Source organism: Paracoccus sp. SCN 68-21 (assembly GCF_001724535.1).
GTDB classification, from domain to species: Bacteria; Pseudomonadota; Alphaproteobacteria; order Rhodobacterales; family Rhodobacteraceae; genus Paracoccus; species Paracoccus hibiscisoli.
Window position 1 is genome coordinate 1 of record NZ_MEES01000003.1, and the last position, 54076, is coordinate 54076.

At 67.4% G+C, this 54076-nt stretch carries 58 protein-coding genes and 1 pseudogene (1 of these 59 cut by a window edge); 27 read left to right on the plus strand and 32 right to left on the minus strand.

The features are described from left to right. Positions 1–337 precede the first annotated feature (337 nt). The 12 genes from rpsI to ABS73_RS01380 form a co-directional block, all read right to left on the minus strand. Positions 338–829, minus strand: coding sequence for a 30S ribosomal protein S9 (gene rpsI / locus ABS73_RS01325; RefSeq protein ID WP_136857117.1), 492 nt, complete (start codon positions 827–829; stop codon positions 338–340). A 2-nt stretch (positions 830–831) separates the two neighbouring features. Further along, complete coding sequence (rplM, locus tag ABS73_RS01330) at positions 832–1296, minus strand: 50S ribosomal protein L13 (RefSeq protein ID WP_042248180.1); 465 nt, start codon at positions 1294–1296, stop codon at positions 832–834. Between the two features lie 133 nt (positions 1297–1429). After that, positions 1430–1870 carry a PaaI family thioesterase gene (locus ABS73_RS01335; protein WP_277023466.1) on the minus strand — a complete coding sequence of 147 codons (441 nt, stop codon included), beginning with the start codon at positions 1868–1870 and terminating at the stop codon, positions 1430–1432. A 100-nt stretch (positions 1871–1970) separates the two neighbouring features. Then, positions 1971–3377, minus strand: coding sequence for a UDP-N-acetylmuramoyl-L-alanine--D-glutamate ligase (gene murD, locus ABS73_RS01340; RefSeq protein WP_277023464.1), 1407 nt, complete (start codon positions 3375–3377; stop codon positions 1971–1973). A 73-nt stretch (positions 3378–3450) separates the two neighbouring features. Beyond that, on the minus strand, positions 3451–4533 hold the full coding sequence (gene mraY / locus ABS73_RS01345) for a phospho-N-acetylmuramoyl-pentapeptide-transferase (protein WP_136857114.1): 1083 nt from the start codon (positions 4531–4533) through the stop codon (positions 3451–3453). A gap of 4 nt (positions 4534–4537) precedes the next feature. Further along, the gene (locus ABS73_RS01350; RefSeq protein WP_286693379.1) at positions 4538–5908 is read right to left on the minus strand and encodes a UDP-N-acetylmuramoyl-tripeptide--D-alanyl-D-alanine ligase; all 1371 of its coding nucleotides are present in this window, start codon (positions 5906–5908) and stop codon (positions 4538–4540) included. Further along, a complete protein-coding gene (locus ABS73_RS01355; RefSeq protein WP_423805189.1) occupies positions 5905–7404 on the minus strand; it encodes a UDP-N-acetylmuramoyl-L-alanyl-D-glutamate--2,6-diaminopimelate ligase in 1500 nt (499 codons plus the stop codon). The genes ABS73_RS01350 and ABS73_RS01355 overlap by 4 nt, the downstream gene beginning before the upstream one ends. Then, a complete protein-coding gene (locus ABS73_RS01360; RefSeq protein ID WP_136857112.1) occupies positions 7401–9233 on the minus strand; it encodes a peptidoglycan D,D-transpeptidase FtsI family protein in 1833 nt (610 codons plus the stop codon). The genes ABS73_RS01355 and ABS73_RS01360 overlap by 4 nt, the downstream gene beginning before the upstream one ends. Beyond that, positions 9230–9580: a cell division protein FtsL gene (ftsL, locus tag ABS73_RS01365; protein WP_136857111.1), complete on the minus strand. Its 351-nt coding sequence runs from the start codon at positions 9578–9580 to the stop codon at positions 9230–9232. Before ftsL ends, ABS73_RS01360 begins: the two co-directional genes overlap by 4 nt. Then, positions 9580–10542 (minus strand): 16S rRNA (cytosine(1402)-N(4))-methyltransferase RsmH, encoded by a 963-nt coding sequence (gene rsmH / locus ABS73_RS01370; RefSeq protein WP_277023458.1) that lies wholly within the window; start codon positions 10540–10542, stop codon positions 9580–9582. The genes ftsL and rsmH overlap by 1 nt, the downstream gene beginning before the upstream one ends. A gap of 4 nt (positions 10543–10546) precedes the next feature. Then, on the minus strand, positions 10547–11059 hold the full coding sequence (locus ABS73_RS01375; protein WP_277023456.1) for a division/cell wall cluster transcriptional repressor MraZ: 513 nt from the start codon (positions 11057–11059) through the stop codon (positions 10547–10549). A 608-nt stretch (positions 11060–11667) separates the two neighbouring features. Next, complete coding sequence (locus ABS73_RS01380) at positions 11668–12759, minus strand: Mrp/NBP35 family ATP-binding protein (protein WP_277023455.1); 1092 nt, start codon at positions 12757–12759, stop codon at positions 11668–11670. A 338-nt stretch (positions 12760–13097) separates the two neighbouring features. Between ABS73_RS01380 and ABS73_RS01385 the strand changes: the two genes are divergently transcribed. From ABS73_RS01385 to ABS73_RS01420, 8 genes are all read left to right on the plus strand, one after another. After that, positions 13098–13325: a DUF1127 domain-containing protein gene (locus ABS73_RS01385; protein WP_277023453.1), complete on the plus strand. Its 228-nt coding sequence runs from the start codon at positions 13098–13100 to the stop codon at positions 13323–13325. 426 nt (positions 13326–13751) lie between these two features. Continuing rightward, positions 13752–13970 (plus strand): hypervirulence associated TUDOR domain-containing protein, encoded by a 219-nt coding sequence (locus tag ABS73_RS01390; protein ID WP_136857107.1) that lies wholly within the window; start codon positions 13752–13754, stop codon positions 13968–13970. Between the two features lie 39 nt (positions 13971–14009). Further along, positions 14010–14789, plus strand: coding sequence for a 23S rRNA (adenine(2030)-N(6))-methyltransferase RlmJ (locus ABS73_RS01395; RefSeq protein WP_277023452.1), 780 nt, complete (start codon positions 14010–14012; stop codon positions 14787–14789). Between the two features lie 72 nt (positions 14790–14861). After that, complete coding sequence (locus ABS73_RS01400) at positions 14862–15155, plus strand: FtsB family cell division protein (protein ID WP_136857105.1); 294 nt, start codon at positions 14862–14864, stop codon at positions 15153–15155. 107 nt (positions 15156–15262) lie between these two features. After that, positions 15263–16297, plus strand: a complete 1035-nt coding sequence (gene pdhA / locus ABS73_RS01405) for a pyruvate dehydrogenase (acetyl-transferring) E1 component subunit alpha (RefSeq protein ID WP_277023451.1) — start codon at positions 15263–15265, stop codon at positions 16295–16297. A gap of 15 nt (positions 16298–16312) precedes the next feature. Continuing rightward, the gene (locus tag ABS73_RS01410) at positions 16313–17695 is read left to right on the plus strand and encodes a pyruvate dehydrogenase complex E1 component subunit beta (RefSeq protein WP_277023450.1); all 1383 of its coding nucleotides are present in this window, start codon (positions 16313–16315) and stop codon (positions 17693–17695) included. Between the two features lie 12 nt (positions 17696–17707). Beyond that, a complete protein-coding gene (locus ABS73_RS01415) occupies positions 17708–19039 on the plus strand; it encodes a pyruvate dehydrogenase complex dihydrolipoamide acetyltransferase (protein WP_286693380.1) in 1332 nt (443 codons plus the stop codon). A 135-nt stretch (positions 19040–19174) separates the two neighbouring features. Then, positions 19175–19411, plus strand: a complete 237-nt coding sequence (locus tag ABS73_RS01420) for a hypothetical protein (protein WP_277018536.1) — start codon at positions 19175–19177, stop codon at positions 19409–19411. 44 nt (positions 19412–19455) lie between these two features. On the opposite strand, the gene ABS73_RS01425 is transcribed toward ABS73_RS01420, so the two are convergent. The 3 genes from ABS73_RS01425 to ABS73_RS01435 form a co-directional block, all read right to left on the minus strand. Continuing rightward, on the minus strand, positions 19456–20226 hold the full coding sequence (locus ABS73_RS01425; RefSeq protein WP_277018533.1) for a division plane positioning ATPase MipZ: 771 nt from the start codon (positions 20224–20226) through the stop codon (positions 19456–19458). Positions 20227–20338: 112 nt separating this feature from the next. After that, positions 20339–20905, minus strand: a complete 567-nt coding sequence (locus ABS73_RS01430) for a peroxidase-related enzyme (RefSeq protein WP_277018532.1) — start codon at positions 20903–20905, stop codon at positions 20339–20341. 52 nt (positions 20906–20957) lie between these two features. Then, a complete protein-coding gene (locus tag ABS73_RS01435) occupies positions 20958–21803 on the minus strand; it encodes a LysR family transcriptional regulator (RefSeq protein ID WP_277018530.1) in 846 nt (281 codons plus the stop codon). Positions 21804–21902: 99 nt separating this feature from the next. On the opposite strand from ABS73_RS01435, the gene ABS73_RS01440 reads away from it, so the two are divergent. The 9 genes from ABS73_RS01440 (at position 21903) to rpmE (ending at position 27430) form a co-directional block, all read left to right on the plus strand. Further along, positions 21903–22490, plus strand: a complete 588-nt coding sequence (locus tag ABS73_RS01440; RefSeq protein WP_277018528.1) for an FMN-dependent NADH-azoreductase — start codon at positions 21903–21905, stop codon at positions 22488–22490. Between the two features lie 174 nt (positions 22491–22664). Beyond that, the gene (gene ffh / locus ABS73_RS01445; RefSeq protein WP_277018525.1) at positions 22665–24161 is read left to right on the plus strand and encodes a signal recognition particle protein; all 1497 of its coding nucleotides are present in this window, start codon (positions 22665–22667) and stop codon (positions 24159–24161) included. Next, positions 24158–24700 (plus strand): GNAT family N-acetyltransferase, encoded by a 543-nt coding sequence (locus ABS73_RS01450; RefSeq protein ID WP_277018523.1) that lies wholly within the window; start codon positions 24158–24160, stop codon positions 24698–24700. Before ffh ends, ABS73_RS01450 begins: the two co-directional genes overlap by 4 nt. Further along, positions 24697–24993 carry a chorismate mutase gene (locus ABS73_RS01455; protein WP_136857095.1) on the plus strand — a complete coding sequence of 99 codons (297 nt, stop codon included), beginning with the start codon at positions 24697–24699 and terminating at the stop codon, positions 24991–24993. Before ABS73_RS01450 ends, ABS73_RS01455 begins: the two co-directional genes overlap by 4 nt. A 27-nt stretch (positions 24994–25020) precedes the next feature. Then, positions 25021–25374 (plus strand): 30S ribosomal protein S16, encoded by a 354-nt coding sequence (gene rpsP, locus ABS73_RS01460; protein WP_136857094.1) that lies wholly within the window; start codon positions 25021–25023, stop codon positions 25372–25374. 52 nt (positions 25375–25426) lie between these two features. Next, complete coding sequence (gene rimM, locus ABS73_RS01465) at positions 25427–25942, plus strand: ribosome maturation factor RimM (protein WP_277018517.1); 516 nt, start codon at positions 25427–25429, stop codon at positions 25940–25942. Beyond that, positions 25939–26814, plus strand: a complete 876-nt coding sequence (trmD, locus tag ABS73_RS01470) for a tRNA (guanosine(37)-N1)-methyltransferase TrmD (RefSeq protein ID WP_277018515.1) — start codon at positions 25939–25941, stop codon at positions 26812–26814. Before rimM ends, trmD begins: the two co-directional genes overlap by 4 nt. After that, positions 26811–27194 carry a 50S ribosomal protein L19 gene (gene rplS / locus ABS73_RS01475; protein WP_136857091.1) on the plus strand — a complete coding sequence of 128 codons (384 nt, stop codon included), beginning with the start codon at positions 26811–26813 and terminating at the stop codon, positions 27192–27194. Before trmD ends, rplS begins: the two co-directional genes overlap by 4 nt. A 14-nt stretch (positions 27195–27208) precedes the next feature. Further along, positions 27209–27430: a 50S ribosomal protein L31 gene (rpmE, locus tag ABS73_RS01480; protein ID WP_136857090.1), complete on the plus strand. Its 222-nt coding sequence runs from the start codon at positions 27209–27211 to the stop codon at positions 27428–27430. 60 nt (positions 27431–27490) lie between these two features. On the opposite strand, the gene ABS73_RS01485 is transcribed toward rpmE, so the two are convergent. Beyond that, positions 27491–28393, minus strand: a complete 903-nt coding sequence (locus ABS73_RS01485; protein ID WP_277018510.1) for an acyltransferase family protein — start codon at positions 28391–28393, stop codon at positions 27491–27493. Positions 28394–28449: 56 nt separating this feature from the next. Next, complete coding sequence (locus ABS73_RS01490; protein ID WP_277018509.1) at positions 28450–30408, minus strand: ethylmalonyl-CoA mutase; 1959 nt, start codon at positions 30406–30408, stop codon at positions 28450–28452. A 211-nt stretch (positions 30409–30619) separates the two neighbouring features. Between ABS73_RS01490 and ccrA the strand changes: the two genes are divergently transcribed. Then, the gene (gene ccrA / locus ABS73_RS01495) at positions 30620–31909 is read left to right on the plus strand and encodes a crotonyl-CoA carboxylase/reductase (protein WP_277018507.1); all 1290 of its coding nucleotides are present in this window, start codon (positions 30620–30622) and stop codon (positions 31907–31909) included. Positions 31910–31917: 8 nt separating this feature from the next. Here the strand turns inward: ccrA and ABS73_RS01500 are convergent, their stop codons facing one another. Further along, a complete protein-coding gene (locus tag ABS73_RS01500) occupies positions 31918–32124 on the minus strand; it encodes a hypothetical protein (RefSeq protein WP_136857125.1) in 207 nt (68 codons plus the stop codon). 142 nt (positions 32125–32266) lie between these two features. Then, complete coding sequence (locus tag ABS73_RS01505) at positions 32267–32473, minus strand: hypothetical protein (protein WP_277018504.1); 207 nt, start codon at positions 32471–32473, stop codon at positions 32267–32269. Positions 32474–32569: 96 nt separating this feature from the next. Here ABS73_RS01505 and ABS73_RS01510 point away from each other — a divergent pair, with 96 nt between their 5' ends. Further along, on the plus strand, positions 32570–34102 hold the full coding sequence (locus tag ABS73_RS01510) for an ATP-dependent DNA helicase (protein ID WP_277018502.1): 1533 nt from the start codon (positions 32570–32572) through the stop codon (positions 34100–34102). A gap of 48 nt (positions 34103–34150) precedes the next feature. Here ABS73_RS01510 and ABS73_RS01515 read toward each other — a convergent pair whose 3' ends face one another. Both ABS73_RS01515 and ABS73_RS01520 read right to left on the minus strand, forming a co-directional pair. Further along, entirely contained in the window at positions 34151–34939 is a 789-nt protein-coding gene (locus ABS73_RS01515) for an EcsC family protein (protein WP_277018501.1), read from the minus strand. Between the two features lie 79 nt (positions 34940–35018). Then, a pseudogene (locus tag ABS73_RS01520) lies at positions 35019–35498 on the minus strand (GNAT family N-acetyltransferase); the annotation flags it as partial. A gap of 113 nt (positions 35499–35611) precedes the next feature. Between ABS73_RS01520 and ABS73_RS01525 the strand changes: the two are divergent. Together ABS73_RS01525 and ABS73_RS01530 are read left to right on the plus strand one after the other, a co-directional pair. Next, entirely contained in the window at positions 35612–36214 is a 603-nt protein-coding gene (locus ABS73_RS01525; RefSeq protein ID WP_277018498.1) for a flavin reductase family protein, read from the plus strand. Further along, entirely contained in the window at positions 36211–36744 is a 534-nt protein-coding gene (locus ABS73_RS01530) for an adenine phosphoribosyltransferase (RefSeq protein ID WP_277018496.1), read from the plus strand. The genes ABS73_RS01525 and ABS73_RS01530 overlap by 4 nt, the downstream gene beginning before the upstream one ends. Here the strand turns inward: ABS73_RS01530 and ABS73_RS01535 are convergent. From ABS73_RS01535 to coxB, 10 genes are all read right to left on the minus strand, one after another. Then, a complete protein-coding gene (locus ABS73_RS01535; protein ID WP_277018494.1) occupies positions 36741–38138 on the minus strand; it encodes an FAD-binding oxidoreductase in 1398 nt (465 codons plus the stop codon). The genes ABS73_RS01530 and ABS73_RS01535 overlap by 4 nt on opposite strands. Beyond that, positions 38138–38719, minus strand: a complete 582-nt coding sequence (locus ABS73_RS01540; protein ID WP_136857124.1) for a GNAT family N-acetyltransferase — start codon at positions 38717–38719, stop codon at positions 38138–38140. Before ABS73_RS01540 ends, ABS73_RS01535 begins: the two co-directional genes overlap by 1 nt. Next, complete coding sequence (locus tag ABS73_RS01545) at positions 38719–39927, minus strand: M16 family metallopeptidase (protein WP_423805151.1); 1209 nt, start codon at positions 39925–39927, stop codon at positions 38719–38721. The genes ABS73_RS01540 and ABS73_RS01545 overlap by 1 nt, the downstream gene beginning before the upstream one ends. Positions 39928–39989: 62 nt before the next feature. Next, positions 39990–41366: a threonine synthase gene (gene thrC / locus ABS73_RS01550; RefSeq protein ID WP_277018492.1), complete on the minus strand. Its 1377-nt coding sequence runs from the start codon at positions 41364–41366 to the stop codon at positions 39990–39992. Between the two features lie 10 nt (positions 41367–41376). Further along, positions 41377–42048: an SURF1 family protein gene (locus ABS73_RS01555; protein ID WP_277018490.1), complete on the minus strand. Its 672-nt coding sequence runs from the start codon at positions 42046–42048 to the stop codon at positions 41377–41379. A 90-nt stretch (positions 42049–42138) separates the two neighbouring features. Beyond that, positions 42139–42966, minus strand: coding sequence for a cytochrome c oxidase subunit 3 (locus ABS73_RS01560; RefSeq protein ID WP_277018489.1), 828 nt, complete (start codon positions 42964–42966; stop codon positions 42139–42141). 32 nt (positions 42967–42998) lie between these two features. Beyond that, positions 42999–43571, minus strand: a complete 573-nt coding sequence (locus ABS73_RS01565; RefSeq protein WP_136857076.1) for a cytochrome c oxidase assembly protein — start codon at positions 43569–43571, stop codon at positions 42999–43001. After that, a complete protein-coding gene (locus ABS73_RS01570) occupies positions 43568–43783 on the minus strand; it encodes a cytochrome c oxidase system small membrane protein (protein ID WP_136857075.1) in 216 nt (71 codons plus the stop codon). Before ABS73_RS01570 ends, ABS73_RS01565 begins: the two co-directional genes overlap by 4 nt. A gap of 1 nt (position 43784) precedes the next feature. After that, positions 43785–44702, minus strand: coding sequence for a heme o synthase (gene cyoE, locus ABS73_RS01575; protein WP_136857074.1), 918 nt, complete (start codon positions 44700–44702; stop codon positions 43785–43787). A gap of 67 nt (positions 44703–44769) precedes the next feature. Beyond that, positions 44770–45675 (minus strand): cytochrome c oxidase subunit II, encoded by a 906-nt coding sequence (gene coxB, locus ABS73_RS01580; RefSeq protein WP_277018487.1) that lies wholly within the window; start codon positions 45673–45675, stop codon positions 44770–44772. A gap of 211 nt (positions 45676–45886) precedes the next feature. Here coxB and tldD point away from each other — a divergent pair, with 211 nt between their 5' ends. From tldD to ABS73_RS01610, 6 genes are all read left to right on the plus strand, one after another. After that, entirely contained in the window at positions 45887–47308 is a 1422-nt protein-coding gene (gene tldD, locus ABS73_RS01585) for a metalloprotease TldD (protein ID WP_277018486.1), read from the plus strand. Between the two features lie 80 nt (positions 47309–47388). Beyond that, positions 47389–48549, plus strand: coding sequence for a DNA-processing protein DprA (gene dprA / locus ABS73_RS01590; RefSeq protein ID WP_277018484.1), 1161 nt, complete (start codon positions 47389–47391; stop codon positions 48547–48549). 93 nt (positions 48550–48642) lie between these two features. Then, complete coding sequence (gene topA / locus ABS73_RS01595; protein WP_277018547.1) at positions 48643–51366, plus strand: type I DNA topoisomerase; 2724 nt, start codon at positions 48643–48645, stop codon at positions 51364–51366. A gap of 101 nt (positions 51367–51467) precedes the next feature. Then, positions 51468–52172: a CoA transferase subunit A gene (locus ABS73_RS01600; RefSeq protein ID WP_277018483.1), complete on the plus strand. Its 705-nt coding sequence runs from the start codon at positions 51468–51470 to the stop codon at positions 52170–52172. Beyond that, positions 52172–52801: a 3-oxoacid CoA-transferase subunit B gene (locus ABS73_RS01605; protein WP_277018481.1), complete on the plus strand. Its 630-nt coding sequence runs from the start codon at positions 52172–52174 to the stop codon at positions 52799–52801. Before ABS73_RS01600 ends, ABS73_RS01605 begins: the two co-directional genes overlap by 1 nt. 75 nt (positions 52802–52876) lie before the next feature. Beyond that, positions 52877–53449, plus strand: coding sequence for a hypothetical protein (locus ABS73_RS01610; protein ID WP_277018479.1), 573 nt, complete (start codon positions 52877–52879; stop codon positions 53447–53449). On the opposite strand, the gene folD is transcribed toward ABS73_RS01610, so the two are convergent. Continuing rightward, on the minus strand, positions 53446–54076 hold the 3' portion of the coding sequence (gene folD / locus ABS73_RS01615; RefSeq protein WP_286693381.1) for a bifunctional methylenetetrahydrofolate dehydrogenase/methenyltetrahydrofolate cyclohydrolase FolD. Its footprint extends 245 nt past the window's final position; the window shows 631 of its 876 coding nt (coding positions 246–876); the start codon falls outside the window, past its right edge; its stop codon occupies positions 53446–53448. The two genes, ABS73_RS01610 and folD, sit on opposite strands and share 4 nt — an antisense overlap.

Here is a 54076-nt window from a genome sequence, read left to right on the forward strand (position 1 = left end):
ACCAAATCCCCAGAATGTCTCCCGATCCAACCGCGCCTCTCAGCACCGCCTTCCCGGCCCCTCCAGCGTTCCCGCCTTCGGTGAAGCGGTGTTTAGGCCCAAGAAGAATGGGGTGCAATAAGAAAATTCGCCCGATTGCCATATTTCTGACATCTCGCTGATTTTGCTGCCTTTTACTGCCTCTCACTTTGGCATTCGGAGCGCCGCAGGCGAAGGGACGCCGGGCCGTGGGGCCAATCGAGGCGGTGAATCGGGCGCTTCTTCCTACCGACTCGGGTCCAAAACGCAAAAGGCGCGCCTCGGGGGCGCGCCTTCGCATGTGCATCGATCTGTTGGATCAACGCTTTGAGAACTGGAAGCTGCGGCGAGCCTTGGCTTTGCCGTACTTCTTGCGTTCCACGACGCGGCTGTCGCGGGTCAGGAAGCCTGCGGCCTTAAGTGCGGCGCGCAGGTGGGGCTGGTGCAGCTGCAGTGCCTGGCTGACGCCGTGCTTGACTGCGCCTGCCTGGCCCGACAGGCCGCCGCCCTTGACGGTGGCGTGCACGTCGTACTGACCGACAACGCCGGCGACCTCGAACGGCTGCTTCAGGATCATCTGCAGAACGGGGCGCGCGAAATAGGCGTTCACGTCCTTGCCGTTCACGGTGACCTTGCCGGTGCCCGGCTTGATCCAGACGCGGGCGACCGCGTCCTTGCGCTTGCCGGTCGCATAGCTGCGGCCCAGTTCGTCGCGCTGCGGTTCACGGGTGATGGCGGCCTCGACGACGGCGGCGGGGGTGCCCGCGACGGCCGATTTCAGATCGTCCAGAGTTTTGATGTCGTCAGCCATGATCATGCGCTCCGGGTGTTTTTCTTGTTCAGGACTTTGACGTCCAGAACTTCGGGCTGCTGCGCCTCGTGCGGATGCTCGGCGCTGGCATAGACGCGCAGGTTCGTCATCTGCTGCTTGCCCAGCTTGTTGCGGCTAATCATGCGCTCGACGGCCTTCACGACCACGCGCTCGGGATGCGCGCTTTCCAGGATCTGGCGCGCGGTGCGGTGCTTGATGCCGCCCGGGTGGCCGGTGTGCCAGTAGTACTTCTTGTCTTCACGCTTGTTGCCGGTCATCTGCACCTTGTCGGCGTTGATGATGATGACATTGTCGCCCATATCCATGTGCGGCGTGAAGGTAGGCTTGTGCTTGCCGCGCAGGCGGCTGGCGACGATCGTGGCGAGGCGGCCCAGAACGACGCCCTCGGCGTCGATCAGGATCCACTTCTTCTCGATCTCCGCCGGTTTCGCGGTATAGGTCTTCATCTGTCGTCCCTTCAGGGTCGTAATCGTAAGAGATGGCGGTATATCGAAGATTGCCCTCGCGCGGTCAAGTCCGCAGGTCAATGTATTCCGACGCAAAATCAGTATCTTGCAACTTAGGTATCAGAATACCCCATCACACGCCCCGGATTTCGCTGGATTTCGGCGGAATCGAATAGGTCATCGAACAGCGCGCGACCGGATCCCCCTGCCCTTCGGAGAAGATCAGCGCCTCGGCCACCGCCAGCACGCGGCCCAGTTTCAGCACCCGGCATTCGGCCAGCAGGTCCCGGCCTGCCGCGGGCTTGCGCATGAAATCGATCGAAGCGTTCGTCGTCACCGCCAGCCCCACTGGCCCGATCCGCGCCAAAATCGCGCAATAGATCGCCAGGTCCGCCAGCGCGAACATCGACGGGCCGCTGACCGTGCCGCCGGGCCGCAGGTGGTCGTCGGCCACGCGCAACCGCGCCGTCAGGCCTGACGGGCTGACCGCCTCCACCAGATACTGCCCCGCGACCTGCGGGAAATCCCGCGCCAGGAACGCGTTCAGCGCATCCTTGTCCATCATGATCGTCATGCTGTCCTCCTTGCCTGTCGGTGCAGGCTTTCGGGAAACGCAGCAGGATACAAGACGGACGAGACGCTGACCCTCCGGGTCGGTCGCGTGGGGGCCGCCCCTATCGGTCGGCAGTCAGGGCCAGCACCAGATCGGTGAAATGCTCGCCCCGCTTTTCGAAATTCGGATACTGGTCAAAGCTGGCGGCGGCAGGGGCCAGCAGGACGGTATCGCCCGGCTCTGCCTCGGCGGCGGCGCGGGCCACGGCCTGTTCCATCGTGTCGGCGATCTCATAGGGGGTGTGGCCGATCTCCAGCGCGAAATCCCGAGCGGAATGGCCGATCAGATAGGCCTTGGCGACGGCGCCCAAGTGCGGCTGCAGGGCTGCGATGCCACCCTCCTTGCCCAGGCCACCGGCGATCCAGCGGATGCGCGAAAACGCCTGCAGCGCCTTGGCGGCGGCATCGACATTGGTGGCCTTGCTGTCGTTGACAAAGCGGACGCCGCCTATCTCGGCCACGGTCTGGCTGCGATGGGGCAGTCCGGCAAAGCTGTGGAAGGCGGCCTCGATCTCTCGCGGGGCCAGGCCCACGGCGCGGCAGGCGGCATAGGCGGCGCAGGCGTTCTGATGGTTGTGCGCACCGGGCAGCCCGCGCATCTCGCGCAGATCAATCGATGCGGCCTGCCGTCCCTTGCGGTATTCCGACAGGAACCCCTTGCGCGCAAAGACCGCCCAGGCCCCGCGATCCAGCTTCTGCCCCGAGGACACGCGGATCACCCGATCATCCGCCGGGCCCATTGACAACTGGTTGGCCAGATACAGCCCCTCGGGGTCGTCCACCCCGATCACGGCGCGATCCGGCCCGCCCTCGGCGAACAGCCGGCGCTTGGCCGCGAAATAGCCGCCCAGCCCCGCATGGCGATCCAGATGATCGGGCGACAGGTTGGTCATGACCGCGACATCGGGCGTCAGCGCGCGGGCCAGGTCGGTCTGATAGCTGGACAGCTCCAGCACCGCGACCTCGGCGTCGATGGCAGGCTCCAGCGACAGCACGCCGGTGCCAATATTGCCGCCCATCTGCGTGGGCCGGCCGCATTCCTCCAGCACGTGATGGATCAGCGCCGTGGTGGTCGACTTGCCGTTCGATCCGGTGACCGCAACCACCCGGGGGGCGCGGTCGAACTGATCCCAGTCCCCGGTCGCATAGCTGCGAAAGAACAGGCCGATGTCATTGTCGACCGGGATGCCCAGCTGCCAGGCCATCGCGATGACCGGATGCGCACGGGGATACAGATGCGGGATGCCCGGGCTGACGATCAGCAGGCTGATACCCTGCCAATTGCCCTCGCGGGTCAGGTCCAGGATGCGCAGGCCGTCCGCCGCGGCGGCCTCGCGCGTGTCATTGCCGTCGTCCCAGGCCACGACCTGGGCCCCGCCCGCGGCAAGGGCCGCAGCGGTGGCCTTGCCCGACCGACCAAGGCCGAGGACCGCGACGGTCTGATGTTCAACGCCCTGGACAGGGATCATGGCAGGCTCCTGGATTGCGGCGGTCGGGGACTGCGCGCGCGCCCCGCCGCGTTATGGTCGCACCCCGCAAAGATCAGCGCAGCTTGAGCGTGGCAAGCCCGATCAGCGCCAGGATCAGCGCGATGATCCAGAACCGGATCACGATCTGCGCCTCGCCCCAGCCCTGCTTTTCGAAATGGTGGTGGATGGGGGCCATCAGGAACACCCGCTTGCCCGTGCGCTTGAAGTACAGCACCTGGATGATGACCGACAGCGCCTCGACCACGAACAGGCCGCCGACAATGGCCAGAACGATTTCGTGCTTGGTGACGACGGCGATGGCGCCCAGGGCGCCGCCCAGGGCCAGCGACCCGGTATCGCCCATGAACACCGCCGCCGGTGGTGCGTTATACCACAGAAAGCCCAAGCCCCCCCCGATCAGCGCCGAGACGAAGATCAGGATCTCACCGGTGCCGGGAACGTGGTGGACGCCCAGATATTCGGTGAAATCGACCCGGCCCACCGTATAGGCGATGATGCCCAGGGTGCCCGCGGCGATCATCACCGGCATGATGGCCAGCCCGTCCAGCCCGTCCGTCAGGTTCACCGCATTGGCCGACCCCACGATCACGATCATCGCGAAGGGCACGAAGAACCAGCCCAGGTTCAGCAGCACGTCCTTGAACACCGGCAGGGCCAGCTGGTTGGTCAGCGCGTCGGGGTGCAGCAGGGATGCCGCGATGCCCGCCAGCGCCGCGATGACCAGCCCCAGAGCCATCCGGATGCGGGAACTGACGCCCTTGGTGTTCTGCTTGGTGACCTTGGCATAGTCGTCGGCGAACCCGATCGCGGCAAAGCCCGCCGTCACCAGCAGCACGATCCAGACGTAACCGTTGTCCAGCCGCGCCCAGAGCAGCGTCGAGAACAGCAGCGCCGACAGGATCAGCAGGCCGCCCATCGTGGGCGTGCCCGCCTTGGCCAGATGGCTTTGCGGGCCGTCGTCGCGGATCGGCTGACCCTTTTTCTGGACGCGCCGCAGATAGTTGATCAGCGGCCGGCCAAAGATGAAGCCGAAGAACAGCGCCGTGAAGAACGCGGCTCCCGCCCGAAAGGTGATATACCGGAACAGGTTGAAGAAATCCCCCCCCTCGGACAGGTTGCTGAGCCAGTAGAGCATGGCATTATCCTTTGTCTTGGGCGGCGCGGGCCCTCAGGGCCCCCACGACCGCCGAAATCCGCGAGGATTTCGATCCCTTCACCAGGACGATATCGCCCGCACGGATCAGGTCAGGGGCAATGGCGGCCAGTTCGGCCGCCGTTTCGGTCCACAATCCGCGCCGCCCCTCGGGCAGCGCATCGAACAGGTGGCGCATGCGCGTCCCCGCGCAATGGACCAGATCGACCTCTGCCATCGCCGGATCATCGGCCACGGCACGGTGCATCGCGGCCTCGTCCGCGCCCAGTTCCAGCATGTCGCCCAGAATCGCCACGCGCCGTCCGCCCTGCAGGCCCGACAGCGTGGCAAGGCCCGCCGACAGAGAGGTCGGGTTGGCGTTGAACGCGTCGTCGATCAGGCGGATGTCGCCCAGATCCTCGACCGCGCCGCGGCCCTGGGGCGGGTGCCAGTCGGACAGATGCGCCGCCGCCTGCGCCACATCCGCGCCCGCGACCGACAGCGCGGCCAGCACGCCCACCGCATTCATCGCGAAATGCCGGCCCGTCGTGGGCAGGGTGAAGGCCAGCGTGTCGCCCAGGATACGCGCGTGACAGGACAGCGCGCCGTCCTGGGGCACGATCCGCAGCGGCCGCGCGCTGCCGTGGTCGCCGAATCCCACGACGACCGCACCCGCCCGGTCCGCGCAATCGCGCAGGATCTGCGTCACCGGCAGATCCTCGGGCAGGATCGCGTGGCCCACGGGCTGCAGCCCCTCAAAGATTGCGCCCTTTTCATGGGCGATGCCCTCAATGGCGCCGAACGCTTCCAGATGGGCGGCGGCGACGGTGGTGATCATCGCCACATGCGGCCGCGCCATGCGCGACAGGGGCGCGATCTCTCCGGGATTGCTCATGCCGATCTCAATGATCGCGAAATCGGTGTCAGAGGGCATGCGCGCCAGCGTCAGCGGCACGCCCCAATGGTTGTTGTAGCTGGCCTCGGCCGCGTGGATCACGCCCTGCCCCGCCAGCGCCACCCGCGCCATCTTCTTGGTCGAGGTCTTGCCGACGGATCCGGTGATGGCGATGACCCGGCCCGCCATGCGCGCCCGGCCCGCCCGGCCCAGATCCTCCAGAGCGGCCAGCACGTCCGCCACGATCAGCAGCGGCGCGTCCGGCGACACGCCCTCGGGGATGCGGCTGACCAGCGCCGCCGCCGCCCCCTTGGCCAGGGCTTGCGCCACGAAATCATGCCCATCGCGACCGGCCTGGAGCGCGACGAACAGATCACCCGGCGCGATGGTGCGGGTGTCGATGGACACACCCGTCGCGGTCCAATCGGATGTCGCCCGCCCGCCCGTGGCGGCGGCGGCGTCCTCAGCGGTCCAGAGGCTCATATCCGCCCGTCCAGTGCCGCCACCGCGACCGATCCCTGTTCGGCATCGTCAAAGGGATAGACGTCCTGGCCCACGATCTGTCCCGTCTCGTGGCCCTTGCCGCAGATCAGAAGCGCGTCGCCCGGCTGCAGCGCATCGACACCGCGCAGGATCGCCTCGGCGCGGTCGGGCACCTCGGTCGCGTCGGGTCCGGCGGTCGCCATGATGGCGGCGCGGATCAGGGCGGGGTCCTCGGTCCGGGGATTGTCGTCGGTCACGATCACCACATCGGCATGATCGGCTGCTGCCTGCCCCATCAGCGGACGCTTGCCCCGGTCGCGGTCGCCGCCCGCGCCGATCACGCAGACGATGCGCCCCATCACATGCGGGCGCAGCGATTGCAGCGCCGCCGTCACGGCGCCGGGCTTGTGCGCGTAATCGACGAAGACCGCCGCGCCGTTGTCGCGCTGCGCGACCAGCTGCATGCGGCCGCGCACCGTGACCAGCTGCGGCAGCACCCGGATGATGTCGTCGGCGCAGTCGCCCGCGGCCAGGCACAGCCCCATCGCGGCCAGTACGTTTTCGGCCTGGAACCCGCCGATCAGCGGCAGGCGCACCAGATGCGCCCGTCCCATGACCGAGAACCGCAGATCCTGCCCCGTCGCGTCATAGCGCTGGCCCAGAATGCGCAGCATGGCGTTCTCGCCCGTGCCGATCGTGGTCAGGGCCAGGCCCCGGTCAGTCGCGATCTCGGCCATCTGGCGGCCGCGCTGGCTGTCGATGTTGATGACAGCCGCCGCGCCATCCTCCAGCACGCGGTTGAACAGCAGCGCCTTGGCCGCGAAATATTCGTCAAAGCCCGCGTGATAATCCAGGTGGTCCTGGCTGAAATTGGTGAATGCGCCCGCCTGCACGCGCACCCCGTCCAGGCGACGCTGGTCCAACCCGTGGCTGGAGGCCTCCATCGCGGCGTGGGTGACGCCCGCCTGCACGGCCTCGGCCAGGACGCGATGCAGGGTTAGCGGGTCGGGGGTGGTGTGGGCCAGGGTCGCATGGTGGTCGCCCTCGACCCCCATCGTGCCCAGGCTGATCGCCTTGTGGCCCAGGGCCTGCCAGATCTGGCGGGTAAAGCTGGCCACGCTGGTCTTGCCGCTGGTGCCGGTGACTGCCACGACATGGTCGGGCTGGTCGCGAAACCACAGCGACGCCGCCCCGGCAAAGGCCGCGCGCGGGTCCTCGGCCACGATCAGGGCGCCGTCCCAACCGGCCAGAACGGCAGCGGCGATATCGGCGCCCTGCCGGTCGGTCAGAACCGCCGCCGCCTGCATGCGGATCGCATACTGGATGAATTCGCCGCCATGCACCGCCGATCCGGGCAGGGCCGCGAACAGGTGTCCGGGCCTCACGGTGCGGCTGTCGATGGACAGCCCCGTGATCTGCGGGTCGCGCCCGCCCGGTGCGCACAGCCCCAGCTGCGACAGCGTCACATCATCCTTGTCCACGATCCCACCCGTCATTGATTTGCGACGAGCCTTACCGCAGCCTGATCCTCGGGTTCAACACGCGGCGCAAAGCGCGCAGCGATCGTCGGCAGGTTTTCGTCGCCGCCCACCGGCTCCAGCCCCAAAAGCGGGCCGATGCGGCGGATCACCTCGGCGGTGACGGGCACCACGGTGTGGCCGGCGGTGCGCACCTCGGTCCCGTTGATCACGGTCGAGGGCTCGTCCAGGGCCACGATCAGCACATATTGCGGATCGCTGGCCGGAAAGACCGCGGCAAAGGTCGCGATGACCTTGTTCTTGTAATACCCGCCCGCGGCGCGGGGCTTGTCGGCGGTGCCGGTCTTGCCCGCGACCTCGTATCCGGGGACCTCGGCCTGACGGGCGGTGCCGCGGGTGACGACCTGGCGCAGCATGTCCACCGACATGGCGGCGGCGCGGGGCGACAGGACCTGCGCACCCTCGGGGCGCTGGCGACCGTGGACCAGCGTCGGCGTCACGCGCTTGCCGCCATTGGCGATGGTCGCATAGGCCACCGCCAGGTGCAGCGGGCTGGCCGCCAGACCGTGGCCAAAGCTGACCGTGGCCGAGGTGACGGCGGGCCAGCGCGTGGGCACCAGCGGCTGACCGGTGGGTGCCTCGACCATTTCGATGGGGGTCGGCACGAACAGGCCAAGCTTTTCCAGGAAATCACGCTGACGGTCGGGCCCGATCATCTGCGCGATCCGCACCGTCGCCACGTTCGACGATTTCACGATCACGTCGGTGGCCGACAGCTCGCGCCCGTAATTGTGGAAATCGTTGATCAGGAACCGCCCGATGCGCATCGGCGCCTGCGCGTTGATCCCGCTGGAGGGGTTGATCAACCCCAGATCCAGCGCCTGCGCGACCGGGAATATCTTGAAGGTCGAGCCCAGTTCGTACTGGCCCTGCACGGCGCGGTTGAACAGCGGGCTGTCCGACGGTTCGCCCGTCAGCAGCGGGCGCGGGCGGTCATTGGGGTCGAAATCGGGCAGGCTGGCCATGGCCAGGATCTCTCCTGTCTTGACCTCCATCAGGATGCCCGTGGCGCCCTTGGCGTTCATGACGTTCATGCCCGACCACAGCACGTCCTCCATCGCCTGCTGCAGCGTCAGGTCGATGGACAGCGCCAGCGGCGCGCCTTCGTTGCCCGGATCGCGCAGCCAGGCGTCGAACGCCTTCTCGACGCCCGCGATGCCGATCACCTCGGCGCTGTTGACGCCCTCGTTGCCGAAACCCGACCCGCCCAGGATGTGGCTGGCCACGTCGGCATTGGGATAGATACGCATCTCGCGCGGGCCGAACAGCAGGCCGGGCTCTCCCAGGTCGTGGACGGCCTGCATCTGCTCGGGGCTGATCTTGCGCTTGATCCACATGAACTTGCGGTCGCCGGTGAAATCGCGCGTCAGCCGCTCGACGTCCAGATCAGGAAAGATCTGCGCCAGCCCGCGCGCGGTGCCGACCGGATCGACCATCTGGTGCGGGTGGGCATAGACCGAATGGGTCAGCAGGTTCGTGGCCAGCACCCGGCCCCGCCGGTCTGTGATGTCCGCCCGCTGAGAGATGATCTGCGCCGACAGCACCTGGCCGCGCGGCTCTGCCGCCTCGCTGGAGGCCAGCGTGCCCATGCGCGCCGCGACCGTGCCGAAGGCCAGCAGGAAACAGCCCGCCATGACGATCAGCCGCCCCTCGGCCCGACGGCGGGCGCGGTCCTGGATCTGTTCGTGGCGGCGGCGGCGGTTCTCGGCCTCGATGTCATCGGGGTTCTCGCCGCGTTCGCGGGCGCGAAGAATGCGGGCCAGGGGGCGCAAGGGGGTGCGGATCATGGCTGTTCATCCTCGGACAGGTCGGTTTCGGGGGTCAGCAGCGGCTCGGGCGGCGGCGGCGGCTTGGGATAGTCGATATGGTCCAGGTCCAGGAACTGGCCCGATTCCACCGGGACCAGCTGCAGGCGTTCAAAGTTCAGGTCGACCAGCTGGCGCAGGCGGTCGGGACGGTTCAGAAACGCCCATTCGGCCCGCAGCACGCCCAGCTCCTCGCGCAGGCCGGCGATCTCGCGCTGGACCTGGGACATCTCTCCGATGGCGGCCTGGGTCGCGTAATTCTCGCGATAGGCCCAAAAGGCCATGCCCATGACCACCAGCACGCAGGCCAGATAGGCCAGCGACCGCATCAGCGCCCCCCCGGCAGACTGGGCATGGCCAGCGCGCGGGCATCGACGCTGCCTGCGGGCGCCTCGGTGCGCACCGCCACCCGCAGCAATGCCGAACGGGCGCGCGGGTTGACGTCCAGCTCGTCCGGGTCCGGCCCGATCGCGCGCCGAAATGGCAGCGTGAAGGCGGGCTGAACCGTCGCGGTGACCGGGGCATAGCGGTTGCCGCCGCCCCCCGCGTCGGCGCGGGCCTGCATGAACCGCTTGACGATGCGGTCCTCCAGCGAATGAAAGCTGACCACGGCCAGTTGCCCGCCGGGCTTCAGCGCGCGCTCGGCGGCCGACAGGCCCGCGACCAGCTGGCCGAACTCGTCGTTCACCCAGATGCGGATCGCCTGAAAGCTGCGGGTGGCGGGGTGGCTCTGGCCGGGTTTCGCGCGCGGCAGGCAGCCGGTGAGCACCTGCGCCAGCTGCGTGGTCCGCGTCAGCGGGCGCGCGGCGACGATGGCCCGCGCGATGCGGCGCGCGGCGCGTTCCTCGCCGTAATGATACAGCACATCGGCGATCTCCGCCTCCTCAGCGCTGTTCAGCAGATCGGCGGCCGAGGGCACGTCGCCCCCCATCCGCATGTCCAGCGGCCCATCGCGCATGAACGAAAACCCGCGATCCGCCTGATCCAGCTGCATCGAGCTGACGCCCAGGTCCAGCACCACCCCGTCCAGCGGCTGCCCCGCCAGGCTGTCCATGTCGGAAAACGTCCCCTCGACCAGCCGCAGCCGGTCGCCGTACTGGCCGCGCCACGCCTCGGCCATCGCGAACACCGCAGGGTCGCGGTCCACGCCGATCACCTGCGCAGCACCCGCCTCCAGCAGCCCGCGCGCATAGCCGCCCGCTCCGAAGGTGCCGTCCAGCCAGACGCCGCCCACAGGCGCCACGGCCCGCAGCAGCGGCGCCAGAAGAACGGGAATATGCGGATCGGACATGGCCTCAGCCCTCGCTGGCTTGGTGCAGGAAGGCGCGGGGGTCAAATTCGGGGCCCTTGCTGGCGGCGAATTCCTCCAGCGCCTCGACATCCTTGGGGCGCGTCTCGGGGTGATAGACCTGGATATAGTCGCCGCGCGATTCAAAGATCGTCTCGGTGCCCTCGCCGAAGCCCAGCTTGTCGCGCAGCTTGGCTGGCAGGACCAGACGCCCCTCGCGATCGATCTCAAGGTCTGTGGACTGGCCGTTCATCAGCAACTCCAGCCAGCGACGCTCCTGGCTGCCGCGGGTCAGGCGATCGATCTGTTCGTCGATCTCCTCGATGGCCTCGATGGTGTAGAGTTCGATCCAGTTCCACCAGTCGGGGCCATAGACGGCCACCAGCTGCGTGCGTCCGGCATTGGCGCCTGCGAATGAGGGGTCTCCGGCATCGAACACGCGGCGCAGACGGGCCGGGATCGACATCCGACCCTTTCCATCGACCTTGACGGTTTCGGTGCCTCTGAACTTACGCGCCACCTGGCACCCGCCCTCACTGCCTGCTCTTTCGGGACGTCCGAAAGAGAAAGGGCGGATCGGGCCGCTGCCACTGCCCGATCCGCCGCCCTCGTTCCCGATTACCCGGGCCCCTTTGCGGGGTTGGTTGCCGACCCTGCTTGCGCCACCTGGGGGAGGTGCTGCTCGCGCAAGCGGGCCGACTATGTTGGAAAACGGTTGCCTGTATGAACTCTGCTTCGCCTTGTCTGGGGTCTTGGCGCCCCATTCACTGCCCGTTTTCGTGATCCGGTTGTGACATGGGATTTCATGGGAAGCAACGGTATTCTTGGGCCGCAGGCCGCATTCCGCGCATGGGTTCGACCGGCCCCGAATCACCCGCGGCAAGGCGAATTGCGCGATTACACCGAGGGCTGGTAGAGTGACCGGAAAGGCACACCAGATATAGAAGACAGGTCGCGCCGAGGTTTTTTCACCCCCTGAGGCGAAATCACCACAGTTCACGGCCAAGCAAGCTGAAACTCTGGGCAAGCGGCAGGATTTTCAGCGCCCGCTCACATCGGATCACGGAACCGAGAGGGGTCTTGCCCCTCCCGTCCCATGCTATCCCGAATGTCCCGTGAATTCCCGCCTCAGGCGATGCCGTCCTGGACCAGACGGTCGGCCAACTGCGCATAGGCCTGCGCCACGGCGCCGTCACCCAAGGCCACCGGACGACCCGAATCGCCGGCCAGACGCACCTCCAGCTCCAGCGGCAGGGCGCCCAGGAAGGGCAGGTTCAGCGCCTCGGCCTCGGTGGCGACGCCGCCATGACCGAACAGATGCGCCTCGTGCCCGCATTTGGGGCAGATATAGGTGGACATGTTCTCGATCAGCCCCAGGACCGGGGTCTTGAGCTTGCCGAACATGTCGATGGCGCGCCGCGCGTCCAGAAGGGCGACATCCTGGGGCGTGGACACGATGATCGCGCCGGTGACCGGGGCCTTCTGGCACAGGCTCAATTGCACGTCGCCGGTGCCGGGCGGCAGGTCGATCAGCAGCACGTCCAGCTCGCCCCAGTTCACCTGCTGCAGCAACTGCTGCAGGGCGCCCATCAGCATCGGGCCGCGCCAGACCAGCGCCTCGCCCTCCTTGAGCATCAGGCCGATGGACATGACCGTGACGCCATGCGCATGCAGCGGCTCGATGCGCTGGCCGTCCGGGCTGGCGGGCCGCCCCGACACGCCCATCATGCGCGGCTGCGAGGGACCATAGATATCCGCATCCAGCAGCCCGACCTTGCGGCCCGCCCGCGCCAGCGCCACGGCAAGGTTCGAGGTGACGGTCGATTTCCCCACCCCACCCTTGCCCGAACCGATGGCGATGATGTGGCGCACGCCGGGGATGGCCTGCGGTCCAGCCTGCGGCTTGGGATGGCCGCCGATCTTCAGGGACGGCGCCTCGCCCTGGCCCGACACCGCGCGGGGCGGGGCGGGATTGGCGGGCGCGGTCATCACGATCTGGACGCGGCTCACGCCGTCCAGCCGTTCGATGCGGGCGCGGGCCTCGGCCTCGACCGGCTTCAAGGCCTCGGCGGTGGCCGCGTTCTCGACCTCCAGGACGAATCGCACCAGGCCCTCATCGACCACCAGGGCCCGGATCAGGTCCGCCTGACCCAGCGTCCCCCCCTGCGGAAGGGTGATATCGGCAATTGCCGTAAGGATCGCTTCGCGGCTGACGGACATGGAGGGCACCTCGTCTTTTGTGTGTCAGCCAGCATGAAGCACAGAACCGCCAGCCTCAACACCCCCTGCGACATTCCGTGCCCCGGGCGGCTAAACGCTTTCAAACAGGCACTTTTTGGCCGCGCGGCGTGATCGCTAACAGATGTATCGTGTCAATTTTATGTCAACATTTCATGACCTAGTGGGGCGATAGGTCAGCGTCAGTCATGCAATTGCTGCATGGCAGCATTACGAAACCGTCCGTTGTGCAATCGCGGCAAAGGGGTCATCTTCAACTCAACGAAACGCCGGGCCAATCCGGGAACGGCGCAGACGAGATGAACCGAAAGGATACGACAATGGCTGTTATCGCCCAGGCACAGAACACCGCCGCCGAAGCCGGCCTGCGTGGCCGCCTGATGACCGCGATCCAGCGGATGCAGGAAAACCGCGCCCGCCGCGCCGTTTACCGCCAGACCGTGCGTGAACTCAACGCGCTGACGACCCGCGATCTGGACGATCTGGGCATCAGCCGTTCGATGATCACCCGCCTGGCCCACGAAGCGGCCTGGGGTTCGGCCCGCTAAGGGTCAACAAAGAATTCGCTTTCCCGGCCCTCTCCTCCTCCCTGGGTCCGGGAATGGCGGCATCCTCTCTCCTCCTCCCTGAGGATGCCGCCCAAAGTTGCCAAGGAACCTGACCCTCCTCCCCGGGTTCCTGTGCGAAGCGGCGGCCCCGCTCCTCCCTCCCAGGGGTCGCCGCACAAAATTCATAGCCGCCCCATCTGCGGCACCCAGATACGCCCGGTCCTCTCCTCCTCCCTCCCGGACCCGGCGTTCGCGGCACGGCCTCTCCTCCTCCCTGGCCCTGCCGCACCCCATACGCGGCCCCTCCTCCTCCCTGGGCCAGCGTTCAGCGGCGACCTCCCTCCTCCTCCCTGGAGGTCGCCGCGCCTTTATCCGGAACCGGAACACCCCATCGCGCATTGCCTCCGACAGATCGTCGGAGGCGTCATGATTCTGCGCAAAGGCACCAAGGTTGAATGGAGCTGGGCGGGCCATACGGCCAGCGGCACCATTACCGACATCTTTACCGACGACGTCGAGCGGACGATCAAGGGCAGCCGCGTCAGCCGCAAGGCCAGCCGCGATGACCCAGCCTATCTGATCGAACAGCAGGACGGCGATCGCGTGCTCAAGGGCCGATCGGAACTGCGCCGCAGCGACGATTGACGGCTTTTCGGGCCGGGCCCGGCGCGCTATGGCTGGCCGATGCTCAGTTATCAACACGCCTATCATGCCGGAAACCTGGCCGACCTGCACAAGCACGCCCTGCTGGCCGTCGCGCTGGATTACCTGACCCGCAAGGACAAGCCGCTGTCCTATCTGGAAACCCACGCCGGGCGCGGCCTCTATGACCTGACCGCCCCCGAGGCCCAAAAAACTCAGGAGGCCGCCCAGGGCATCGCCCGCGCCACGGCCGAGGGCTGGCTGCCGGGCGACCACCCCCTGATCCGCGCGCTGACCGCGATTCGCGCCCTGCGTGGCGACAGCGCCTATCCTGGGTCGCCGCTGATCGCCGGGCATTTCCTGCGGTTCGAGGATCGCGCCCATCTGGCCGAGCTGCATCCGGCGGAATGCCAGGCCCTGCGCCGCGTCGCGGGCTTTGCCACCATCCATCAGCAGGACGGCTTCCAGATGGCGCAGGCTGTCTGCCCGCCAGAGCCGCGCCGGGGGATGCTGCTGATTGACCCCAGCTATGAGGTCAAGACAGACTATACCGCCATTCCCCGCCAGATCGGGCTGATCGCGCGGAAATGGAACGTGGGCGTCATCGCCCTGTGGTACCCGATCCTGACCGACCACCGCCATCTGGGCATGACCGCGCAGCTGACCAGCGATTTCCCCCAGGCCCTGCTGTCGGAGGTCGCCTTTCCGCCCGCGCGGCCCGGCCATTCGATGATCGGGTCGGGGATGATCGTGCTGAACCCGCCTTGGGGACTGGCCGACCAAGCCCGCCAGCTGGAGGCAATGTTCCACGATCGCGCCTGACCGCGCCCGCCGACGGGGATTCCCCCGCCGGTTGCGCTGTGGCATGATCGACCCCGCGACAAGGATTCCCCCATGCCCCAACGACTGTCCATCGGCGCCACCGTCTTTCTGGTCCTAACCGTGCTGCTGTCCCTCTACTTCGCCTATGCGGCGGTGCAGGGGCCGTCGGGCATCCTGCGGCGCATTCAGATCCAGGCCGAGACGGCCGAGCTGCAGACCGCCCGCGACACGCTGCGCGCCGATGTCGCGCGCATGCAGAACCTGACCCGCCGCCTGTCGGACGATTACCTGGATCTGGACCTGCTGGACGAACGCGCCCGCGAGGTCCTGGGCCTGCTGCGCGCCGACGAGGTGCTGCTGCGCTGAGGCGCGGATCTGCGGGGCAGGGCTGCGGGATTGCACGGCTGCGGGCGATGCGTTACGGATAGTTTAACGCTGAACTATCCGTAACGCATCCAGAGAGGATACGCCGCATGGCCAGGAAACCAAGCCCCCAACAGGAGGCACCTTCGAACGTGTCGAAGGACGAGTTGCTGCAATACTATCGGGACATGCTGCTGATCCGGCGATTCGAGGAAAAGGCGGGCCAGCTGTACGGCATGGGTCTGATCGGCGGGTTCTGCCACCTCTATATCGGTCAGGAAGCCGTGGTCGTGGGCCTCGAGGCCTGCGCCAAGGAAGGCGACAAGCGCATCACCAGCTATCGGGACCACGGCCACATGCTGGCCTGCGGAATGGAGGCGCGTGGCGTCATGGCCGAGCTGACCGGGCGTCAGGACGGCTATTCCAAGGGCAAGGGCGGCAGCATGCACATGTTCAGCCGCGAAAAGCATTTCTATGGCGGCCATGGCATCGTCGCGGCGCAGGTGCCCCTGGGCGCCGGTCTGGCCTTCGCCGACAAGTATCTGGGCAATGACAACGTCACCTTCACCTATTTCGGCGACGGTGCGGCCAACCAGGGCCAAGTCTATGAGACCTACAACATGGCCGAGCTGTGGGACCTTCCGGTCGTCTTCGTGATCGAGAACAACCAGTATGCCATGGGCATGTCGGTCAAGCGGTCCACGAAATCGACGACCTTCTTCGGTCGCGGTGAGGCCTTCGGCATCCCGGGCGAACAGATCGACGGCATGGACGTGCTGGCCGTCAAGGCGGCGGGCGAAAAGGCCGTGGCGCATTGCCGCGCCGGCAAGGGCCCCTACATCCTGGAGGTCATGACCTATCGCTATCGCGGGCATTCGATGTCGGACCCGGCCAAGTACCGGACCCGCGAGGAGGTCCAGAAGATGCGCGACGAGCGTGACCCGATCGAGAGCGTCCGCGACCTGCTGCTGACCGGCAAGCATGCTACCGACGAGGATCTCAAGGCGATCGACAAGGAAATCAAGGACATCGTCAACGATTCCGCGGAATTCGCCAAGAACAGCCCCGAGCCGGACCTGTCCGAGCTGTGGACCGACATTTACGCCGACGACCTGCCCCAGGGCAGCGCCGAAGAACACGCCTGAGGGGGATGACGACATATGGCAACCGAGATCCTGATGCCCGCCCTGTCCCCCACGATGGAGGAGGGCACGCTGGCCAAATGGCTGAAGAAAGAGGGTGACGCCGTCAAATCCGGCGACATCATCGCCGAGATCGAGACCGACAAGGCCACGATGGAATTCGAGGCCGTCGACGAGGGCATCATGGGCAAGCTGCTGGTGGCCGAGGGCACCCAGGGCGTCGCCGTGAACACCCCCATCGCCATCCTGGTCGAGGAGGGAGAGGACGCCGACGCGGCCCCCGCCCCCAAGGCCGAGGCAAAGCCCGCCGAGGCCAAGGCCACCGAGGCCGCCGGCAAACAGCCCGGCAAATCCGCCGTCGAGGAGGTCGCGACCCCGCAGCCCAAGCCGCGCAGCCCCGACTGGCCCGAAGGCACCAAGATGAAGACCATGACCGTGCGGGAAGCCCTGCGCGAGGCCATGGCCGAGGAGATGGACCGCGACGAGACCGTGTTCATCATGGGCGAGGAGGTCGGCGAATACGAAGGCGCCTACAAGATCACCCAGGGGCTGCTGGCCCGGTTCGGCCACCGCCGCGTCGTGGACACCCCCATCAGCGAGATCGGCTTTGCCGGCATCGGCACCGGTGCAGCACTTGCCGGCCTGCGCCCGATCGTCGAGTTCATGACCTTCAACTTTGCCATGCAGGCCATCGACCACATCATCAACTCGGCCGCCAAGACGCTGTACATGTCGGGGGGCCAGATGGGCTGTCCCATCGTGTTCCGCGGCCCGAACGGCGCCGCCGCCCGCGTGGGCGCCCAGCACAGCCAGGATTTCGCGGCATGGTATGCGGCGATCCCCGGGCTGAAGGTCGCGATGCCCTATTCGGCGGCCGATGCGAAGGGTCTGATGAAGACCGCAATCCGCGACAACAACCCGGTCATCTTCCTGGAGAACGAGATCCTCTACGGGCGCAGCTTCGAGGTGCCCGACCTGCCGGATTTCACCATCCCCTTCGGCAAGGCGAACACCGTGCGGTCGGGCGACGATGTGACCATCGTCAGCTTTGGCATCGGCGTCGCCCATGCGTTGGAGGCGGCCAAGCTGCTGGAACAGGACGGCATCCAGGCCGACGTGATCGACCTGCGCACGCTGCGCCCGCTGGACTATGACGCGATCCTGTCGTCGGTCAAGCGCACCAACCGCTGCGTGACCGTCGAGGAGGGCTTCCCCGTGGGCGCCATCGGCAACCACATCTCGGCCTGGCTGATGGAGAACGCGTTCGACTATCTGGACGCGCCGGTCATCTGCTGCACCGGCAAGGACGTGCCGATGCCCTATGCCGCGAACCTGGAAAAGCACGCGCTGATCACGCCCGCCGAGATCGCCGACGCCGTGAAAAAAGTCACCTACAAGTAAGGGAGCTGCGCGATGCCTACGGAAATCCTGATGCCCGCCCTCTCCCCGACCATGGAGGAGGGCACGCTGGCCAAATGGCTGGTGAAAGAGGGCGATACCGTCAAATCCGGCGACGTGATCGCCGAGATCGAGACCGACAAGGCCACGATGGAGTTCGAGGCCGTCGACGAGGGCCGCATCGGCAAGATCCTGATCGCCGAGGGCACCTCGGCCGTCAAGGTCAACACCGCCATCGCCGTCCTGCTGGAGGATGGCGAGGAGGCCGGCGACATCGAGGCGCCCAAGCCCGCCTCCGCCCCCAAGGCGGATGCCGAGCCCGAACCCGCCGAAAAGGGCTATGGCGGCCCGATCGGCGCGCCCGTGGCAGGTGACGCCAAAGCCGCGGACGACGCGCCCAAGGGCGACCGGGTGTTCGCCTCGCCCCTGGCGCGCCGGATCGCCAAGGACAAGGGTCTGGACCTGTCCCAGATCCAAGGCAGCGGCCCGCGCGGCCGCATCGTCAAGGCCGATGTCGAAAACGCCACGGCGGGCGCAGCCAAGCCCGCCGCAGCCGCGGCCCAGCCCGAGGCCAAGGCCGCCCCCACGGCAGCCGCAGCCCCCGCCCAGGCCCCCAAGGGCCTGTCGACCGAGGCCGTGCTGAAGATGTATGCCGACCGCGAGACTGAGGAGGTCGCGCTGGACGGCATGCGCCGCACCATCGCCGCCCGCCTGTCCGAGGCCAAGCAGACCATCCCGCATTTCTACCTGCGCCGTTCGGCCAAGCTGGATGCGCTGATGGAGTTCCGCGCCACGCTGAACAAGCAGCTGGAAGGCCGGGGAATCAAGCTGTCGGTCAACGACTTCATCATCAAGGCCAGCGCACTGGCCCTGCAGCAGGTGCCGGACGCGAATGCGGTCTGGGCGGGGGATCGCATCCTCAAGCTCAAGCCGTCGGACGTGGCCGTGGCCGTCGCGATCGAGGGCGGGCTGTTCACGCCCGTGCTAAAGGACGCGCACCAGAAGACCCTGTCGGCGCTGTCCGCGCAGATGAAGGATCTGGCCGGTCGCGCGAAGTCCAAGAAGCTGGCCCCGCACGAATATCAGGGCGGCAGCTTTGCGATCAGCAACCTGGGCATGTTCGGGATCGAGAACTTCGACGCGGTCATCAACCCGCCGCATGGCGCGATCCTGGCCGTGGGTGCGGGCATCCCCACCCCGGTCGTTGAAAAGGGAGAGGTCGTCGTGCGCAACGTCATGTCGATGACGCTGTCGGTCGACCACCGCGTGATCGACGGCGCATTGGGCGCGCAACTGCTGGAGGCGATCGTGGCCCATCTGGAAAACCCGATGGGAATGCTTGCCTAAGCTGTTCTAAAGAAAAGATTTCTCGACAGGGGCGGCAAGGGTGGACACCTTGCCGCCGATGGCGTTGCGCGGGACCGACCCCTCAGGTCCGGCGGGCTGTCGCCCTTACCTTGGCCCCTGTAACGGAAATTTCCCATGATTTGCAAAGTTGCCCTTGTTCTCGCAGCCCTCGGAACGCTGACCGCCTGCGCCCCCCAGCAATACGAATCGGACCCGGTCGCGGTGTCGACTCCGCAAGGTCCGGTGACCTGCCAGTTCTACCTGCCCAGCATCGTGCTGTGGGATACCCCCCTCTCCTACCCCGCCGCCATGACCAAGGAAGAGGCAATTTCGGTCTGCCGCACCGAGGGCATGGCCCGCAAGCAGGGCTGATCCCGGCACGGTCCCGCCCCTGCGGCGGGGCCTGCCACACCCGGTCAGAAGGTGACGGTGACCCCCGGCAGCCGCAGCTCCGCGATCAGGTCGCGCAGCTCCTGGCGGGCCGCGATATGGGACATGCTCATCGTTTCGGTGCCGACATCCTTGAGGTCCAGCAGCGTCAGGCCGTTGGGAAACAGCTCGCGAAAGATCACGCGTTCCGAAAATCCGGGCGCCACGCGAAAGCCGATGCGCTTGGACAGCGCGGCCAAGGCGCCGCCCACCTTGCGCTTGTTGTGCATCTGCTGGGTGCCCAGACGGTTGCGCAGCACCAGCCAGTCGATCGGCCCCGCGCCGGCCTGCGCGCGCAGCTGACGGGCATTCCAGACCATCTCGGCATAGATCGACGGGCCCAGCACCTCGCCATCGGGCGACATCCGCGCCAGCAGGTCGAAATCGACGAAGCTGTCGTTCAGCGGCGTGATCAGCGTATCGGCGACGGTATGCGCCATCTGGCTCAGCTTGGTATGCGATCCGGGGCAATCCAGCAGGATGAAATCGCACTGCTTCTCCAGCAGCTCCAGCGCGGGGGTCAGCGGGTCGAGGCCATCGCCCAGCTGCGCCAGGACCGGCATCGGCAGGTCCAGCCCCATCCGCGCGCAAAAGGCCGCGCGGTTCTCCAGATAGCGGCCAAAGCTGCGCTGGCGCACGTCCAGATCCAACCCGCCGACGCTGTGCCCCATCCGGGCCAGTGCCGTCGTCACATGCATCGAGGTGGTCGATTTGCCCGAGCCGCCCTTCTCGTTTCCGACCACGATGATATGCGCCACTGGCCGCCTCTTGTCCTGCCCCTGCGCGGAAACCTAACGACCGCGTGAACAGATGGAAAGCCGCCGCACGCAACCGGTCAGGCGGCTGTCGCCCGACGATCACGGCACCCCGTCAGCGCCCCAGCATCAGAAACTCGTCGTTGGGGCGGATGTCGGCCGCGTTCACCAGCCGGTTCGACATCGCAAAGAACGCCGTGATGGCACCGATGTCCCAGATCTCATCCGCATCGAAACCTGCCTGCACCAGCGCGTCGTGATCGGCGGGCACGACATCCTGCGCGGCCAGCGCGACCTTTTCGGCATAGGCCAGCATGGCGCGCTGCCGGTCCGTCAAGTCGGCCTTGCGCCAGTTGATCGCCACCTGATCGGCGATGCGCGGATCGCGCGCCCGGATGCGCAGGATCGCGCCATGCGCCACCACGCAATACTGGCAGCGGTTCAGCCCGCTGGTGGCGACCACGATCAGCTCCCGCTCGGCCTTGGTCAGACCTTCGGCCTTGTCCATCAGCGCGTCGTGATAGGCAAAGAAGGCCCGGAATTCGGCGGGCCTGTGCGCCAGCGCCAGAAAAATGTTGGGGACAAAGCCCGACTTTTCGGACACTTGGGCGATGGCGTCGCGGATATCCTCGGGCAGATCGGCCAGGTCGGGCACCGCGAAACGGCTGATGGGGTGGGTCATGGGGGTTCCTCCTGACGGGCAGCCTGCCGCAGGCGCGCCGCGGGGGAAAGGGTCAGCCGTCGCGCAGGGCGGCCAGGGCGGCTTGAACCTTGGGCGTGCGGTGCAGATCGACATGGGTGACCAGCCACAGCGTGCTGTCCCATTCCCGCAGGCTGATCGCCGGCAGCAGCCCCGTGGCCAGGCTGTCGGGCAGCGGCCCGATCGCCAGCCCGGCCCGGATCACCGCCTCGCGGGCGGCGGCCTCGGACGCGATCAGGGCGATGTTCTCGGGTCCGATCCGGTCCTGCAGCCAGCGCATGTAGGGCGCCCCCCGCGCATCCGGCCCCGGCAGCGCAAAGCGGTGCGCGCGCGGATCGCCCACCGGGCCGTGCCGGTCCAGGTAGTCCTCGGACGCATAGAGGACATGGTGCAGGCGTCCCAACGGTCGCACGACATAGTCGGGCTCAGTCGGTTCGGCGCCGCCACGGATGGCGATATGCGCCTCTCCGGCATCCAGGCGGAACAGCCGCACATCGGTCGCATAGGTCACCCGCAGCCCCGGATGGCGCTGCATCAGCGCGGTGATGCGCGGCATCACCAGATCGACCAGCTCGGGCAGCGAGGTGACGGTCAGCTCTCCCTCGATGCGGTCGCCCGCCCCGGCGATCTGCGCCGCCATCTGGGCGAAACGCTCATCCGCCGCGCCCGCCGCCGCCAGCAGGGTCCGCCCCGCCTCGGTCAGGGCATAGCCGCGGGTGTGGCGCTGGAACAGCCGCGCGCGCAGGGCCGTCTCCAGCGCGTCGATGCGCCGGATGACGGTCGCATGATGCACGCCCAGTTCTGCCGCCGCGCCGCTGACGGTGCCGCAGCGCGCCACGGCCAATGCGACCCGGATGTCGTCCCAGGATTCGATCTGCATGTGCATCTCCGCACAGTTGTTGCGCAACTATCGCCCTTTCGTTCGCACGTGCATAGGCCTAAATCGGATGCAACACGACATCCCTGACGGAGACGACCCATGAACATTCTGCATCTGGACAGCGCCATCACAGGCGACGCCTCGGTTTCCCGCAAATTGACCGCCGATATCGTAGCGCGCCTGACCGCCGCGCAACCCGATGCGCAGGTGACCCATCGCGACCTGTCCGACGGCGTGGCGGTGATGGACGACGCCTGGTTCCAGGCCCTGCGCGCCGGCACCGACAATCCGACGCCCGCGCAGCAGGCCCAGATCGACCTGTCGAACACCCTTCTGGCCGAGGTGCAGGACGCCGATGTCCTGGTCATCGGGCTGCCGATCTACAACTTTACCCTGCCGTCGCAGCTCAAGACCTGGCTGGACCAGATCGCCCGCGCCGGAGTCAGCTTTCGCTATACCGAGGCCGGCCCCGAGGGTCTGCTGACCGGCAAGCGCGCCTATGTCGCCTATGCCGCCGCGGGCACGCCCATGGGGTCGGACCTGGACCACGCCTCGGGTTATCTGCGCCACATGCTGGGGTTCCTGGGCATCACCGACGTGACCTTCGTTGCGGCCGACGGGCTGGCCTTTGACCGCGACGCGGCGATGGCGCGCGCACAACAGGCGCTGGACAAGATCGCCGCCTGATCCGACCATCCGGCATGGACGGCCCCTTGAGGTTGACTCGGGGGCCGTTTTTGCGTATCGCACCCTGAATTCCCGGAAGGACAGCCTTCCGGTCCCTGCCCCGCGCAGGGATCGCCCCCCGTCAGCGCGTTGCGCCCACGGGGGCAACAGTGTTTTGGACCAGGAGGACCGACGATGTTCGAGAACCTTTCCGACCGTTTGGGCGGCGTCTTCGACCGGCTGACCAAGCAGGGCGCCCTGTCCGAGGATGACGTCACCGCCGCCATGCGCGAGGTGCGCACCGCCCTGCTGGAGGCCGACGTCTCGCTGCCGGTGGCGCGCAACTTCGTCAAGGCAGTCACCGCCAAGGCCACCGGCGCGGCGGTCACGAAATCGGTCAGCCCCGGCCAGCAGGTCGTCAAGATCGTCCATGACGAGCTGATCCGCGTGCTGCAGGGCGAGGACGCCCCCGAGGCGCTGCGCATCGACAACCCGCCCGCCGCCATCCTGATGGTCGGCCTGCAGGGTTCGGGCAAGACCACCACCACTGCGAAACTGGCCCTGCGCCTCAAGGACCGCGAGAAAAAGCGCGTGCTGATGGCCAGCTTGGACACCAACCGCCCCGCCGCGATGGAGCAGCTGGCCATCCTGGGCCAGCAGATCGGCGTCGACACGCTGCCCATCGTGATGGGCCAGACCGCCGTGCAGATCGCGCAGCGCGCCAAGACGCAGGCGGGCCAGGGCGGCTATGACGTGGTCATGCTGGACACCGCCGGCCGCCTGCATATCGACGAGGCGCTGATGGCGCAGGTCCAGCAGGTGCGCGACATCTCGAACCCGCGAGAGACGCTGCTGGTCGTCGACGGCCTGACCGGCCAGGACGCCGTGAACGTCGCGACCGAATTCGACGCCAAGGTCGGCGTGACCGGCGTCGTGCTGACCCGCATGGACGGCGACGGGCGCGGCGGCGCGGCCCTGTCGATGCGCGCCGTGACCGGCAAGCCGATCCGCTTCGTCGGCCTGGGCGAAAAAATGGACGCGCTGGAGACCTTTGACGCCGAACGCGTCGCGGGCCGCATCCTGGGCATGGGCGACATCGTGGCCCTGGTCGAGAAGGCCCAGCAGGTCCTGGAGGTCGAGCAGGCCGAGCGCATGATGAAACGCTTTCAGAAGGGTCTGTTCAACATGAACGACCTGCGCGGCCAGCTGGAGCAGATGCAGAAGATGGGCGGCATGCAGTCGGTCATGGGCATGATGCCCGGCATGGCCAAGATGGCCAAGCAGGCCGAGGCCGCGGGCTATGACGACAAGGTCATCCGCCACCAGATCGCGCTGATCAATTCGATGACCAAGAAGGAACGGGCCAACCCGGACCTGCTGCAGGCCAGCCGGAAAAAGCGCATCGCCGCCGGTGCGGGTCTGGACGTGTCGGATCTGAACAAGCTGCTGAAGATGCAGAAGCAGATGGCCGACACGATGAAAAAGCTGGGCAAGATGGGCAAGGGCGGCATGCTCAAGCAGGCCATGCGCGCCATGACCGGCAAGGGCGGCGGACTGCCCGACATGGACAGCCTGGACCCCGCCAAGATGGCCGAGGCGCAGAAGATGCTGGCCGATCCCAAGGGACTGGGCGGCCAGCTGGGCCGCGCGGGCCTGCCGGGCGGTCTGGGCGGATTGTTCGGCAAGAAATGATCACCCTGTCCCCCACCCCGGTTCTGGAAACGGAACGCCTGATCCTGCGCGCGCCCCTGGGCAGCGACTGGCCGCATTGGCGCAGCTTTTATCAATCCGACCGCGCACAGTTCGTGGGCGGCGGCGTGACCGAACCCAAGCCCGGCGCCTATTGGCGGGCCTTTGGCCATCTGACAGGCCATTGGGTCATGCGCGGTTTCGGCATGTTCGTCTTTTGCTTCAAGGGGCAGGAGGACATGCCCCTGGGGCTGGTCGGCCCGTGGTATCCTGACGGCTGGCCCGAGCGTGAACTGGGCTGGACCGCCTGGTCGCAGGCCGTGGAAGGAAAGGGTCTGGTGGCCGAGGCCGTCCGCGCCGCGCGGGCCCACGCGTTCCGCGACCTGGGCTGGACCACCGCCGTCAGCTATATCGACCCGGCCAATGCCCGCTCGATCGCGCTGGCCGAACGGCTTGGCGCGGTGCGCGACCGGGGCGCCGCGACGCCGGTCTTCGACCATCCCTGCATCGTCTATCGCCACCCCGCCCCGGAGGCCGCATGACCGACGCAACCACCCGCGCCGCCGACCTGCTGGCCGATCACCGCGCCAGCATCGACCGGCTGGACGCCATTCTGGTCTATACGCTGGCCGAACGGTTCAAGCACACACAGTCCGTCGGGCGCCTCAAGGCCCGGCACGACCTTCCGCCGTCCGATCCCTCGCGCGAGGCAAGCCAGATCGAACGCCTGGAACGCCTCGCGCGCGAGGCCGATCTCGACCCGGAATTCGCGCGCAAATTCCTGACCTTCGTGATCGCCGAAGTCATTCGGCACCACGAACATTATCAGTCCTGACCGGACGACAACCCAAGGAGACTATCCATGTCCATGAAGATCCGCCTGGCCCGTGGTGGCAGCAAGAAGCGCCCGCACTATGCCATCGTCGCCTCCGATTCGCGCATGCCGCGCGACGGCCGCTTCATCGAGAAGCTGGGCACCTACAACCCGCTGCTGGCCAAGGACAGCGAAGAGCGCGTGAAGATGGATGTCGAGCGCATCCAGTACTGGCTGGGCCAGGGCGCACAGCCCACCGACCGCGTCGCCCGCTTCCTGGAGGCCGCCGGCGTCAAGGAAAAGGCCGAGCGCAAGAACATGAAGAAGGCCGAGCCCGGCAAGAAAGCCAAGGCCCGCGCCGAAGAGCGTGCCAAGAAAGCCGCACCGGCCGACGCCGAGTGATCCGATCTGGCGGGGGGCAGCCCCCGCCAGTCCTTTTTTGCAAGGGTGTGACATGACCGAAGACCGCATCTGCGTCGGCGCCATCGCGGGGGCCTTTGGGGTCCACGGAGAGGTGCGGCTGAAAAGCTTCTGCTCGGACCCTGCCGACATCGCGAATTATTCCCCCCTGACCTCCGAGGACGGCACCCGCACCTTTGGCGTGACCCTGACCCGCGAGGTCACCGGCGCCCTGGGCGCGCGCATCACCGGGGTCACCACCAAGGAACAGGCCGATGCCCTGCGCGGCGTCACGCTCTGGGCCCCGCGCAGCGCCCTGCCCTCGCTGCCCGATGACGAATTCTATCATGCCGACCTGATCGGGCTGGATGTCGTCGATACCGGCGGCACCCCCTTGGGTCGCGTGCGTGCTCTGTATGATCACGGCGCGGGCGACATCATCGAGGTGGTGGGCGGCGCGCAGATCCTGATGCTGCCCTTTACCCGCGCCATCGTGCCCACCGTCGATCTGGCCGCGCGCCGCATCGTCGTGGACCCGCCCGGTGACGGCGGGGGCAGCGACGACGCATGACCGACGCGCCGCCGCCGAAATCGCATGGCCGCCTGACCGCCCGCCCCAGCCTGCGCCCGCGCGAACTGATGGCCGAGCCGCAGGTCGCGGGCGCCTGGACCGCGCGCATCATCACCCTGTTCCCCGAGGCCTTTCCCGGCATTCTGGGCCTGTCCCTGACCGGCAAGGCGCTGGCGCAGGGGCTGTGGAACCTGCAGACCATCCCGCTGCGCGATCACGGGCTGGGGCGGCACCGCAATGTCGACGACACGCCCGCGGGCGGCGGCGCGGGCATGGTGATCCGCCCCGACGTGCTGGACGCGGCGCTGCGCGAGGCGGGCCACGGCCTGCCCGTCATCTATATGTCGCCCCGCGGCAAGCCGCTGACGCAGGCCCGCGCCCGCGCATTGGCGCAGGGACCGGGCGTCACCCTGATCTGCGGCCGGTTCGAGGGGGTCGACCAACGCGTTCTGGACGCCCATGACATCGAAGAGGTCAGCATCGGCGATTATGTCCTGACCGGAGGAGAGATTGCCGCTCAGGTCTTGATCGACGCGACGGTCCGGCTTATACCGCGCGTGCTGGGCAATCATGATTCCCTGGCCGAGGAGTCCTTTTCCATCGGCAACCGGGGTCTTCTGGAAGCGCCGCAGTTCACCAAGCCCGCCCTCTGGGATGGCCGCGAAATACCGCCCGTGCTGTTGTCGGGCAATCACGCAGCCATCGCCGCATGGCGGTCCGGTGAGGCCGAGAGGCTGACACAAGAACGCCGCCCCGATCTGTGGCGGGCATATGCAGAGACGCATATGGACCCGGCTAAGGACCGACAGCGCTCGGGCGCATCAGACCAATCGCGGATATACCGCGAGCATGACAAGGAACCAAAGCGATGAACCTGATCGCACAACTCGAAGCCGAGCAAATCGCCGAGCTTGGCAAGACCATCCCCGACTTCAAGGCCGGCGACACGATCCGCGTCGGCTACAAAGTGACCGAGGGCACCCGGACCCGCGTCCAGAACTATGAGGGTGTCTGCATCTCGCGCAAGGGCGGAGCCAACATCGCGGCCAGCTTCACCGTCCGCAAGATCAGCTTTGGCGAGGGCGTGGAGCGCGTGTTCCCGCTGTATTCGACCAACATCGCCACGATCGAGGTCGTTCGTCGCGGCAAGGTCCGTCGCGCCAAGCTGTACTATCTGCGTGACCGTCGCGGCAAATCCGCCCGCATCGTCGAAAAGACCAACTATCGTCCGCTGTCGGACGCGAAAGCCTGAGCAGAGGTCACGCCATGAAAAACGATACTCACCCCGATTATCACACCATCTCGGTCAAGATGACGGATGGCACCACCTACCAGACCCGCTCCACCTGGGGTTCGGAAGGCGAGACGATGTCGCTGGACATCGACCCGACCTCGCACCCGGCCTGGAACGGCGGCTCCTCGCGGTTGATGGATGCCGGTGGTCGCGTGACCAAGTTCAAATCCAAGTATGCCGGCCTGGGCTTCTGATCCCCACCGCATCGGATTCTGCCGACGCCGCCCTCCGGGGCGGCGTTTCTCATTTCGGCCTCAGGTAAAGAACGCCAGAACCGGCCGCCGTCCCCCGGTCGCCAGGAACACCGCCAGCCCCAGGCACAGCGCCATCACCACCAGCGCCTTGAGATCGCCCGTCAGGCCAAAACCGGTGGCGACATGCATGATCAGGACATGCACGAAATAGACGAAGGCCGCCATTCCGGCGATCTGCTTGCCGTCCCACCCGCCGCTGACCCGCTTCGCGGCCAGAAAGATCAGCGGCGTGGCCAGCAGCAGCGACGCCATCATGTCCACGCCCCAGCCCCCCTCCGCGATCCGGTACCAGATCAGGCTCTCGGCCACGACGGCGGCCAGTGCCAGCCCGGCCAGCGGCCAGACCCGCCGCCCCAGGCCCGCGCCCCAGCCATGCGCCATCAGCACGCCCATCGCGAAATAGGGGAACACCGCGAACAAACCGTTGCGGTATTGGTCCAGCTGGATCTGCGCCTGCCCCGACAGAACCAGATATTGCAGGACTAACCCGATCAGCGCCATCGCCGCCGCCGCCCCTGCCAGCACGCGCGGCGCGCGCAGCACGATCACCAGCACCGCCGACAGCAGCAGACCCGGCAGGAACCACAGATGGAAATAGCCGAACACCGCCAGGCGCAGGGCGTGTTCCAGGCTGCCGATCCCCGGCCCGTAGAAGGGCAGATAGACCGCCCCGATACGCCGCAGATAGCGCCAGCCCTGCCCCCGCCGCAGCGCCGCCAGGAAGAAATAGCCCGAGATCAGCGCAAAGACCGGCACCGCCAGCCGATAGACGCCATTGAACAGCGCCTGTTTCACCAGCGCCGGGACCACGTCGGGAAAACCGCCATGCAGCGCCACCACGAACAAAGCCAGCATCAGGCGAAGCGGATCGATGGCGCTGGCGCGCGCGGTCTGGTCGGTCATGGGGGGGGCCTTGTCCTGTCAGCCCCCTCAACGATGCAAAGCGGTTCGCGTTCCGCTCAGGCGGCTTCGGCTCCGGGCGCGACCAGTCCGACAATGTCCATCATGATCGTGTTCAGCTGGAAATCCTTGGGCGTATAGACCCGCGCGACCCCCATCGCCGCCAGCCGCGCCGCGTCATCGTCGGGGATGATGCCGCCGACGATGACCGGGATATGCGACAGGCCGGCCGTCTGCATGCGGCCCATCAGATCCTCGATCAGGGGCATGTGGCTGCCCGACAGGATCGACAGGCCGACCACGTGGACGTCCTGCTCCTGCGCGCGGGCGACGATCTCCTCCGGGGTCAGGCGGATGCCCTCATAGGTGATGTCCATGCCGCAATCGCGGGCGCGGAAGGCGATCTGTTCCGCCCCGTTCGAATGGCCGTCAAGGCCTGGCTTGCCCACCAGGAACTTCAGCCGCCGCCCCAGACGGGCGCTGACGGCATCGACCGCCTCGCGGATCTCCTCCAGGCCTTCGGTGCGGTTCGACTGCGCCTGCGACACGCCGGTCGGACCGCGATATTCGCCATGCACCGCGCGCATCACGCCCGCCCATTCGCCGGTCGTGACCCCCGCCCGCGCCGCCTGGATCGAGGCCGGCATGACATTGCCCCCCGTCCGCGCCGCCTGGCGCAGCGCATCCAGCGCCGCCTCGACCGCACCCGCGTCGCGCGCCGCGCGCCAGGCCTGCAGCCGCCCGACCTGATCGGCCTCGACCGCCGGATCGACGGTCATGATGCCGCCATCACCGGCGGTCAGGGGCGAGGGCTCGGCCTGCTGCCAGCGGTTCACGCCGACCACGATGGTTTCGTTCGTCTCGATCCGGCCAAGGCGGGCGGCGTTCGATTCGACCAGCCGCGCCTTCATATAGTCGATGGCGGCGATCGCGCCGCCCATCTGGTCCAGCAGAGCCAGCTCGTCCCGCGCGCCCTGCTTCAGCACCTCGACCTTGGCCGCGATCACCGGGTTGCCGTCGAACAGGTCGCCATATTCCAGCAGGTCCGTCTCATAGGCCAGGATCTGCTGCATGCGCAGCGACCATTGCTGGTCCCAAGGGCGTGGCAGGCCAAGCGCCTCGTTCCAGGCGGGCAGCTGCACGGCGCGGGCCCGGGCATTCTTGGACAGGGTGACGGCCAGCATCTCCAGCAGGATGCGATAGACGTTGTTCTCGGGCTGCTGCTCGGTCAGGCCCAGGCTGTTGACCTGCACGCCATAGCGGAACCGGCGGTATTTCTCCTCCGTGATCCCGTATCGGTCGCGGGTGATCTCATCCCACAGCTCGGTGAAGGCGCGCATCTTGCACAGCTCGGTCACAAAGCGGATGCCCGCATTCACGAAAAAGCTGATCCGCCCGACCATCTCGGGGAAACTCTCCTCGGGGACCTTGCCCTTGAGGTCGTCCAGCACCGCGATGGCGGTGGCCAGCGCATAGGCCAGCTCCTGTTCCGGCGTCGCGCCCGCCTCCTGCAGGTGATAGCTGCAGACGTTCATCGGGTTCCATTTCGGCAGATGCTGGCGCGTATAGGCCGCGATGTCGGTGATCATCGCCAGCGACGGCGCGGGCGGGCAGATATAGGTGCCACGCGACAGGTATTCCTTGATCAGGTCGTTCTGGACGGTGCCCTGCAGGCGGGACACGTCGGCCCCCTGCTCCTCGGCCACGGCGATATACAGCGACAGCAGCCAAGGCGCGGTCGCGTTGATCGTCATCGAGGTGTTCATCTGCTCCAGCGGGATCTGGTCGAACAGCGCCCGCATGTCGCCCAGATGGCAGACCGGCACGCCGACCTTGCCGACCTCGCCCCGCGCCAGGATGTGGTCGCTGTCATAGCCGGTCTGGGTCGGCAGATCGAAGGCCACCGACAGGCCGGTCTGACCCTTGGCCAGGTTGGTGCGATACAGCGCATTCGACTTCGCCGCTGTCGAATGGCCCGCATAGGTGCGGAACAACCAGGGTTTGCCCTTGTCGGCCACGGCATATCCTCGCAATAATATTTCTGTCTTTATCTTGATACAGACACAAAACTGCGCCGTCAATTCGCCGCAACGCAGCAGATGCTGCAGTGCGTCAGACATTTTATTGCGCTTATAACGTCATTCCTATTGCATTGTTGCTATACCGTTCGTAATTAGGGATCAGCATGGCGCATTGATTCTGCGCTGCAGCACTGGACAGGAGAAGCAGATGGCCCTCGACGCACCGACCCCGATCGCGCCTTACAATGCGCCCGTCAAAGACCTCTATGAGATCGGCGAGATGCCGCCCCTGGGCCATGTGCCCGCACAGATGCACGCCTGGACGATCCGCCGCGAGCGGCAGGGCGAGCCCGATCAGGCGATGCAGCTGGAGGTCGTCGACACCCCCGCCATCGACAGCAACGAGGTGCTGGTCCTGGTGATGGCGGCGGGCGTCAACTATAACGGGATCTGGGCGGGCCTGGGCAAGCCGATCAGCATGTTCGACGTGCACAAGCAGCCCTATCACATCGCCGGTTCCGACGCGTCGGGCATTGTCTGGGCGGTGGGAGACAAGGTCAAACGCTGGAAGGTCGGCGACGAGGTCGTCATCCATTGCAACCAGGACGACGGCGATGACGAGCATTGCAACGGCGGCGACCCGATGTATTCGCCCACGCAGCGCATCTGGGGCTATGAGACGCCCGATGGCAGCTTTGCCCAGTTCACCCGCGTGCAGGCCCAGCAGCTGATGCCCCGTCCGCGCCACCTGACCTGGGAGGAATCGGCCTGCTATACGCTGACGCTGGCCACCGCCTATCGCATGCTGTTCGGCCATGAGCCGCACGAGCTGAAGCCGGGCATGAACGTGCTGGTCTGGGGCGCGTCGGGGGGTCTTGGGTCCTATGCGATCCAGCTGATCAACGCGGCCGGCGGCAACGCCATCGGCGTCATCAGCGAGGAGGACAAGCGCGACTTCGTCATGGGCCTGGGCGCCAAGGGCGTCATCAACCGCAAGGAATTCCGCTGCTGGGGCCAGCTGCCCACGGTGAACACGCCCGAATACAAGGAATGGTTCAGCGAGGCGCGCAAGTTCGGCGCCGCCATCTGGGACATCACCGGCAAGGGCAACAACGTCGACATCGTTTTTGAGCATCCCGGAGAGGCGACCTTTCCGGTCAGCACCCTGGTCTGCAAGAAGGGCGGCATGATCGTCATCTGCGCGGGCACGACCGGCTTCAACTGCACCTTTGACGTCCGTTACCTGTGGATGCACCAGAAGCGCGTGCAGGGATCGCATTTCGCGCATCTGAAGCAGGCCAGCGCCGCCAACAAGCTGATGCTGGAGCGCCGCCTGGACCCCTGCATGTCCGAGGTGTTCCCCTGGGCCGAAATCCCGGCGGCCCACATGAAGATGTTCCGCAACGAGCACAAGCCGGGCAACATGTCGGTTCTGGTCCAGTCGCCGCGTACCGGCCTGCGCACCTTCGAGGACGCGCTGGAGGCCGGCCGCCGCTGACGCAAAGGTCAGGCCGTGCGATCGGCCTGACCCGCCATCCGGCATTGCCAGCGGGCGATGCGCTGGCCGGGATGGGCCTCGGACCAGCGCGCCAGCTGGGCCGGGGCGCCCATCATGCAGGTCATCAGCCCGACCTCCTCGGCATAAAGCAGGCTGCGGTCGCGGCAGCTGGCGGGGTCGGTGGACAGGCAGGCGACAAAGAACAACTCTATCATGGCGAACCTCACGCGGTCTGCCCTCCCTGGCGATGATCATCGCATGACCGCGACCGCGCACCAAACCGCAAGCGCCGCGCGACGGGCTTCGTCCCCGCGCCTGCACGGGGGCCGGGCAGCCCTGATGCCGTGACGGGCAGGGTCAGGCCTTGCGAGCGCCCTGACCGGCATAGCGGCATTTCCATTCGCGGACCTGCTCGGTCGGGTGAGTCGCCATCCATTTGGCCAGCTCGGACTGGCTCTGCAGCATGCAGGTGAACAGGCCGTTCCGCTCCTCGAACAGCAGGCTGTGATCGCTGCAGCGGTCGGGGTCGGCCAGCAGGCAGGTGACGAAGAACAGTTCGATCATCGCGTTTCTCCGGGTCGGTGCCCCCTGACACGGGCGGGGGGCGGAAAAGTTGCGCGGCGCTTTGCCTTGGACGCGAAGGCAGGCTAAGGGACAGGCATGAACAGCCCCGTCCCCGCCCCGACCCTGTCGCCCGACCAGGCCGATGCCTGGGATGCCCTGGCCGAGACCTTCGGTGCCGCGGGCATCGACATCATCGCAGAGGAACTGCATCCGCCCGAGTCGGGAAAAGGTCGCGTCATGGCGGTCATCGGCAAGGCCGGGTCCGGCAAGACGCTGATGCTGTCGATGATCACCAAGGCCCTGCTGGAGGCCGGGGTCGAGCTGATCAGCCCCGATTACGAGGGGCGCCGCCGCAAGGACCGCCGCAGCGTGGCGATTCTGGCGCCCACCAACAAGGCGGCATTCGTGTTGCGGATGCGGGGCGTGCCCGCGACGACGATCCACCGCATCCTGTACACCCCCGTCTATGACCCGCAATACGAGAAGATCGCCGAATGGCTGACCGGCACCGGAGAGCGCCCGGTCATTCCCGAGCTGTCGGACACCGCGCTGGACCGGGCCAAGGCGTTCTATGACCAGCACGCCTCGATCCCCGGGGCGCTGGCCAATGCCGGGCTGCGGGGGTCGGACTTCATCCGCGGCTGGACGCGCCGCGAGGAGGGTCTGGATGTCGGGCTGATCGACGAAGCCTCGATGCTGGACGAAAAGCAGTTCGAGGATCTGCGCGAGATCTTTCCGGTGCTGGTCCTGTTCGGCGATCCGGCGCAGCTGGCCCCGGTGGGGCAGTCCGGGGCGATGGTCTTTGACACGCTGGCGGCGCCGCAGCGCCTGATGCTGAGCCGCATCCACCGCCAGGCCGATGACAGCCCGATCCTGGATCTGGCCCATGCGCTGGCCGACGACCAGCTGGGCTTTGACGATTTCGAGCAGATGATCCGCGACGCCGCCCGCAAGGACGACCGCGTGGTCTGGGCCGAACGGGTGGAGAGCGACCTGATGGCGCGCAGCCCGGTGCTGGTCTGGCGCAACGCCACGCGCATCCGGCTGATCCATGCGTTCCGCACCGCCTTTGGCGCGCCCGGCGACGCGCTGCTGCCCGGAGAGCCGCTGATCTGCGACGGGCTGGAGCTGCCGCTGAAGCACCGCAAGAAGCGGATCGACCTGGAGGCGCGCGGCCTGATCAAGGGCGCGCAGGTCGTCTATCTGGGGCCGGGCCGCAAGCCGGGATTCTCGCGTCTGCACGTGATAGGGGCCGAGGACCCGCGCCTGTCAGCCGCCAGCATCGTCAAGATCGAGATGCCCGGAGAGGAGGAGCCCTTCATCCCCTTCGCGGCGCGCATGGGGGCGGCGTTCCTGCACGGGGCGGCCGTCACGATCCACAAGGCGCAGGGCAGCCAATGGCCCGAGGTGCAGGTCTTTGGCCCCGACATCGCTGCCGCCGCCTGGTCGAACCGGTCCGAGGCCGGGGTGCACTTGTGGAAACGTCTGACCTATGTCGCCATCACCCGCGCGCAGGAGCGTCTGTACTGGGTGACCAAGGCGCGGCTGGCGCGGCCCGCGGGCCCGCTGTCGACCGAGGATCTGGTCGCCCCGGTCGCCCCCCTGGCTCTGGATGTCGAGGAAGAGTGATTGCGTCCCGCGACGCCGGGGGGCTGCCGCCCCCCGGACCCCCCGCTGTCAGCGCGTGCGGTCGGCGGGTGCCTGGCGCTGGATGGACAGGCGCAAGGCCTCGATCAGCGCCTCTCGGGGCAGGCCGGTTTCCTGCGACAGGCGCATGACGCCGAAATGGACGCGGGCGAGTTCCTGATAATAGCGGGCAAAGGTATAGTTGATCGACGCGCCCACCACCGCGCCGAAGACGGGCGCGGCCTGCGCGGCCATCTTCTGGCCCAAGGACACCGACAGGCGGGGCGCGACCTTGCTGACCAGGCCCTGCACCGTCTGGCCGGTCACCGACAGGCGCGCGGCCAGCAGGCCCAGATCGGTGCTGTCATCCTCGGCCATGGGACCGGCGGCGGCAAAGATGCGCAGGCATTCCATCTGCACCTCCTCGCTGTCGGGGTCGAGGCCGTGTTCAGTCGCGATGTCCAGCATCGCACGCAGCAGCAGGGTGACGGTAAAGGGCAGCTCGACCAAGGCGCCCGCGAAACCGCCCACACCCCCCGCGGCACCCGTCACGGTCGAGGCCATGCGGTTGAACCAGTCGCCCCTGTCCCGCACCACCTTGCGCGACCGGCTGGCCGCGCCGAAGGCCCGCGTCAGCGCCGCGCGGGTCACCGAATCCAGCCGCGAGCGGACAAAGCCCGGAAGGCGTTCGACCAGCCCTTCGGCGGTGTTGCCGATGCGGGTCAGGATCTGCATCCCCAAGCCCCCCGCATCCAGATAGCGGCGGGCCAGGCGGTCGATCTGGGCATGCACGCCGGGGTCAGTGATCGGGGGCAGTACCAGGTCTTTGCGGTCGGTCATGGGCGGGATCTTTCGGATGGGCGACCTGGGTGCAGGCCGTGCTGTCCGGCGCGGGCGGATCGGAGGGCTGCGGCACCGGGGCGCGCTGGACCGGTCCTGACACCCCAACCCACGCGCCCGGCCTAAGTTCCAGACCCAGCACCCGATCCGGGTTGGTCGGCGGCGGCATCAGCACATCGTCCAGCCGCGTAAAGCCGAACCGGCTGTAATAGGGCGCGTCGCCCACCAGCAGCACCCGGTCATGGCCGGTGGCCCGCGCCCGCGTCAGGCTGTCGCGCATCAGCAGGCCGCCCAAGCCCTCGCCCTGGGCGGTGGGATGCACCGCGATGGGCCCCAGCAGCAGCACCGGGTGGTCGCCGACCAAGGCCGGCCAGAACCGGATCGCGGCCATCAGCGTGCCGCCCGCATCGCGCAGCAGCAGGCACAGATCGGCCACGCGCGGCACCCCGTCGCGCAGGCGATAGGAGGACAGCGCGGTGCGACCCGGCGCAAAGCACAGATCGTAAAGACCCTCGACCTCGGATTCGTCGGCGGGGGTTTCGGGGCAGATCTCGTACATCGCGCCTCCTTGATGTCGGGCGGGCCTTTAGCATGGGTCGGGGCCGTGCGAAACATTGCACCGCGCGAAAATACGGGGCAGGTTGGCGCCCGAACGCCATGAGGAGGCCGCCCATGTTCTATCGCCCCGAAGCCGGCCACGGCCTGCCGCACAATCCCTTCAACGCGATCGTGGCCCCGCGTCCCATCGGCTGGATCTCGACCCGCGGATCAAAAGGCGACAATCTGGCGCCGTATTCCTTCTTCAACGCGGTGGCCTATGTGCCGCCGCAGGTGATGTTCGCCTCGACCGGCGCCAAGGGCGACCGCCCCGGCACCAAGGACAGCGTGGCCCAGATCATCGAGACGGGGGTCTTCTGCGTCAACATTGCCACCGGCGATCTGCGCGATGCGGTCAACGCGACATCGGCGCCACTGCCCGCCGGGACCAGCGAATTCGACGCCGCCGGGATCGAGGTCGCCGATTGCACCACCGTCGACTGTCCCCGCGTGGCAGGTGCCGCGGCCGCGCTGGAATGCCGGATGACCCAGATCGTGCCGCTGGCGGGACAGGCGAATTTCGCCGTCTTCGGCGTGGTGACGGGCGTTCATCTGCGCGACGACTGCGTGGTCGATGGGCGGTTCGATCCGCGCGCGGCGGGCGGCTGGATTGCGCGTCTGGGGTACAAGGATTATGCCGCCGTGACCGACCTGTTCGAAATGGACCGCCCTGAATGAGCCGCACCGTCAAGGACTATGTCCGCTCCATCCACGATTTCCCGCATGAGGGGATCATCTTTCGCGACGTGACCACGCTGTTCGCAGATGCGCGCGGCTTCCGCATGGCGGTGGACCAGATCCTGCATGCCTATGCCGGCACGCGCATCGACAAGGTCGTGGGCCTGGAGGCGCGCGGCTTCATCCTGGGCGGCGCAGTGGCGCATCAGCTGTCCACCGGCTTTGTCCCGATCCGCAAAAAGGGCAAGCTGCCCGGCACTGTCATCAGCGAGGCTTACCTGCTGGAATATGGCGAAGCGATCATGGAGATCCATGACGACGCCCTGCGCCCCGGCGAAAAGGTCCTGATCGTGGATGACCTGCTGGCCACCGGTGGCACGGCGGCGGCGGCGATCACGCTGTGCCGCAGGCTGGGGGCCGAGGTCATCGGATGCGCCTTCGTGATCGACCTGCCCGAACTGGGCGGACGCAAGGTGCTGGAGGGCATGGACATGCCCGTCCACGCGCTGTGCGATTTTGAAGGCGCCTAGGCCAGCACCGCGCCGGGGTTCATGATGCCAAGGGGGTCCAGCGCCCCCTTGATCGCCCGCATCGCGGCCAGCCGCGCCGGATCGCCCCATCGCGCCAGATCGGCGGCCTTCAGTCGCCCGACCCCGTGTTCCGCCGAAAACGACCCACCCCGCGCCACGACCATCTCGTGGATGCCACGCGACAGGTCGCGGCGGACGGTTTCGTAATCGTCGCGGGTCAGGCCCTCTGCCGGGAACAGATTATAGTGCAGGTTGCCGTCACCCAGATGGCCAAAGCAGTTGACGCGCATGTCCCCCTGCCCCGCCAGCCACGCGCCCGCATCGTCGATGAACCGCGACACCTGCGACAAGGGCAGGCTGATGTCATGGCTGGCGATGGCGCCGACATGGCGGTTGGCCAGCGGAATATGCTCGCGTAGCGCCCACAGGTCGGCACCCTGCTGACCCGATTGCGCGATCACACCGTCATGGACCAGACCTGCCTCGGCGCCCGCGGTGAACAGGCCTTCCAACGCCCCATCCGCCGACAGGCCCGCGGGCAACCCGACCTCGATCAGCACCAGCCAATCGGGGCGCGCCTCGAAGGGCTGGCGCATGTCGGGGAAGGCCGCGTCCAGGAAATGCAGGCTTTGGCCTGAGATCAGCTCGAACGCGGTCACGCCGCCCGCCATGCGCGCCTGCGCCAGCGACAGCAGCGACAGGGCGGCGGCCGGGCTGTCCACGACCAGCATCGCGACGCCGGTTTCCGCAGGCACCGGGGCCAAGACAAGCGACGCGGCGGTGATGATCCCCAACGTCCCCTCGGCCCCGATCAGCAGGTCGCGCAGGTCGTATCCGGTATTGTCCTTCCGCAGGCGTTTCAGGTCATGCATGACCGACCCGTCAGGCAGCACGGCCTCGATCCCCAGGCACAGGGCGCGGGCATTGCCGTAGCGCAGCACGTTCACGCCCCCCGCATTCGTGGACAGCACGCCGCCGATCTGGGCCGAACCCTGCGAGGCCAGCGACAGCGGAAACTGTCGCCCGACGCCCGCCGCCGCCTGCCGCCCCGCCTGCAGGGTGACGCCCGATTCGGCGATCATCACGCCCTCTTCGGGAAAGATGTCGCGGATGGCGCTCATCCGCTCCAGCGACAGGATCAGCGGCGCGGCGCCGTCGGTCATCACCTGTCCGCCCACCAGCCCGGTCCCACCGCCGCGCGGCACCACGGCCACACGGGCCGCCGCGCAGGCGCGGATGATGGCCGCGCATTCCTCAGTATCGCGAGGGGCCGCGACCAGCCCCGCCCGACCGTGATAGCGACCGCGCGGTTCCTCGGTGTAATGGGGCGCGGGGTCGCGCAGCACGCCGGCAGGCAGCATCGCGGCCAGGCGGTCATCGGCGGGGGTCAGCATCAGCGCACCTCGGTCTTGCCGCGCCGGTCGCTGCGCAGGTTGGCATACAGCACATGGTTGCGCCAGCGACCGTCGATCTGCAGATAGCTTTGGGCGACGCCCTCATACTTGAAGCCCGACCGCTCCAGCACGCCCCGCGATGCGGCGTTCTCTGGCAGACAAGCGGCCTCGACGCGGCTCAGATCCAGCGCGGTGAAGGCGTGATGCACCAGCACGCCGATCGCCTCGCGCATATAGCCCTTGCGGGCATGGGGCTGGCCGATCCAATAGCCGATCGTGCCCGATTGCGCAGGGCCGCGGCGGATGTTGTCCAGCGTGATCGCGCCCAGCAGCGTGCCGTCGCGATGCGCCAGGAACAGCGGAAAGGCGGTGCCCGCCTTAGCCGAGCGCGCGGCCCAATAGACCCGGTTGGTAAAGCTTTTGCGTGACAGGTGGTCGGGCGACCAGACAGGCTCCCACGGGGTCAGAAAGGCGCGGCTGTCCGAACGCAGCGCCGTCCAGGCGTTGAAATCGGAATGCAGGGGCAGGCGCAGCACGATCCGTTCGGCATCCAGCCGGAAAGGACGGCGCCGCGCCAGGATCACGCAGCCAGCCTTTCGGACAGCGCCTGCAGCGTCGGCGCACCCTCGACCGGGCCATAGAGGGCCAGCGCGGGGCGCGCGGTCGCCAGCAGCCGCTCGGCATGGGTGCGCACATCGGCGGCGGTGACGGCGGCGATGCGTTCCGCGACCTCGGCCGCGTCGGGCACACGGCCCCAGATCGCTAAGCTCCGCGCCATGCGTTCGGCCTGACCTGATGGGCTTTCCAGACCCATCAGCAGGCCCGCGCGCAGCTGGGCCTTGGCGCGGGCGATCTCGGCCTCGGACATGTCCTCGGTGGCGCGCTTGATCTCGTCGATGGTCAGGGTCGCCAGATCGCCCAGATCCTCGGCCCCGGTGCCGGCATAGATGGTCAGCATACCGGTATCGTCATGAAAGCCCGATTGCGCAAAGATCGTATAGCACAAGCCCCGTTCCTCGCGGATCTTCTGGAACAGCCGCGACGACATCCCCCCGCCAAGCGCCGACGAAAAGATCTGGGCGGCGTAAAAGTCGGGCGCCAGATAGCCCGGCCCCTCCAGCGCCAGCGCGAAATGCGCCTGCTCCAGCGGCTTGACGGTCCGCGTCTCAAGGCCCTGCCAGCGGGCGCCTTCGCGGACGCCCTGCGGACGGGGCGCGATATGGCCCAACACCTTTTCGGCCAGCCGCACGATGCGGTCGTGATCGACCGATCCGGCAGCGGCCACGACCATTTGGCCGGGGCCGTAATTCTCGGTCACGAAACCGGCCAAATCGGCACGGCCAAAGCTGCTGACGCGCTCGGCCGGGCCCAGGATCGTGCGCCCGATGGGCTGGTCCGGATAGGCAGCCTCTTGCAGCCAGTCGAAGATGATGTCGTCGGGCGTGTCCATCGCCTGACCGATCTCTTGCAGGATCACGCCACGCTCGACCTCGATCTCACGGTCGTCAAAGACCGGGTTCAGGACAATGTCGCTGATCACGTCAAAGGCCAGATCGACGTCATCCTCCAGCACGCGGACATAATAGGCCGTCGCGTCGCGCGAAGTATAGGCGTTGATATAGCCGCCCACATCCTCGATCGCTTCGGCGATCTGCAGCGCGCTGCGGGTCGCGGTGCCCTTGAAGGCCATATGCTCCAGGAAATGGGCGATGCCGTTCTGGTCGGCACGCTCGTTCCGGCCGCCCGCGCTGACCCAGATGCCTAGGGCCGCCGAATGCAGGCCGGGCATCTGCCGGGTCACGATACGCAGCCCGTTGGGCAGGGTCGTCAGGCGCGGTGTGGGGTCTTGGCTCACGCGGTCCTCCGTTCAAGGATCAGGGACTTAAGCGCGTCCACGTCGTTTTCAACCCGCGTCAGACGCTCGGGCAGGTCGAACAGGTCAGCCATGTGCGGCGGCAGGCCGGGACGCACCCCGATGGCGCGTTCCACGGCGTCGGGGAATTTGGCCGGATGCGCGGTGGCCAGGGTGACCATCGGCACGCCCGGTTCGATATGGCGCTGTGCGACGGCAACGCCCACGGCGCTGTGCGGACACAGGATCTCTCCGGTGCGGGCGCGGGTGTCGCGGATCGTGTCCAGCGTCTCCTGTTCGTCCACGCGGCCCGAGACGTATTGCTCGCGCAGCGCCTCCAGCGCGCCTTGGCTGATGCTGAAGCCGCCCTGTTTCAGCTCCTCCATCAGCTGGCGGATCGCGTTCGCGTCCTGACCATAGGCCAGATACAGCGCGCGTTCGAAGTTCGAGCTGACCTGGATGTCCATCGACGGGCTGATGGTCGGCTCGACCTCGCCCAAACGATGCTCACCTGTGGTCAGGGCGCGGTGCAGGATGTCGTTCTGGTTGGTCGCCACGATCAGGCGGCGGATCGGCAGGCCCATCTGACGCGCGATGGACCCCGCGAAGATGTCGCCAAAATTGCCGGTCGGCACGCAGAAATCGGTGGGCCGCATGCCAAGCGACGCGCAGGCGGTGAAGTAATAGACGATCTGCGCCACGACCCGCGCCCAGTTGATGCTGTTCACGCCCGCCAGCCCCACATGGTCGCGGAAGGCATGGTCGTTGAACAGATCCTTGAGCCGCGCCTGGCAATCGTCGAAATGGCCGGTCACGGCCAGCGCATGGACATTGGCGGCGGGGGGCGTGGTCATCTGGCGACGCTGCACCTCGGACACGCGGCCATGGGGATACATGATCATCACATCGACATTGTCGATGCCGCGGAACGCCTCGATCGCCGCGGACCCGGTATCGCCCGAGGTCGCGCCCACGATGGTCACGCGCTGCCCTGACCGCGTCAGCGCGATCTGGAACAGCTGCGCGATCAGCTGCATCGCGAAATCCTTGAAGGCCAGCGTGGGGCCGTGGAACAGCTCCAGCAGGTGGTGACCGGGGGCCAGCTGCACCAGCGGCGCGCGGGCGTCATGGGCAATGCGCGCATAGGCGCGGTCGATGGCGCCGCGCAGTTCGTCGTCCGTAAAGCTGTCGCCGGTGAAGGGACGGATGACGCGGAACGCGACCTCCTCATAGGGCAGGCCGTCCAGCTGGTCCAACCCCTCGAATGTGGGGATCGTCTCGGGCAGGTACAGCCCGCCGTCGCGCGCCAGCCCCGACAGCATGGCCTGTTCGAAATTCAGCACCGGGGCCTGGCCCCGCGTCGAGAGGTAACGCATCGGAAATCCTTCAGTAGCTGCGCTGCCTGATACGCCAGATCAGCGCCAGTGTCATCACCGCCCAGGTGGCCGCGATCAGGAACCACTGCACCGCATAGGACAGGTGGTTGTTGGGGATTCCCTCGATCGCGACGGGCATCGGGCGGGCGCCCTGATTGTCGCCCTGGATGGCGCTGGCCACGACCAGAACCGGCAGCGTGTCCAGCGACGCGGCCATCGCGTCAACGTCGCGGGCGAACCAGATGTTCTCATCCAGGTTCGGCGCCGGGGTCGAGCTGCTGGCGTCCTGGGGCCAGTGCAGGTTGCCGGTCACGTCAAGGCGCACGGGCGGACGCTCCAGCCGCCGGGCCTCCTGCGGGACGAAACCGCGATCCACCATGATCGCGCGCCCGTCATCGGTCACGAAACGCGACACGATCTGATAGCCGGCACCCTGTTCGCGGGTGTGGGACAGCACGTCGATCTCGGCGCCGGTGGTGGTGCCGCTGACGGTCACGGGCAGGTATTTCATCGACGGATCGATCGCATCCGGCAGGGGCACCGGGTCGGCCTGGATGCCGGCGGTGATCTGGTCCAGCATCCCCTCCTTCCAGTCGGCGCGGGCCAGCTGCCACAGGCCCAGCTGGATCAGGACGGCGCAGCCGACGATGCCGAGGATCAGGGGAAACAGATAGCGGCGCATGGGGCGCTCCGGGGGCAAGGGTCATGGGCGGGGGCAACGAAAAACGCGCGGGGAAGACCCCCGCGCGCCTGTCGATCTCAGGGTCGGGGGTCAGCTGCCCCAGACATAGATCACGGCGAACAGCACCAGCCAGATCACGTCGACAAAGTGCCAGTACCAGGCGGCGGCCTCAAAGCCCAGATGCTGGTCCTTGGTCATCTGGCCGCGCTGCAGGCGCAGCAGGCACACGGCCAGGAAGATCGTGCCGATGATGACATGCAACCCGTGGAAGCCGGTGGCGATGTAGAATGCCGCCGCATAGGCCGTGTCGGACAGGCCAAAGGCCGCGTGGCTGTATTCATAGGCCTGCATCCCGGTGAAGATGATGCCCAAAGCCACGGCGACGGCCAGACCGTTGATCGCGACCTTGCGGTCGCCCTCATGCACCCAGGCATGGTGCGCCCAGGTGACAGCCACGCCCGACAGCAGCAGGATCAGCGTGTTGATGAAGGGCAGGTGCCAGGGGTCGAAGGTCTCGATCCCGGCGGGGGGCCAGACGCCGTCGACCAGCGGGCTGTTCTCGCTCATGGGATACATGGCGTGCTTGATGAAGTTCCAGAACAGCGACGCGAACAGCATCGCCTCGGACATCACGAACAGGATAAAGCCGTATTGCAGGCCAAGGCGCACGACCGGGGTGTGGTCACCCGATTCGGCCTCGCGGACCATGTCGGCCCACCAGGCAAAGGCGACATAGCAGGTCGCGACCAGGCCGATGGCGAACATCCACGGCCCGGTGATGGCGACGCCCATCACCGTGACCTCGCCGGTCATCCAGGCGGTGGCGCCGAACAGCATGACGAAGACCGCAACACCGGTCAGGAACGGCCAGACCGAGGCCGGAAGAATGTGATAGTCGTGGTTCTTTGCATGCGCCATGGCGGATCCCCGTCGGCTCCCTCGTATTCGTCTTAGTTGATGGTGTCGGACGCGCCGGTGTCAAGCGCGGCACTGCGCGGTTCGGTCCGATGGAAGGTGTAGGACAGCGTGATGTCACGCACATGACCGGCATCGCGGTCGTCCACAAGCTCGGGATCGACATAGAAGCTGACGGGCATCTCGATGCTCTCGCCGGGCTGCAGGGTCTGCTCGGTAAAGCAGAAGCACTCGACCTTGATGAAATAATATCCGGTCACCTCGGGGGCGACGTTGTAGCTGGCCGTGCCGGTCAGCGGCACATCGGAGGTGTTCACCGCCTCGTAGAAGGCCAGGCCGCTCTCTCCGATCTTCAGGTCCATGCGGGTCTGCATCGGGCGGAAGGTCCAGCCCAGATTGGCGTCCACATTGGCGTCGAAGCGCACGCGCACGACCTCGTCCAGGATGGTGTCGGAGGCGCTCTCGGCGGTCTGCGTGGTGCCGCCGAAACCGGTGACGCGGCAGAACCAGTCATAGAACGGCACCGCCGCCCAGGACAGCGCGCCCATGGTGACGACGACGCCCAGCAGCATGGCGACCGTACGGCCTTCGGGGCTGAGACGTTTCATTGCTGAACCTCCTGGACTGGCGCGACCGGCTCCACGATGGGCGTCATCGACACGCGCGGTTGGTGATCATAAGCCTCCAGCAGGCCACCCTGCTGGACCTTGACGACGGTCAGCGCAAAGACCAGCGCGACAAAGCCGATCAGGACGACGCCCAGACCGACATTGCGCGATTTACGGCGACCATGGATCTCGTGTTCTGTTCTCAGCGCCATGTTACCAGCCTCCGATCCAGCTTTGCACCAGCAGTGCCAGGAAATGCAGGAACAGGTAATACAGCGACAGCTTGAACACCCGTTTCTCGACCGCGTAGCCATCGGCGATGGCGGTCTCCTCGGCGCGGCGCAGGATCTGCCAGCCGCCGCGGATGAAGGCCGCGTTCAGCACCACGGCCACCGCCATGTACAGCGGGCCGCCGACCGAGGTCAGGCCCAGCCACAGCGCAAAGGGCGCCAGAACCAGCGTATAGGCAAAGATGTGTCGCCGCGCGACCTGGCGACCATGGGTCACGGTCAGCATCGGCACGCCGGCCTTGTGATAGTCCTCCTTCATGAACAGCGCCAGCGCCCAGAAATGGGGCGGCGTCCAGAAGAAGACCAACGCGAACATCAACACCGATTCGATGCTGATCCCGCCGGTGGCGCAGGCCCATCCGATCATCGGGGGGAACGCACCTGCGGCACCGCCGATGACGATGTTCTGCGGCGTCCACCGTTTCAGCCAGACGGTATAGACGACGGCGTAGAAGAAGATGGTAAAGGCCAGGAACGCGGCCGCGAACCAGTTGGCGACCAGCCCCAGCATCATCACCGAAATGACCGACAGCACCAGCCCCAGGCCCAGGGCCGCACCGCCATCCACGCGCCCCGAGGGGATCGGACGGGTCTGGGTGCGGTTCATGATCGCGTCGATGTCGCGGTCGTACCACATGTTCAGCGCGCCCGAGGCGCCGCCGCCCAAAGCGATGAACAGGACCGAGCAGAAGGCGATGAAGGGATGCACGTCGACGGGGGCCACGAACAGGCCGACAAAGGCCGTGAACACGACCAGCGACATGACGCGGGGCTTCAGCAGGGCGACGAAATCGCCGAACTCTGCCTCGGGGGTGGCCTCGTATGCGTTGATATCGGTCATCGCGCCTGCATTCTGTTTCCTTGGCCGCGCCGGCAGGATGCCGCCGCGACCTGGGTTCTAGGTCGGATCACTCGGCGCGGGCCAGGTCGATCCGGGCGTCGCTGTCCAGGCTGGCGGTGGCGGCGGGCTCGTCGCCCAGGGTGCCGCCCTGCTCGGCCACCCAGGCCGCATAGACCTCGGGGCTGACGGCCTTGACCACGATGGGCATATAGGCGTGGCTGATGCCGCACAGCTCGCTGCACTGGCCGAAATAGGTGCCCTCACGCTCGACGTTGAACCAGGCCTGGGCGATGCGGCCGGGGACCGCGTCCTGCTTCACGGCAAAGGCCGGGATGGTCCAGGAATGGATCACGTCGCTGGCCGTCACCTGCAGCAGCACGGTCTGGCCCACGGGCACGACAACGGCGGTGTCGGTCGCCAGCAAGTATTCGTCGGGGGCATAGCCGTAATCGGCCAGTTCATCCTCGGCCAGCATCAGCGAATCGAAGGCGATGCCGTTTTCGGGATATTCATAGGACCAGTACCACTGGTGGCCGGTGACCTTGACCACGACGTCGGGATTTTCCGGCATTTCCTGGCTGCGGAACAGGATCGGCAGCGAGAACGCCCCGATGGCCACCAGGATCAGCACGGGAACCAGCGTCCAGCCGATCTCCAGCGGGGTGTTATGGGTGAATTTCGCGGGAACCGGGTTCGCCCGGCTGTTGAATCGGAAGATCACGATCAGCAGCAGCACGCAGACGAACACCGTCACCGCCGCGATGATGATCAGCACGAAATAGTCCAGCCATTGCTGGTCGCGCGCCAGTTCCGTCGCAGCCGGCTGAAAGCCCATGCCCGCCGCGACCGGCTTTCCGATCGTGGGCAGATCACCCAGCACACCCTGCGCCGCAGCCGTCCCGGCCAGCATGCCCGCGGATGCGAACCCCGTCGCTGCCGCGAATGCACGGCCCATCATCGCTTTTGCCATCATTCCATCCCGTTGCAGTGGCCCGGCCTCAATGGCCGCAGGGGCGGCCGGGAGGCTGCCCCTTTTCCTTTCACAGTGACCGTTCTATGACCATATCTCGCCCCTCCGGGCAAGTCATACCTACAGTATTTCCGGTCCCGAGGGGAACGCGACCCCCTGCCGCGCCCGACACGCCGCCGCCCCGAACCCGTTCCGAACCCGCCAGGAGACCCGCATGACCCGACCGTCCTTCGATCCCTTCTCGACCGACCTGGACCGCGACCGCGCGCTGCGGGTCCTGCGCGACGCCGTGGCGGGGGCCGATGACGGAGAGCTGTTCCTGGAACGCAGCCAATCGGAATCGCTGGTCTTCGACGACGGGCGGCTGCGCAATTCCAGCTTCATGGCGGGGCGCGGCTTTGGCCTGCGCGCGGTCCTGGGAGAGGTCACCGGATACGCCCATTCGACCGAGATAACAGAGGCATCCCTGCGCCGCGCGGCGGAAACCGCCCGTCTGGCCGTGGGCCGTGGCGGCGGGACGGCGGCGCTGGCCTCGCCGATGCGGCCGGTCTCGCTCTATCCGGCGATCGACCCGGCCGAGGGCATTCCCGTCGCCCGCCGCATCGCCCTGCTGCGAGAGATCGACGCCTTTGCCCGCGCGCTGGACCCGCGTGTCGTTCAGGTCACGGTCTCGATGGGCAGCAGCCTGCAGGAGGTCGCCATCCTGCGCCCCGAAGGCGGGCTGGCCACCGACATCCGCCCCATGGCGCGTCTGAATGTCGCGGTCATCGTCGAGAACAACGACCGCCGCGAAAGCGGCAGCGCGGGCGGCGGCGGGCGGCACGGGCTGGACCAGCTGATGGCCCCCGACCATTGGCAGGGCCTGGTCCACGAGGCGCTGCGCATCGCGCTGGTCAACCTGCGATCGGTCCCCGCGCCTGCGGGGGTGATGGACGTGGTGCTGGGGCCAGGCTGGCCGGGCATCCTGCTGCACGAGGCCGTGGGCCACGGGCTGGAGGGTGACTTCAACCGCAAAAAGGCCTCGGCCTTTGCCGGGCTGATGGGCCAGCGCGTCGCCGCCCCCGGCGTGACCGTCATCGACGACGGCACCATCGAGGGCCGCCGCGGCAGCATCAACATCGACGACGAGGGCACGCCCCCCGCCCGCAACGTGCTGATCGAGGACGGCATCCTGACCGGCTATATGCAGGACCGCCAGAACGCGCGCCTGATGGGCGTGGACCCCACCGGCAACGGCCGACGCGAAAGTTTCGCCCATGTGCCCATGCCCCGCATGACCAATACCTACATGCCGGGCGGCGACGCCGACCCCGCCGCGATCCTGGCCGACCTCAGGGACGGCATCTATGCGGTGGGCTTTGGCGGCGGCCAGGTCGACATCACCAATGGCAAGTTCGTGTTCAGCTGCACCGAGGCGTATCGCGTCAAGAACGGCGTCGTGGGCGACCCGATTCGCGGCGCCACGCTGATCGGCGACGGCGCGACCGCCCTGCAGCAGGTCCGCGCCATCGGAAACGACATGGCGCTGGACCCCGGCATCGGCAATTGCGGCAAGCAGGGCCAATGGGTTCCGGTGGGCGTGGGCCAGCCCACACTGATGATCGGCGGGCTGACGGTCGGCGGATCGGCTGCCTGAGGGCGCCCGGATCGCCGACGCTAACCGATTGTTAACCACCCCCGGGCTATCTGTTGGGACAGACCTGACGGAGGTGACCCATGACGATCGGACTTGCGCCTGCCCGTTTCGGGCTGCCCTCTGTCGATGACGACCTGACGATGCTGCGGCTGATCCGGTCGCGCCGGGTGGGGCCTGCGACCTTTCACCGGCTGATCGCCGAACATGGCAGCGCCCGCGCCGCGCTGGAGGCCCTGCCCCACATCGCCGCCAGGTCCGGCATCGCCGATTATCAATGCTGTCCCGAAGGCGTGGCCGCCGCGGAACTGGCCGCCGGCAGGCGGGCCGGGGCGCGGCTGGTGCGCCATGACAGCGCCGCCTATCCCGAAGCGCTGCGCCAGATCGACGGCGCACCTGCCGTGCTATGGGTGCGCGGCGATCCGGCCTGGCTGTCGCGCGACACCATCGCGGTGATCGGAGCGCGCAACGCCTCGTCCCTGGGGCTGCGGATGGCGCGGGGGATGGCCGCGGGCCTGGCCGAGGCGGGCTATGTCGTGGCCGCGGGCCTGGCGCGGGGCGTGGATACCGCCGCCCATGACGCCGCGCTGGACACCGGCACCATCGCCGTGTTGGCGGGCGGGGTTGATGTCATCTACCCGGCCGAAAATGCGGCCCTGGCCGCCCGGATCGCGGAAACCGGCGCGCTGATTTCGGAACAGCCCCCAGGGACAGAGCCCGCGGCCCGGCACTTTCCGACCCGCAACCGGATCGTATCAGGCCTGTCGCAGGCGGTCGTGGTGATCGAGGCCGCGCAGCGGTCCGGCACGCTGATCACCGCCCGCAACGCGCTGGACCAGGGCCGCGAGGTGATGGCCGTGCCCGGACATCCGATGGATGCGCGTGCCGCCGGATGCAACGCGCTGATCCGCGACGGCGCCACCCTGGTGCGCAGCGCCGCCGACGTCGCCGATGCGCTGGCCCTGACGCGGCCCCTGGCCCCCACCATGCCGCTGGCCCCGCCTCCGGAGGTCACAGCATCCGCGTGCGCGGCGCCTGAGCCGGTTCGTCCCGCGCGCGATTCAGGTGGCCCGATCCACCTGGAGACCCGCATCCTGTCGCGGCTTGGCCCCTCCCCGACCGAGGAGAACGACCTGATCCGCGATCTGGGCGTGCCCGCGGCCACGGCCAACGCGGTGATCCTGTCACTGGAACTGCAGGGCCGCGTCACCCGGCTGGCGGGAGGCCGTCTGGCGCTGTCGTGACACCCATCCCGCGGTGTTGTGCTGTCACCCCCCGTTGACACTGCCCCGCCCGGCACCCATCTTGCCGCCCCATTGCAGTTGTCCGAGGTGATCATGCCCGTCGTCGTCGTCGAATCCCCGGCCAAGGCCAAGACCATCGAGAAATACCTGGGGTCCGACTATCGGGTTCTGGCCAGTTTCGGCCATGTCCGCGACCTGCCGCCCAAGGATGGCAGCGTTGATACCGACAACGATTTCGACATGAAATGGGAGGTGGCGGCCGACAGCCGCAAGCACCTCAAGGCGATCAAGGATGCGCTGAAGGACGACCAGACGCTGATCCTGGCCACCGACCCCGACCGCGAGGGCGAGGCGATCAGCTGGCACCTGCTGGAGGCGCTGGCCCCGGCGCTTAAGAAAGGCGCCGAGGTCAGCCGCGTGACCTTCAACGCGATCACCAAGACCGCCGTGACCGAGGCGATGGGCCGCCCCCGCCAGATCGACCAGCCGCTGGTCGACGCCTATCTGGCGCGGCGCGCGCTGGATTATCTGGTGGGGTTCAAGCTGTCGCCGGTGCTGTGGCGCAAGCTGCCCGGCGCGAAATCGGCGGGCCGCGTGCAATCGGTCTGCCTGCGCCTGATCGTCGACCGCGAGATGGAGATCGAGGCGTTCCGCGCCCGCGAATACTGGTCCGTTCATGCCCGCTTGGCCACGCCCGGCGGCGAGGAATACGACGCCGCCCTGGTGTCGCTGGCAGGCAAAAAGCTGGACCGGTTCGACTTGGCCACCGCCGATCAGGCCGCCATGGCGCTGAGCGCGGTCACCAGCCGTGACCTCAAGGTGACCTCGGTCGCGGCCAAGCCCGCCAGCCGCAACCCTTGGCCGCCCTTCATGACCTCGACCCTGCAGCAGGAGGCCAGCCGCAAGATGGGCATGGGCGCCAAGGCCTGCATGTCGGCGGCGCAGCGCCTGTATGAGGCCGGGCTGATCACCTATATGCGGACCGACGGTATCGACATGGCCCCCGAGGCCGTGATGGCCGCCCGCGACGCGATCAAGGCCAAGTTCGGCGAGAAATACCTGCCGAAATCGCCGCGCATGTACAAGAACAAGGCCAAGAACGCCCAGGAAGCGCATGAATGCATCCGCCCCACGGACATGATGGTGTCGCCCGACAAGGCGCGACTGACCGCCGATGACCAGCGCAAGCTGTATGACCTGATCTGGAAGCGCACGATCGCCAGCCAGATGGAGGCCGCCCGGATGGAGCGCACCACGGTCGAAATCGCCAGCCCCGACGATCAGGTCGGTCTGCGCGCCACCGGTCAGGTGATGCTGTTCGACGGCTTCCTGCGCGTCTATGACCAGGGTCGCGATGACGACGACGGCGAGGACAGCGCCCGCCTGCCCGCGATCACCCAAGGAGAGGTCGCGCGTTTGGTTGCCAACGCCTTTGACGACGATCTGGTCAAGGCCCGCGAAAAGGGCGGCGACCCCGCGCCCGCCCCTGCCGGACAGCGCAGCGCACCCGGCCTGCTGACGAATGACAGCGCGCAGGCCGCCGCGCGCCAGCATTTCACGCAGCCGCCCCCCCGCTATACCGAGGCCACGCTGGTCAAGCGGATGGAGGAGCTGGGCATCGGCCGCCCGTCGACCTATGCCAGCATCGTCACCACGATCCAGGACCGCGAATATGTCCGCAAGGACAAGAACCGTCTGATCGCCGAGGACAAGGGCAGGCTGGTCACGATCTTTCTGCTGAAATATTTTCCGCGCTATGTCAGCTATGACTTCACCGCCGATCTGGAAAACGAACTGGACGAGATCAGCGCCGGCGACCGGTTGTGGCGCGAGGTTCTGACCCGCTTCTGGAAGGATTTCTCCAAAGCGCTGGAGGGCACCTCCGAGCTGCGCATCACCGAGGTGCTGGAGGCCATCGACGACGCGCTGGCCCCGCATCTGTATCCGCCGCGCGCGGATGGCGGCGATCCGCGCGAATGCCCCGTCTGCGGGGCCGGGCGGCTGAACCTGAAGACCGCGCGGTCGGGCGGGGCCTTCATCGGCTGCACCAACTATCCCGAATGCCGCTATACGCGCCCGCTGTCCTCGCCCGACGGAGAGGCGCCGGTCGGCGACCGCGTGCTGGGCGAGGATGCGGGCGATCAGATCAGCCTCAAGACCGGGCGGTTCGGCCCCTATGTCCAGCGCGGCGAGGCGACCGAGGAGGTCCCGAAACCGCCCCGCGCCTCGATCCCCAAGGGTTGGGACGCCACCACGCTGGAGCTGGACCGCGCCCTGCAGCTGCTGTCCCTGCCCCGCCCCGTCGGCCCGCACCCCGAGGATGGCGCCCTGATCGAGGCCAGCATCGGCCGGTTCGGCCCCTATGTGAAGCACGGCTCGAAATACGCCAACCTGCCGGATGTGGACGAAGTGTTCACCATCGGCATGAACCGCGCGGTCGAGGTGCTGGCCGCCAAGCAGGTCCGCGGGGGCCGCGGTGCCGCAGCCGCCCCCCTGCGCGAGTTGGGAGAGCATCCCGACGGCGGCCCGATCCAGATCATGGACGGCAAGTACGGCCCCTATGTGAAATGGGCCAAGGTCAACGCGACCCTGCCCCGCGGCGTCGCGACCGAGGATCTGACCGTCGAACAGGCGCTGGAGCTGATCGCCGCCAAGGCCGCCAAATCCCCCGGCAAGGGCAAGAAGCCCGCCGCCAAGAAGGCTCCGGCCAAGGCCGCCGCCAAGACCACGGCCGCGAAACCGGCGACCAAGACCGCGGCAAAGAAGCCGGCCGCCAAGAAGGCCTCCGCCAAGAAGGCGGCGCCCAAGCAGGACTGACCCGCCCCGGTGACGGCGCTAACAGGGCCCCCCGCGATTGACACCGTCGCGGGGGCGGGCAACAACTTGGCCGTCACTGGGATCTCAGCAGGGGAGGGCCGATGAAAAAGGTCTATGGAACGGCAGCCGAAGCCTTGGACGGGCTTGTGCATGACGGAATGTTCATCGCGGCCGGGGGGTTCGGTCTGTGCGGCATCCCCGAGCTGTTGATCGACGCCCTGGTCGAGACCGGGGTCAAGGATCTGACCATCGCCAGCAACAATTGCGGCGTCGACGGGTTCGGTCTGGGCAAGCTTTTGGACACGCACCAGATCAAGAAGATGATCAGCAGCTATGTCGGCGAGAACGCTGAATTCATGCGCCAGTACCTGTCCGGAGAGCTGGAGCTGGAGTTCAACCCCCAGGGCACGCTGGCCGAGCGCATGCGCGCGGGCGGCGCGGGCATCCCCGGCTTCTACACCAAGACCGGCGTCGGCACCGTCATCGCCGAGGGCAAGGAGGTCAAGAATTTCGACGGCCAGGATTACATCCTGGAACGCGGAATCGTGGCCGACCTGTCCATCGTCAAGGCCTGGAAGGCCGATGACACGGGCAACCTGGTGTTCCGCAAGACGGCGCGCAACTTCAACCCGCCCGCGGCAATGTGTGGCAAGGTGTGCGTCGCAGAGGTCGAGGAGATCGTCCCGCGCGGGTCCTTGGACCCCGACCTGATCCACCTGCCAGGCATCTATGTCCACCGGATCATCCAGGGCAGCCACGAAAAGCGCATCGAACAGCGCACCACCCGCAAGAAGGAGGCCGTGTGATGACCAAGGGCTGGGATCGCAACCAGATGGCCGCCCGCGCGGCCGAGGAGCTGCAGGACGGCTGGTACGTCAATCTGGGCATCGGCATCCCGACGCTGGTGGCCAATTATGTCGGCGACAAGGACATCACCCTGCAGTCGGAGAACGGCATGCTGGGCATGGGCCCCTTCCCCTTTGAGGGCGATGAGGATCCCGACCTGATCAACGCGGGCAAGCAGACCATCACCGAGCTGTCGCGCACCAGCTATTTCGACAGCGCGACCAGCTTTGGCATGATCCGCGGCGGCAAGATCGCGGCGGCCATCCTGGGCGCGATGGAGGTGTCGGAGCAGGGCGACCTGGCCAACTGGATGATTCCCGGCAAGCTGGTCAAGGGCATGGGCGGCGCGATGGACCTGGTCGCGGGCGTGGGCCGCGTGATCGTGGTCATGGACCACACCAACAAGGCGGGCGAAAGCAAGGTGCTGCGCGACTGCACCCTGCCCCTGACCGGCAAGGGCGTGGTTGACCGCATCATCACCAATCTGGGCGTCCTCGACGTAGTCGAAGGCGGGCTGCGCATCGTCCAGCTGGCCGATGGCGTGACCGAGGACGACCTGCGCGCCGCGACCCAGGCCACGCTGGTCTGACGCCTGCCCCTTCGACATCGCGACGGGGGGCACGCGCCCCCCGTTCGTCATTCCAGCCCGATGAAAGATCCGCCGATGGACGCGCCCCTGATCGAACGCCTGTTCACCCGCCCCGATGGCAGCTTTCTGTGCGCGCGGTGGGGGCGGCCGGTCGCGCCGGTGGTCTTCGGGCTGGCCGATGGCAGCCTGGACATCCTGCGCGCCGCCCTGCGCGCGGGCTATGCCCATGCGCGCCATCCGATGGATGAGACCGACCCCGAGACGGGCGCGAACCTGATGATCTTCTTTGTGCGGGACTGGGCAGAGCTGTCCGACATTCCCGACCTGGACCGGCTAACCGGCATCGGCGACCTGCCCGCGCGGCTGGCCGGGCAGCAGGCCGACCGCTATCGCCTGTTCCGCTTTGACGAGGCCGGGGCAATCCGCGCCTGCCTGATGTTCCTGAACATGGGCGGCCCGCTGGCCGATGCCCATCCGGGCGTTCTGGCCGAGACGCTGATGATGCAATCCGCGCTAACCTTCTCGGGCGAGGTCACGTCCTCGGCCGCGCTGGCCGCGCTGATCCGCGCGGCCTATGACCCGGTCCTGCCAGTGGCCGCCACCCAGCCCGCGCATGCGCTGCGGCTTGCGGCGCGCCTGGCGGTCTAGGGGGTCAGACCCTCGGGGTCGGGCAGGCCGTTGCTGCGCGCCGTCGCGGTCAGCGTGTTGGCCAGCAGGCAGGCGATGGTCATCGGCCCCACCCCACCCGGCACCGGCGTGATCGCCCCTGCGACCTGCGACGCGGCGGCGAAATCGACATCACCGACCAGCCCGGCCTCGGTCCGGTTGATGCCCACGTCGATCACCGTCGCGCCCGGCTTGATCCAGTCGCCCTGAACGAAATGCGCCCGCCCCACCGCCGCGACCAGAATATCGGCCTGACGGCACAGCGCGGGCAGGTCCTGCGTGCGCGAATGCGCCACCGTGACCGTCGCGCTGTCGCGCAGCAGCAGTTGCGCCATGGGCTTGCCCACGATGTTGCTGCGCCCGATGACCACCGCGTTGCGCCCGGCCAGCGACCCCAGATGGTCGCGCAGCAGCATCAGACAGCCCAGGGGCGTGCAGGGCACCATCGCCTTTTGCCCCGTGGCCAGACGGCCCACGTTCAGGATGTGGAACCCGTCCACGTCCTTTTCCGGCAGGATGGCGTTGATGACGGCGGCTTCGTCCAGGCCCTTGGGCAAAGGCAGCTGCACCAGGATGCCGTTCACCGCCGGATCGGCGTTCAGCCGCGCG

Excerpts from the sequence above, each read along its gene's own strand:
- rpsI (WP_136857117.1), bottom strand. The coding sequence starts at position 829 with ATGGCTGACGACATCAAAACTCTGGACGATCTGAAATCGGCCGTCGCG.
- rplM (WP_042248180.1), bottom strand. The coding sequence starts at position 1,296 with ATGAAGACCTATACCGCGAAACCGGCGGAGATCGAGAAGAAGTGGATC.
- ABS73_RS01335 (WP_277023466.1), bottom strand. The coding sequence starts at position 1,870 with ATGACGATCATGATGGACAAGGATGCGCTGAACGCGTTCCTGGCGCGG.
- murD (WP_277023464.1), bottom strand. The coding sequence starts at position 3,377 with ATGATCCCTGTCCAGGGCGTTGAACATCAGACCGTCGCGGTCCTCGGC.
- mraY (WP_136857114.1), bottom strand. The coding sequence starts at position 4,533 with ATGCTCTACTGGCTCAGCAACCTGTCCGAGGGGGGGGATTTCTTCAAC.
- ABS73_RS01350 (WP_286693379.1), bottom strand. The coding sequence starts at position 5,908 with ATGAGCCTCTGGACCGCTGAGGACGCCGCCGCCGCCACGGGCGGGCGG.
- ABS73_RS01355 (WP_423805189.1), bottom strand. The coding sequence starts at position 7,404 with ATGACGGGTGGGATCGTGGACAAGGATGATGTGACGCTGTCGCAGCTG.
- ABS73_RS01360 (WP_136857112.1), bottom strand. The coding sequence starts at position 9,233 with ATGATCCGCACCCCCTTGCGCCCCCTGGCCCGCATTCTTCGCGCCCGC.
- ftsL (WP_136857111.1), bottom strand. The coding sequence starts at position 9,580 with ATGCGGTCGCTGGCCTATCTGGCCTGCGTGCTGGTGGTCATGGGCATG.
- rsmH (WP_277023458.1), bottom strand. The coding sequence starts at position 10,542 with ATGTCCGATCCGCATATTCCCGTTCTTCTGGCGCCGCTGCTGCGGGCC.
- ABS73_RS01380 (WP_277023455.1), bottom strand. The coding sequence starts at position 12,759 with ATGTCCGTCAGCCGCGAAGCGATCCTTACGGCAATTGCCGATATCACC.
- ABS73_RS01385 (WP_277023453.1), top strand. The coding sequence starts at position 13,098 with ATGGCTGTTATCGCCCAGGCACAGAACACCGCCGCCGAAGCCGGCCTG.
- ABS73_RS01390 (WP_136857107.1), top strand. The coding sequence starts at position 13,752 with ATGATTCTGCGCAAAGGCACCAAGGTTGAATGGAGCTGGGCGGGCCAT.
- ABS73_RS01395 (WP_277023452.1), top strand. The coding sequence starts at position 14,010 with ATGCTCAGTTATCAACACGCCTATCATGCCGGAAACCTGGCCGACCTG.
- ABS73_RS01400 (WP_136857105.1), top strand. The coding sequence starts at position 14,862 with ATGCCCCAACGACTGTCCATCGGCGCCACCGTCTTTCTGGTCCTAACC.
- pdhA (WP_277023451.1), top strand. The coding sequence starts at position 15,263 with ATGGCCAGGAAACCAAGCCCCCAACAGGAGGCACCTTCGAACGTGTCG.
- ABS73_RS01410 (WP_277023450.1), top strand. The coding sequence starts at position 16,313 with ATGGCAACCGAGATCCTGATGCCCGCCCTGTCCCCCACGATGGAGGAG.
- ABS73_RS01415 (WP_286693380.1), top strand. The coding sequence starts at position 17,708 with ATGCCTACGGAAATCCTGATGCCCGCCCTCTCCCCGACCATGGAGGAG.
- ABS73_RS01420 (WP_277018536.1), top strand. The coding sequence starts at position 19,175 with ATGATTTGCAAAGTTGCCCTTGTTCTCGCAGCCCTCGGAACGCTGACC.
- ABS73_RS01430 (WP_277018532.1), bottom strand. The coding sequence starts at position 20,905 with ATGACCCACCCCATCAGCCGTTTCGCGGTGCCCGACCTGGCCGATCTG.
- ABS73_RS01435 (WP_277018530.1), bottom strand. The coding sequence starts at position 21,803 with ATGCAGATCGAATCCTGGGACGACATCCGGGTCGCATTGGCCGTGGCG.
- ABS73_RS01440 (WP_277018528.1), top strand. The coding sequence starts at position 21,903 with ATGAACATTCTGCATCTGGACAGCGCCATCACAGGCGACGCCTCGGTT.
- ffh (WP_277018525.1), top strand. The coding sequence starts at position 22,665 with ATGTTCGAGAACCTTTCCGACCGTTTGGGCGGCGTCTTCGACCGGCTG.
- ABS73_RS01450 (WP_277018523.1), top strand. The coding sequence starts at position 24,158 with ATGATCACCCTGTCCCCCACCCCGGTTCTGGAAACGGAACGCCTGATC.
- ABS73_RS01455 (WP_136857095.1), top strand. The coding sequence starts at position 24,697 with ATGACCGACGCAACCACCCGCGCCGCCGACCTGCTGGCCGATCACCGC.
- rpsP (WP_136857094.1), top strand. The coding sequence starts at position 25,021 with ATGTCCATGAAGATCCGCCTGGCCCGTGGTGGCAGCAAGAAGCGCCCG.
- rimM (WP_277018517.1), top strand. The coding sequence starts at position 25,427 with ATGACCGAAGACCGCATCTGCGTCGGCGCCATCGCGGGGGCCTTTGGG.
- trmD (WP_277018515.1), top strand. The coding sequence starts at position 25,939 with ATGACCGACGCGCCGCCGCCGAAATCGCATGGCCGCCTGACCGCCCGC.
- rplS (WP_136857091.1), top strand. The coding sequence starts at position 26,811 with ATGAACCTGATCGCACAACTCGAAGCCGAGCAAATCGCCGAGCTTGGC.
- rpmE (WP_136857090.1), top strand. The coding sequence starts at position 27,209 with ATGAAAAACGATACTCACCCCGATTATCACACCATCTCGGTCAAGATG.
- ABS73_RS01485 (WP_277018510.1), bottom strand. The coding sequence starts at position 28,393 with ATGACCGACCAGACCGCGCGCGCCAGCGCCATCGATCCGCTTCGCCTG.
- ccrA (WP_277018507.1), top strand. The coding sequence starts at position 30,620 with ATGGCCCTCGACGCACCGACCCCGATCGCGCCTTACAATGCGCCCGTC.
- ABS73_RS01500 (WP_136857125.1), bottom strand. The coding sequence starts at position 32,124 with ATGATAGAGTTGTTCTTTGTCGCCTGCCTGTCCACCGACCCCGCCAGC.
- ABS73_RS01505 (WP_277018504.1), bottom strand. The coding sequence starts at position 32,473 with ATGATCGAACTGTTCTTCGTCACCTGCCTGCTGGCCGACCCCGACCGC.
- ABS73_RS01510 (WP_277018502.1), top strand. The coding sequence starts at position 32,570 with ATGAACAGCCCCGTCCCCGCCCCGACCCTGTCGCCCGACCAGGCCGAT.
- ABS73_RS01515 (WP_277018501.1), bottom strand. The coding sequence starts at position 34,939 with ATGACCGACCGCAAAGACCTGGTACTGCCCCCGATCACTGACCCCGGC.
- ABS73_RS01525 (WP_277018498.1), top strand. The coding sequence starts at position 35,612 with ATGTTCTATCGCCCCGAAGCCGGCCACGGCCTGCCGCACAATCCCTTC.
- ABS73_RS01530 (WP_277018496.1), top strand. The coding sequence starts at position 36,211 with ATGAGCCGCACCGTCAAGGACTATGTCCGCTCCATCCACGATTTCCCG.
- ABS73_RS01535 (WP_277018494.1), bottom strand. The coding sequence starts at position 38,138 with ATGCTGACCCCCGCCGATGACCGCCTGGCCGCGATGCTGCCTGCCGGC.
- ABS73_RS01545 (WP_423805151.1), bottom strand. The coding sequence starts at position 39,927 with ATGCCCGGCCTGCATTCGGCGGCCCTAGGCATCTGGGTCAGCGCGGGC.
- thrC (WP_277018492.1), bottom strand. The coding sequence starts at position 41,366 with ATGCGTTACCTCTCGACGCGGGGCCAGGCCCCGGTGCTGAATTTCGAA.
- ABS73_RS01555 (WP_277018490.1), bottom strand. The coding sequence starts at position 42,048 with ATGCGCCGCTATCTGTTTCCCCTGATCCTCGGCATCGTCGGCTGCGCC.
- ABS73_RS01560 (WP_277018489.1), bottom strand. The coding sequence starts at position 42,966 with ATGGCGCATGCAAAGAACCACGACTATCACATTCTTCCGGCCTCGGTC.
- ABS73_RS01565 (WP_136857076.1), bottom strand. The coding sequence starts at position 43,571 with ATGAAACGTCTCAGCCCCGAAGGCCGTACGGTCGCCATGCTGCTGGGC.
- ABS73_RS01570 (WP_136857075.1), bottom strand. The coding sequence starts at position 43,783 with ATGGCGCTGAGAACAGAACACGAGATCCATGGTCGCCGTAAATCGCGC.
- cyoE (WP_136857074.1), bottom strand. The coding sequence starts at position 44,702 with ATGACCGATATCAACGCATACGAGGCCACCCCCGAGGCAGAGTTCGGC.
- coxB (WP_277018487.1), bottom strand. The coding sequence starts at position 45,675 with ATGATGGCAAAAGCGATGATGGGCCGTGCATTCGCGGCAGCGACGGGG.
- tldD (WP_277018486.1), top strand. The coding sequence starts at position 45,887 with ATGACCCGACCGTCCTTCGATCCCTTCTCGACCGACCTGGACCGCGAC.
- dprA (WP_277018484.1), top strand. The coding sequence starts at position 47,389 with ATGACGATCGGACTTGCGCCTGCCCGTTTCGGGCTGCCCTCTGTCGAT.
- topA (WP_277018547.1), top strand. The coding sequence starts at position 48,643 with ATGCCCGTCGTCGTCGTCGAATCCCCGGCCAAGGCCAAGACCATCGAG.
- ABS73_RS01600 (WP_277018483.1), top strand. The coding sequence starts at position 51,468 with ATGAAAAAGGTCTATGGAACGGCAGCCGAAGCCTTGGACGGGCTTGTG.
- ABS73_RS01605 (WP_277018481.1), top strand. The coding sequence starts at position 52,172 with ATGACCAAGGGCTGGGATCGCAACCAGATGGCCGCCCGCGCGGCCGAG.
- ABS73_RS01610 (WP_277018479.1), top strand. The coding sequence starts at position 52,877 with ATGGACGCGCCCCTGATCGAACGCCTGTTCACCCGCCCCGATGGCAGC.